Here is a 57,671-nt window from a genome sequence, read left to right on the forward strand (position 1 = left end):
GCTGCCCGGATTTCCTGGGACACGAAGTCATACGCCCGCAGGTTCACCGCTAATCCAACGACGCCCACTGAACTCATCCACAAGCCGGTCACGGGGACAAACAGCATGAAGAAGTGTAGCCAGCGCTTGTTGGAAAAGGCAATCCCGAAAATCTGAGACCAGAAGCGGTTCGCCGTCACCATCGAATAGGTTTCTTCGGCTTGGGTGGGGTTAAACGCCCGGAAGGTGTTTGACCCTTCACCGTCTTCAAACAAGGTGTTTTCTACCGTTGCACCGTGAATGGCACACAATAGCGCTCCACCTAAGACACCTGCCACTCCCATCATGTGGAAGGGGTTAAGTGTCCAGTTGTGGAACCCTTGGAAGAACAGCAAGAAGCGGAAGATTCCGGCGACGCCAAAGCTAGGAGCAAAGAACCAAGAGGATTGCCCCAAGGGATACATCAAGAAAACACTAACAAATACCGCGATTGGCGCACTGAAGGCAATGGCGTTGTAAGGACGAATGCCCACAACCCGGGAAATTTCAAATTGCCGCAGCATGAAGCCAATTAAGCCAAATGCACCGTGCAGAGCGGTAAATGTCCAGAGTCCACCGATTTGACACCAACGGGCGAAGTCGCCTTGGGCTTCAGGTCCCCACAGTAGGAGTAGAGAATGACCGAAGGTATCGGCGGGGGTGGAAACCGCCACAGTTAGGAAGTTACAGCCTTCCAAGTAGGAAGACGCTAAACCGTGGGTATACCACGAGGTAACAAAGGTTGTACCAGTTAGCCAAGCTCCAACCGCCAAGTAGGCGCAGGGGAGCAGGAGTAGACCTGACCAACCAATGAAGACAAAGCGATCGCGCTTTAGCCAGTCATCGAGTGCGTCAAACCATCCTCTTTGGCTGGGAGCGCGTCCGACAGCTATGGTCATCGTTTCAAATCCTCTTACATTAAGGGTTTACAAGGATTTTTCCCTTGACAGTTCCACAGCGATAGACTGGGAATTTTTGACACTCTCCCAACTTCAAGAAAGGAGATTCTATGGAAATTTCGTTCCATATATCCCGATCAACGGGTTCCCAGGCACACGACGGAAAGCCATAAGGGCATCGTGTTATCTCCTAACCCCTGTTAATTCAGGGTTGGGCGTTTCAAACCTTCGCGGCTTGGGTTTCGCCGAGTCCCGGCGTACCTTAACTGTGAGAAAGTCAGTCGATTTGACTAACTTTGGCTGAATACAGGGTGTGTCAAGCACCCTAGCGTCACCAGCTTATAATTTAACTGGCGTAGACTTAATTTTTCTTAAACTATCACATTTTTACACGAATCCTCGATTTTCGCTAGGGAGAGTAGGGGATTCAGTGCTTGAATACCATAATAGTAGAGACTGAAAAATTTACAAATTGATACATCTAACTCAGAATTGCCCCTGAGCGGCACAGGGGGTCATCGGTTGGCTTATGAGCGTCTACCTGTTGGCTTTCAGCCCAAGTCTGTGACCCTATCCAGGACGGAACCAAAAATGGCATTGTAAATAATTCTCCAATGTACGTGACTTTATTTGCTATTATTTTCTATTGGGTCAAGCTAAGATGACATAAAATAACCGAAGCGGCTCTTGGGGGGGTGAACCCTTGCACAATCTCTCCCTCAGGTGTACAAAGACCATTACCCATACATCACACCGGAATAAGTATTTATCAACGGATTCAGGGGTTTAAAAAGCGTCAAAAGCATACCCACGCCGAAATAAAATCTCGGTTGGGTCATGCCCTGAAGCAAGTTGATTGGTCTTCGATAAAAGTTCTCAGTATAGAGGACTTGAAGAAGGTTAAACAGGGAAAACGAGGGACGTTCTCTCGCCTGTTTAACAGGCGGCTGTCCCATTGGCTGTATAGAACTTTGGTGCAGTTGTTGGAAATGTTGTGTGAGGAGGAGGGGATTCAGCTAGTGGTGAAAGACCCCTTCAAAACCTCGCAGTTCTGCTCGAGCTGCAACAGATGGGATAGACGAAACCGAAAAGGTGACAGGTTTAGGTGTGTTCATTGTGGCTACCTTGCCCATGCTGACCACAACGCGGCACACAACCTGGAGCTTTTAGGCTCGGCGGGAGTTTATGGTCTCCGTTCCTACTTAAGTTCAAAAAGTTAAAGTTTTGGATAACCATAGTAATAGGCGGAGCGTATTGTAGAGAGTGAAGGAACAGGATAGTATGACAGCCACCCCAACCCAACAAGAGAACAAAATACTGCGTCAATCTGTTTTAGGCTCTCGGCGGTTAAGCAACTATTGGTGGGCAGTAGTCGCCTCAATCGGCGGTACAGGATTTCTTTTAGCCGGACTTTCCAGTTATTTTCAACGCGATCTATTGCCTATTGGTGATACCAGAGGTTTACAGTTTATCCCGCAAGGCATCGCCATGAGCTTCTATGGTACTGTCGGTTTGCTCTTTGCACTCTACCTCTGGCTGGTCATCCTTTGGGATGTTGGCGGCGGATACAATGAGTTCAACAAGGAAACCGGAATGGTAAAAGTTTTTCGCTGGGGCTTTCCTGGCAAAAACCGCCAGGTCGAGTTTAGTTGTCGCCTGCAAGATGTGCAATCGATTAAAGTTGAGATCAAAGAAGGGCTTAATCCCAACCGCGCTCTCTACCTGCGCGTCAAAGATCGCCGGGAGGTTCCACTCACTCGTGTAGGACAGCCTTTGTCCCTATCGGAACTGGAAAACCAAGGTGCAGAACTGGCTCGTTTCCTGGCGGTTCCCCTAGAAGGCATGTAATGTTTTAGAGACGCGATGCAAGAAGTGTCTGGGAATCTGGGGGCAAAGCGAAAACTAATGCGTCAAAATAATTCAGTAGCGCAAGCTACAAAAAGGTAGGTAGGTTAAGTATGCAAGTAATTGTCCGGCGCTGGTTCCTGGTTGTGGTCATGATTATTGCCGTAAGTCTGGGAGCTTGTAGTCCGTCAAAGGTGGCATCCCAAAACACGAGGGATTCCTCAACAGCAGCAACAACAGGAACGTCGGTAGCTCAAGTCACTAATCCTCAAATTGAGAACTTACCAAGATTAGAGGGAAAAGCGACCGTTGTTTTAACAGTTAAAGATTCCCCGATTACCATCGAGGTCGATGGCACAAATGCCCCAATTACAGCCGGGAATTTTGTCGATCTGGTCGAGCGGGGTTTTTATGACGGCGTAGTGTTTCACCGAGTCGTGCGTGAACCTCAACCGTTTGTGGTTCAGGGAGGTGATCCCCAAGGGAAAGACCCCAATGTTCCGGTAGAGCGTCTGGGAACCGGGAGTTTTATTGACCCGAAAACTGGACAGCCTCGTTACATTCCTTTAGAAATAACGCCAAAGGGTGCTGAGACTCCCGTCTATAGCGAAACTTTGGATCAAGCCGGAATTTCTGATCCGCCGCAATTGCAACATACTCGTGGTGCTGTAGCGATGGCACGCTCATCGATGCCAGATTCAGCCTCGTCCCAGTTTTATATCGCCCTGGCAGATCTGTCTTTTTTGGATGGCGATTATGCGGTGTTCGGCTATGTGAAAAATGGCATGGATGTGGTAGATACGATCCAAGTAGGCGATCGCATCGAGTCAGCCGAAGTCACCCAGGGACTAGAAAATCTAAAAAAACCTGAGTCAGCCTCAGAAGAATCGCCTTAGCTATACCGTAGGGTGGGCATTGCCCACCAGCATACCAGTCAGTGACATTCAGGTTAAGTCACACGTCAACAGTCAAAGTTTTGGATAACCATTCGGTTGTTGTTACAGGGATTGGTCTCATCTCAGCATTAGGTGATTTAGAACAAAGTTGGCTCCAACTGCTTCAGGGTGAGTCGGGAATTGGGCAGTATCAACCCTTTCCCGAACTACCGATTCGCCCCTTAGGGATAGTTGATCGCCTGCCCAGTTCATTAACCAAGTTGACTCAAGTCGCCGTCGCTGATGCTCTTGCGGATGCCAATCTTCAGACACCAATGCCTGATTGTGGTGTCGTGGTTGGCTCTAGTCGTGGCTGTCAGGCGTCTTGGGAAGAGTTAATCACAGCCGCAGGAGAACAGGGAAATGGCACAATCGGGGAGCTATTCTCTAATTCCCATGCCTCTGGGCTGAAGCCAAAAACATGGTTAGAGACATTACCCCATCAAGCCGCGATCGCCACCGCTCGTCAAATCGGCTCTAGGGTACCTGTACTTGCACCAATGGCAGCTTGTGCCACGGGAATTTGGGCGATCGCACGGGGGTTTGAACTCATCCAAACGGGTCAATGTCAACGGGTTATTGTCGGTGCGGTGGAAGCCCCAATTACCCGATTAACTTTGGCAGGATTTGACAAAATGGGAGCTTTGGCAAAAACAGGGGCGTATCCCTTTGACCAACGACGGGATGGTTTTGTCTTGGCAGAAGGCGGGGCAGTTTTGGTCTTGGAATCAATGGAATTAGCGGTAAGTCGGGGCGTGCCAATTTATGGGCAACTATTAGGCGTTGGCTTCAGTTGTGATGCTTACCATGTTGCTACGCCAAAGTCAAGCGGCAAGAGTGCGATAACAGCAATCCAGCAATGTTTAGACCGAAGTCATCTTTCCCCAAGTAAAATTGACTATATTCATGCACATGGGACAGGGACTCGGTTAAACGACGCAAATGAAGCCCAATTAATCGACGATTTGTTTCCCCATAGAGTGGCGGTGAGTTCAACCAAGGGAGCCACAGGTCATACCTTAGGTGCATCAGGCGCGATCGGTGTCGCCTTTTGTTTAATGGCACTCAAGCATCAGATAGTACCGCCTTGTGTCGGATTGAGCCAACCCGCGTTTGATTTAGATTTAGTCACCCAAACCCGTCGGCACAAGGTTCAGCAGGTATTATGTTGGAGTTTTGGGTTTGGGGGTCAAAATGCAATCCTGGCTTTGGGAAAATAATCGCAAAGCCTTAATTTTGAGTGTGACTATCGGCAGTCAAGGATGTTGGATTGCTCATTTGTAATGCCATTTCCGTATCCGTACCCGTCTTTTGCCAAATTGCCTCTAACACAGAATTTTCATCCAGTTCCGCGCTAATGTAAGCCGTATTTTCGCTAGCAATGATCGCTTGGGCTTGGGCGGCGATATCGGGATATTTTTGGAAGACCGCTTGAAGAACTTGATCGCGGCATTGGAAGAGTTCGTCATAGCCAGAGACGCGATCGCACTCCCAGAATTGAACCGCTAATTGATGTCCCGCTAACGCTGATTTAACAGTAGCTAGAATCTCAGCATCCCCGTAGGCATTTTCGACGATGGGTGTCAGATCCCGGATATCTTCACTATATTCTTTAGGATGAATGTCACCTTCAATTTTGATCTTGATCACACGCAACTCCTCAATCGCCGTTTTCAAAGGTGGTGGGATGACAGGGGGCGAGGTTTTATTGGCGATGTTTTCCGAACGATTGGCATCGATGTTTTCCGAACGCACGGATAATATACTCAGCACACAGCTTACGAGTAGGGTAACTGTCATGAAGATCAGCGCTAATTTCTTAAATTGCATCTGTCAAACTATTAAAATAAATGGATTAGCAACCCGCTTGAGTTTATTATTCCCAAGTCACTAGCCGAAAATTACCAAAGCCATTTTAATTAAACGAGTTTTAATCCTTGGACTAAAGTAGGGAATGATCTTGGCTCAATCTTAACATTATGATTGTGCCAAATGGGAGTTGTATTTTTTATTGGATTGATTGGCGAACGGTAAGTTTACATAATTCGCGGATAATCCTATTTTTAAAGTAAAGTATTAACGTATTTTTATATTTAAATTCAACCTGACTTAAACTTTAATTGTATTAAGATTTTATAGAACGGTAAAAAATCGGACATAAATTCTGTACGCTTTATGAACCTTTAATCATCCTTAAAACCTTTGTTTTTAAGGAGTTTCAGGTGGGTGCATGTCATGGAAATAACAGCCTCCCTGTCAAAAGGCTTATGCCTAAGGCATCAGACGTATCAGTGTGTGAAGATGATACCTGCGATCGCGAGTTTTTTGATCACCATTGGTGCTAGCACAATTAACACCTTAAGCCAGACAGGAGCAAGCACAAGGCTAACCAACAGGCAAATCATAGCGGTAAACACGGCGGCAAGCTGGACGATTTCTTCTGTCGTGTTAACAATCACACAAACTGCGGCGAAGGTGATTGTTAAGGTTATCAATAAAACCAAAAGCATAATAACTCACCAGGGTAGATTCGTTCGATTGAGGAATGGTTTGTGTTCCTAGGTCTAATAAGACTTATGCCTGTCTCTCCACTCTCATTGTGACTGGCGACTGGGTTGTGATGCTCCCGAACAATCAAACCTCCTCTCCTAACGACTACAAATTTTGGCACTGGAGTGTCAAGAGTTATACAGGATTTCACACAAGCTTCATCCCAGCTTCATGAAGTCCTCATGAAGGCTTAATAATAGGATGGGTGGTAGCCAACCCTAAATTTCAACATTTGGCTAAATCATATCGAGTGTCATCCTCACGTTAGTTGCGCGATTACCCCAGGAATGGTTTTGAACTGACGCCTGAAAATAAGTCCTATAGCAGAGGTTAGCTTGAGGCACTTAATCGTACAATCTATGCAGAATGAACCCACCAAGCTATATATGATTATCTCTAGCGATATCCAAATCCCCTTTTCTCGCTCCATTGTTTTTGCGACTTACCGTGATAGGTTAATGGAGTTAATCCCCTATATGACTAATGTTCAGAACATCCAGGTGAAGTCTCGTGATCAAAACAATGCATGTATTCACACCGTCAACGAGTGGCACGGTGGTGGTGAGATTCCAGCCCCGGTTAGAACACTGTTGAGCAAAGATATGCTGAAGTGGACAGAATATAACACCTGGAATGAGTCAGATTATACTCTGGTATGGAGTATCAAGACCCACGCCTTTACCGAAGCCGTCCACTGCGCTGGCAAGAATCGCTTTTTGAATGATCATGGTCAGACGTTGATTGAGAGTCGTGGCGAAATAAGGATTGATCCCAAACGGATTCAGGGAGTCCCCCCGTTACTAAGAAACAAGGTTGCATCAGCGGTTGAGGATTTTCTGAGCAAAAAGGTTGAACCCAACCTGCTACAGATGAGTGAGGGAGTACGTCAATACCTAGACCAACAAACGATTAAATACAAACTTGCTTAGAGTGGTGAGGTTCGAGGCAGATTATTGTGTACCAACCTTACCCCAATACACTCGGATTAAGGCATTTGAGTCGCCTGTGCAGTTGCCGCAACGATTTCGGTTGCGGAATCAGTAATCCTTACTCTGATGGCTGGTCAATTGATATATCTTTGATTTTACGGGACTCCAACCAAATAGAAACCCCTATCCAAGCAATCACTAACAGTAATACTGCGATACCAAACTTTGCCATCCAAGACACTAATGTTTCTAGAGGAATAATCCGTCCCACAAAGAAAGATAAACTGACCATTACCGATGCCCACACAGCAGCCCCCGCCAGGTTACACAAGAAAAATTGAGAGTAGGGCATTTCTGCAATTCCTGCCATCGGTCCAGCAAAGATACGTAGGAGTGCCACAAATCGCCCAAAAAACACGGCTCTAGCGGCATTTTCACTAAACTGACGTTTGACTTCTATTAGCTGGGGTTCTGGAATGCGAAAGAAACGTCCTAATCGCAATAAGAATGACCAACCACCTATTTTGCCAATCCAGTATCCACAATTATCACCCAGAACGGCTCCAGTAATGGCACTTGCCAGCACAAACCAATAATTGAGTTCACCACTTCCAGCTAAGAAACCACCAACCAGGGTAATGGTTTCGCCAGGGATGGGAACTCCAGTATTTTCCAAGGCAATGCCAGCAAAAACAACCCAATAGCCGTACTGATGTGCCAGTTCCTGGATTGTCTCCAGTGATAAAAGCTCAAAAGACATCCAGTAAACCCTTTATAAAAATCTATCACTCATCGCATTTTGACGTAATTTAACAAATTATGTCAACTCAAACAGGACTTACGCCCTAAGGTTATAGCACTACGCACTCTAGTTAGGACATAAAAGAAAAATTCAAATCGCTCAATCCCTTGTAAGATAAGCTTTTGTCTTCACTATTGCCCATTGCCTATTGCCTATTGCCCAGCGCGTAGCGCTATATCGGTTAAGACAAGGTATGGGATGGGGTGTAGTGGCATGATACTGTAGGGGCGCAAAGCCTTGCGCCCGATTGATTTAACCGTAAATTTGATTCCACTATGTCAAAGCGAAGTTGTTTTGATACAACTGCTTAAGTTGGCACCAACTCACCTGGACGCAGTTTTGCCCATTTGCCCATTTCTTCCTTAAAGCTGTTACATCCTACGACATCCCATTCCATCTCGACAAAATCCCCTTGAGGACGGATGTTGACATTGATGGTTGGTTCAATCGGCTCAAAATCTGGCGTTTCCGTCAGATGGGGTTGCTGATGCTGGGTTTCCACCGCATTATAGGTGGTGCATCGGTCTACATAGTGGCAGTTAACGCAAATACACATTGCCCAAACTCCAAGTCCTTTTTGTTAGCCTAACTTAGACCAGCCCTAGATTGACCACTATTTCGATGGATTTTTTGGATTTGTCTGATGTTATTGGTCCTTGGTTCACCAGTATTCGTGACTCACAATGAATTCTGACTTATCTGTTCTGTCTCCTGAAAGGTTTCCCTTCAGTCTAGAGTGGCTACCGCCTCAAGCCTGCTTAGTCGGTGGGGTGGTACGAGATGCCTTGCTGGGACGACAGGCTGACTATTTGGATTTGGACTTTGTGGTTCCCTGTGACGCGGTGAAAATTGCCCGCAAGCTGGCAAGTCATTACCAAGCTGGGTTTGTGGTGCTGGATGAAGCACGACAGATTGCCAGAGTTGTTTTTGATAGTGCCACCGTTGATATTGCTCAACAGGAAGGAGAAAACCTAGAGACTGACCTGTATCGACGTGATTTTACCATTAATGCGATCGCCTATAATCCTCAGACCCAGCAAATCATTGACCCCTTGCAGGGTGTAGCCGATTGCCGTACTGGAATTATCCGCATGGTATCCCCAGCAAATCTCCAGGATGATCCCTTACGATTACTGCGAGCCTACCGCCAAGCCGCTCAACTGGGTTTTACCATAGAACCCATGACTCAATCCACAATTCGCCAATTGGCTCCCTTACTGGCAAACATGGCAGCCGAACGAGTACAGGTAGAGTTAAACTACCTACTACAATCCCCCCAAGGAACCCCTTGGCTTACTGCTGCTTGGCAGGATCAATTACTTCACCCTTGGTTTCCTGATACAAAGGCTGATCACTTCGCCCAAATTGCGGCAACGGATAATGCCGCCAGTGTACTGGCTCAACGATGGCAGAGATTAGCCAGCCAACTGAAAACCCCCGTAAGTGGCAAGTCCTTATCGTGGTTAAGTTTAGCAAAATTGGCGCACGTATTACCCTCTGAGGTTGAACCAGCAGAAGCTCAACTTTTACGGTTAAAATACAGCCGCGCCGAAATTCGGGCAGTGTTGATTATGATTCAATTCTTACCCCAGCTTATATCTCATGTCACCTCACCCATGAGTTTAAGAGAGCAGTATTTTTTCTTTCAAAATGTCGGCTCAGTTTTTCCCGCTTTAGCCGTTTTAGCTATTGCCGAAGGGGTATCAGTTGAGTCAATCGCTCCCTTAATTCATCGTTATTTAAACCCTGAGGATCAAGTAACTCATCCGACTCCATTGGTAACAGGTTATGATTTGATGCAACAGTTGCAGTTACCACCCAGTCCTCAAATTGGACAGTTACTCACAGAGATTCAAATTGCCAGGATTGAAGGCAAGGTTGCAACTCGTGACGAGGCGTTAGCTTTTGCCAAACAGTTTTACCATTAAATCGGGCGCACGTCTGTGCGCCCCTACGGTTTCTGTTCCGTAATTGTAATCCTTAAATTAGGTAAGCTGTCATGCATTTAAGTTGGGAATGGGTAGCGAGCAAGATGCTCGCACTACAAGGATGAGAGCCATTATTGACATGAAGGTTTAAATGCCGAACAGCTTATCTACATCCTTTTTTCCTAACTGACTAACTTTAAACCATGATGCCGTTCGCTATCTTCCTCAACCGTATTTTGAACAGTATACTGATTTGACTGTAGCGCCTGCCGCATGGAGATAATCTGTGCCATCATTTGTTCGAGTTGATGGTCAATTTTCTCCACCTCTGCGGTTTTTGGCGATGAGGATTGTGAATCTTGGGCTGAGGTATTACCGAAGACAGCTTGAGACGATGCTAAGGATGCCGCGAGTGCTTGCATCGAGTTCACTTGAGCGGAGGTAATCGGTTGCTCACTAATAACCTGCGGTTCCACTTGCGGCTGCGTCTCAATCACATCCACTGGTGCTGAATCCGGTTGAGATGATGCCTGTTCCTCTAATGCGGTTGGCAACGATACTTCTTCTATTTCTGGGGCTTCTTGCTCAATAGAATTTGAGGGTGAAGGCGTCTGCGTGTCTTGCTTGAGTGTTGGACTGGTTAATTGTGTTGCCTGTTTATCCAACCAGTTTTGTAGCCCAGAAGCATCTAACTGAGATTGTGAGCTTCTAATGTTATCCAGCAGTTTTTGCTTTTGCTCTAACGTCTGAGATAATTTGGCAAGTTCTTGTTCAACTTCAGTCGATTTCCGATTCGACTGTCGCCACCCCATCATGGCTACACTTGTGAGTCCCACACCTGCGCTCAGCAAACCTGCCACCCCTAGATACTGAGGGGCAAATTCTTTCAATTCCCCAAAAAAAAGCGGTTCTTCTTGAACTTGAACCGTCACGGGCTTAGAACCAAATAGATTGAGGGGTAGAGTCAAGGTGGCAAATACTGTTGCTGAGATTGCCACGGGTGTAAAAAGAAATTTTATGGCAGTTGCACTGGTTGTCATTGGTAGTTCCCTCTAAAAGTTACCTGCGTTTGTGGTGATACTCAAGGTGTATCAACTGTATTTAACGGTTTTGCAGATTACCCCTGTTTATAGATGCACGGCTCCAAGCCGGAAAGGATTATAAAGTTGTAGCGCACCTGATCTTTAAGAGCAATTCATTGGAGCCGTATAAAGTTCATCGGCTAGATGAAGGCTTTATGTGCTTGAGTTGTGTTTGCTCTCTCTTTTAATTAATTTAATATAATTTCCGTCAATTGCATATAAAGCTTTTATGAAGAATTTATTCAGTATATTAATACCTAATGAATTTATTTCCCAAGAGAGAAAATTTCATAATATTTTTTCCGGGAATCAGTTCAAGCAGTCTCCCGGAAAAAGTGGTGCATTCGTTACATCTTATAACCTTTCGCTTTGCTCAAGGGCAGGCATATAACCAATGACGTCATCGGGTAAGGAAAGTTGCCGCAATTGTTGATTCATCTTAACGGCTGCGGCTAATCCAGACTTCATGGCACTTTCAATTAAATTATTCCCACACCAATCGCCACAACACACAAGGGGTAAGGGTGCAGTTGTCGCCAGACAATCTTGAAGGGCGGGAGTTCTGGGAAAGGCATAGCGCCAGCGATGAACTTGGAACCAATCGGGCGACTTGAGCCAAGGAACGAGCATTTGCGCCCCATGAGCGAGTAACTGTTGACCCGCTTGTTGTAAATCGGGAGCCTCTAGATAACGTTGAGCAAACTCAGCCGTACTATGAAGCACATATATTAATGAAGTCGAATGAGACCGTTTGCTGCTATCTACACCAATCCAAGCTAAATTATCATCGGGTGAACATTGGATCGAGCCTGACGTTAATGGGGGTTGTTGGGGATTAGAATAACCCGCCATGACACTCAAACAGGGATTAAATTCCACTGCCCGTAGACTCTCTAATAAATTAGAGGGAAACTCTTTTTCTAGGGAGTCCAGTACTGTTAACGCTTGGGGGGCGGGAATCGCCATCACCACGGCGGCAGCGGTTAAGTTGTTGTCAGTTTCCTCAGGTGTATGATAGGTAATCTGCCAGGTTTGTTCAGGAGTAGGCGCGATCGCACAGACACGACAGGAGAAGCGGATATCTAAATTCTGAGCCAGATATTTGGCAACGGCGGTGATTCCATTTGGGGCGATATACCGAGAAGATGGGCATTCAGACTGATCTTGATTATCCATCCAGACATGAAGAATGCCGCGATCGCACAATGTCTCAATGAGTTGCTGGGATAACTTGCCCTTCGCCTCTAGAAACGGCACACCATGATCCACAGGAGTTCCCTGAATCCGTCGAGTTGCCACTCGCCCACCAACACCACGAGACTTTTCTAGGACCACAACTCGATACCCCGCTTGGTACAATTGTTGAGCGCAAGTCAGTCCTGCTATACCTGCACCGATAATCGCAATATCAAACACTACAGAATCTCCTGTCCGGTTGATGCTTAGTATACAGCTAGAATAGAGAACAGTAGTGGCTTAGGGGTTGGAGGGAATACCATTGGATGAACTCAGAAGCGCCTTAGAACTGGCAACGGAAGATGAATTACAACAACTGACACAAATTTTGTTCCGTCGTCAGTTTAATCCCCTAGACTATCTGCAAACCCCTGAACCCATCGACGTTCAAAGTCAAGATCGGCAGGTGTGGTTGGATACTCTAGAGCAACGGTTTCGCTTTTTAGCCGCCGATGGGATGACTGTGCTTAAGGGACGCACAAATGACTTCACGTACCGACAAGCGCTGATTCAGGTTTGCCGTTACCTGAAGATTCCTTATTCCAAAAAACTATCCACCACGGATCTGGAAGCAGAAATATTTCTTAACCTGATGAGTCGCGCCTGGAAAAAATTACCCCCAGCGGAACAAAAATCGATTACCGTGCGGGTACAGCGCTCATTAGCCCAGTCGAATCAATCCCAACCGTTACCGGCGCATATCCAGCACAATCCCATGGATTTGCTGATTAAGGGGGGGTCGGCGTTAGCCGTGTCTTCGATTGTCAAGCCAATTATTCTCAAACAGGTGGCGCGTCAGTTTGCCATCCATTTTGCCCGGTATCAAGTGGCAAAACAAGCAGCGGTTAAGGGAGGTGCAGCAGCGGCGACTCAGTTTCAGAATTACCTCATGCTGCAAACCGCGAAGCAGGGAATGGCAGCGAATGCAGCGCGTTATGGGGCAACTCGCACCTTATTTGCCTTCGTTGGACCCGTATTGTGGGGCTATTTCTTCGCCGACTTAGGCTGGCGTGCGATCGCGACAAATTACGGTCGGATTATCCCAACTATCTTAGCCTTAGCCCAAATTCGCCTGCTGCGGAGCGAGTGTTGGGAACCCGTTTGAAGATACCTGTAGATCCTATGTGAGAACGCTCTAGGATGCCGCCGTGACACTTCAACTACGGCTTGGAAGTAATAATCCAACATTTTTCGCAGTCTTTGTTTACATTAACATTGATTTCCAGATAATGTGTCTATTCCTTACTTTTCCTGACTTTTCCTGACTTTTGCTGAATTCTCTTAAATTCTCTCCTGACTTTTCCTGAATATTCCTTACTTTTCCTGAATTCCAGTCATTCGGGCTTGCTGAATAGCCGAATAAGGTCACACTCACAAAAAAATCTGGCATAGCCAGATGATTTAACCTTAAATGCTAGCAAAAGCCCGGAGTTCAAACTCCGGGCTAATAGCTTAAGTCCATTAAAATGGACTAGAAGTCTTAAGCTGTTCAGCATTTAAACCTTAATGTCTAGAATGGCAAAATCCTTGTAGTGGCGTGGCACACCTTATTTGATGAAATAGAATTACGCCCGGAAACTGTAGGGGCGCATGGCGTGCGCCCGATTCAATGATAAAATCTATTCCACAATTGTAGCTGTGTCAGTCCAGTAGTGGCGTGGCACACCTTATTTGGTGGATTAGAATTGTAGGGGCGCACCGACGTGCATTGGTGTCAACTTAAGCGCCAAAAGCAGGGGCGACTCAGCTTACGCTACTCCAGATCCCCGACTTCTTTGTTGAAACCCTGATGATCCCAAATAAATTGGATACAGAAGTCGGGGAGCTACCGGACAGTTGACAAGGATTGTGGCTTAAGTTGACACGCATGACCGACGTGCGCCAAATTTCACGGTCAAATCTATCCCACAAAGCGCCAAATTTTCAGAGGGTCAACATCGAGCGTGTTACCGAGCGAAGCGTTCGACTGAGCGCTCACGCCGAAGTCCGAGGTAAGCCGAGGTAAGTCGAGGTTTTGCCTCTCCCCACCACAAGACTTATTCAGCAGCCCCTACTTAATCAATAATTTCATCGTATTGATTGATGCCGCTGTCTTGATGCTGTTTCATGGAGAGTAGAATCTCGTCTAATGGCGTTTTGTCTTGCCACTGATGGCGTTCTTTGGTGTAATCGCCTTGACCTGGGCTAAAGTATTGAATAAATCGGATAGTATCAACGACTCCCAAGGAATCGATTAAGGCTTTATATCCTTTTTTAATAACTTCCTGCTGAGTATTAGTCATGGGGTTGCTCCTATTTATGAGTAACGCTCATTAGCCATTGAACGGGATTATTAACGGGGACATTGATAAGCTGAATATGTCGAATTGCTCTCTTAATTAGACGGTCATCTGTGGATAAAAATATATCGGCATGGCTTCGTTCAGCACTGGCGATGTGGGTGGCATCGTATCCAGAGAATCCTAATTGGACAAGTTCTCTAGAACGGTTTTCTATCAATTGGCTGCTGATTACCTTAATTTTAGCAATGCTCAGGATTGCCTTGACGTTCTTGAGTTTTTCAAAATCGGGAGTTTGAGCGAGTTCTGCATCTAAGGCGGCGCTAGTGATGAGTTTCCATTGTCCTGATTGGCATTGGCTCAAGATAGAGAGGATGGCTTGAGTTTCTAAGGCGATTCTGGACTGGGTTTGGTCGTCAAAGGGGCGATTGAGGCAACAAGCGTCAAGATAAATTCTATAACTTTCACTCATACTAACCTTTAATTTACTGTCCTGTCTCTAATCCTCTGCCAATCCTGCCCAAACTCCCTTGAGGTCAGCCGATAGCTGCTCTACCACAGTTTTATGACATCTTAACGCCTCTCCTGATCGCGGCGGGACTACGCTAAACAGAAGTTACTCCAGTTAAAATGTACTATACCCAGGCAAAAGCCCAAACTGGCTTTATAAGCGACAAATACGTCCCTATTTTCGTTTAACCAAGCGATAAAAGCACTTGACATTGCTGTACGAAATGCTTCTAAATGTCTATTAGCTATCAAATTGTTTTTTTACGACTAAGCCAGTAAAAAACTTAACTTCAGCATTATGACCCCAAGGAATTTCTGCAACAAGCTGTTTCAGAAATTCAATTGCTTCAGCTTATGCTTCATAAAACTGCTCGATTAACCACAAATTGCGCGGTGACGCGGTGAGAATCCAGTTATTTGAGGAAATTCAGCCTTGAGGTCAGCCGATAGTCGCTCTACTACAGCTTTATATCATGTCCGGTCAAATCCCCCTGAAAAAATGTCTGAAACCATTACAATACAATAACGACAACGACAAAGCGCCCAGGGAGACGATAAGGCGTAAAGGGTAATTTAGCGTAGGAGCGACAACCGTGATCGATGGCAAAGCTATTTCTATTTCTCTGTTTTCAGGAGCTTTTGGTTTAGACCTAGGGTTAGAGCTAGCCGGATTTCATACCGTAAGCGTGGTTGAGAAAGACCGTGATTCAGTAAAAACCATAGCCCTTAACCGACCCTATCTTCATGAAAGTGCTATCCCCAGAGCAATTGAAACAATCAGTACCCAAGATTTACTTTTAGAAGGGGGTCGAGTTTTAGGGAAGGGGAGAGCATTACGCCCGAATGAGGTGGATTTGGTAGTTGGTGGCGCACCTTGTCAGCCTTTTAGCACAGCAGGAAAAAGGGCTTCAGTCTTAGACCCTCGTGGCAGTTTATTTATGGAGTTTGTCCGTATTGTTCGAGACATTCAACCCCGATTTTTCGTTATGGAGAATGTGAAAGGGTTACTTTCTGCTGCTATTCGTCACCGACCCATTAACCAACGGGGCGCGGATTATCCACCGTTAGAACCGGACGAAATGAGAGGTGCAGCCCTTAAGGTGGTACTAGCAGAAATGCACAAACTTGGATACAACGTAGTTTACAACCTTTTAGAAGCTGCCGATTATGGGGTTCCTCAAAATAGAGAGCGTGTTGTGTTTATTGGTTCCAGAGATGGTGAATCTATTACATTTCCTTTGGCTACCCATTCTCAAGGCGGTAGAGATTTACCCAAGTGGCGTACTTTACGAGATGCGTTAACCCATTTAGTTGAACAAAATCCAGAGTTTACTCCTTACTCAGAAAAGCGCTTAAAGTATTTGAGGCTCCTCAAATCCGGACAAAACTGGAGATATTTACCCGAAAATTTGAAAGAAGAGGCAATGGGAGGTGCTTACAAGTCAGGGGGTGGTAAAGTTGGATTTTACAGGCGATTGTCCTGGGATAAGCCTTCACCTACTGTGACGACAAGTCCACAGCAAAAAGCCACAGATATGTGTCACCCTGTAGAACTGCGTCCCTTGACTGTGCGAGAGTGTGCTAGAATCCAAACCTTTCCTGACGACTGGATTTTTTGTGGGTCACTAACGTCTAAATATAAACAAATTGGTAATGCTGTACCTGTTGGATTGGCACAAGCCATTGGTACTTATCTTTACAGTTTGATCCAAGGAGATAAACCGCGAGGGAAAGAACTCGTTGAACAACTCTCACTTTTCCCTTTATAAAATTTATGCCATTGATAGAGAAGTGACCTAAAAAGGCTAAGATTAGCTTTTGTCTCAGATAGTTGCACTGATTAATCAAGTTAAGAATTATTTGAAGTTTCGCTAGCAGCCAATTGAGAAAAAGCTTTGTCAATTTTCTGCAACATAGTTCTGACATGGTTTTCAACAAGATTATAATCCATACAAATCTTCTGCCAAAATTCTGAACCTGCGATTCGAGGAATTTAACTTCTATTTGAGAATGTCCATTGACCCAAATCAAAGGCAGCTATGAATAGGGGGTTTTCATGAATACTTAACTCCTTTTCAGCTCTGGTTTTTTGGGAGCCTGTTAATGTCCCTTTTAGAGTTTTTAACTGTGCAAGATAAACTGTTTCGTTTGAAAAAATGATGATATCAATACCAGTGATTTTAATGTCAAACTCAAACTCTGGTACAATAACATAAGGACTAATGTTGGATATTTCTTCCCAAAGGCGTCCCATTTTTGTGCTGAGACTTCTGGTGACAGAATTGCTTGTTACCAGTAATTTTGCTCCGCATAGCTCAAATAGATTGCGTGGGTTAGGATGCCTATCAAGTATTGCTTGTTTATTGCTAAAGTCTTTTTCTAACCAGTCAATAAACTTGCTGGCGAAAAAATCTGTTTTTATCTGAATAAGTTGAGATTGCTGTTCTAATTGATTATTTTGTTCAATTTGGTAGTAAAAATAATCTTTTGATAATGAGGAAATAATTTTCCCTAACTTGTAGGCTTTACTCAACTTTTCATCTGTTATGTGAGTAGCATCAATTAAAGAGGCGTGTTCTAAAATTAGTGCTTTCCGTTCCTTGACAGAATGTTGTCTGAGAATCTCAGCAGTTAACTCACTCGGCATAAGCGTTTCTTGTCATAATTGTGCGTTCTTCGTATTCCCAAACCATCCCAAATTCACACTTCTAATTTATCCTTAGAGTGCCATGGAGTGATTAAGTGGCTGACAAACATTGCTAAATGTCTAATCCGATCACCCTAAATTCCGGCAAATACTCCACCGTAAACTGATAGGACAACTCCTGACAAGAAAGAGAAGGCAAAGTTAGTAACCATTCCAACACACCCAACTCACCGATTTCCATAGAGGGATTAGCATCAGTCAGCCGAACTTTGAGTTGAGAATGACAACTCACCGGGAGTTGTTCCATCACCTTAACCTGTGCCTCTTGCTCCCGTAAATTTGCCACCGTTAAGCGATACCCATACGTCACCGCTTCCCGCTGCTGATTGCCGATCAACTTCTTATCTACTTGTCGTTCCACCAGATACCGCTCAATTTTCAACCCATCGTCCACACCTAAATCGAGTTGAAACTCTTGACCTGGGGCAATATTCGGGAGTTCGCTAGTGCCAATAAATGTATTATCGCGAAAGATGGTAATCTGTCCCGGTAATAAAGTAACGCCATTCAACGGATTTGTCACTGTTGCTCTTAGGTAAGCAAAATTAAGTTGGCGCGACATCGCCACATACTCAGCGCGACAGGGATAATCATCTCTGTGGAAAATGGCAACCTTATGGCTCACTCCATCACTGGGAATCGTAGCTGAATCGTCAAGGGTAAAGGTAACAATTCCTTTTTGTCCCGGCTGTTCCCCCAATTCCTTTTCCGCTCTCAACCGCTCTAACTCTTCATCTATCGACGGTTCAGGTTCTGGCGCTATCCCCGCAAAGGGCATATTCACCATTGGGGGGCGGGGTGCGTTATGCTCCTTTGGGTTGGTTGTTGTCCGATTTGCCAAGGCACTAGACTGTTGCAAATCAATATACCAGGGTGTAATCGGCGGAATTTGTCGCCCCACCCCCGGTTGAGCGGTGGAAAGGGTAAGCGCTACACCCAACCAATCCTCACCCGTGTTTTGGGTAATTTGAGCCAGGTAACTGAGTCTGGCGGTTTGCTGGCTATCTTGCCAATGCACATCATAGACGGGTTGCCAACTTGCCCCCTTAACTCTATAAGAAACCTCCAACGCCAATTCACCCGCACCTGCTGGTTCGAGGGTGACAATGATATTAAAGCTGTCATGAATCTGGGGCGTAGAGAGCTGCTGAAACTGCCCGCGCACCGCTTGCAACTGAGTGTTGACCTGTTTTTGCTGGTGATCCTGTTGCGCGATCGCACCCGATAAATCTTGCCACCGTTCTCCGACAAAATCCAGCAATTCCCCAATTTGAGTCAAGTTGAACGGCTCAGAGTTTTGGGATTTTGTCAAGCGTTCCAGATACTGATTGCCTAAATTTTTGATAAAATTTCGCTGTAAATTCAGCAGAGTTAGTGCATCTTGTCCCTGGCGTCTTTGATCTTCTAACTGACCGATTTCTTCAGACAGTTGGCTAACTTTGGGATGAGTTGCTTCACGAGTACTGGTTGGTTCTGTCCGCACCTCTACTAATCGCCCCCCTGCATGACCCGTACTCGACACCTGAACGGACTCACGCAGCAGGGTTACGGGCAAATTCGCAATCACCAGTTCCCGTTCCTCACCCGTTAGCTGTACAACGCCTCGGCGCGTGATTAGCGCCTGGTTATCATACACTGTAACGTTACAAATTTCGGTCTCTACCGTCTTATTCATCCGTTCTTCTTTGTCCTCAAATCAAGCTCCCTACAGTCATATCGGAGCCTGAATATAAACCCAAAAATTCAACGTCAAAATCCTTAATGTTCAAAACATGATTTTTGACGTTTTAGCTACACCTGATTTATCCTCATTCCCAGCCTGTCAATCAGGACATTGCCTAGAAGGTGAGCCATGTCTCACTCTAGGTGATCACCAGTCTCTGCTGACGAATGCCAAAAGACCTGCTGTGAGGTATCTTAAAAATGATAATCTTTCCCTATTCCCAGACATGCCGTGGCACATCTGGAACATTACTCTCCCTGCGATCGCCACCGAAAACCGTTTCCGCCTACTCAAATGCGTTTTACCGACTCAGGGGTGGGATTTCTGCTAAATCCAGAATCTGGGGAATCAAATCTTCTCGCTTAATCACCATAATATGCACACCCTGGCACAGTTGTTTGGCGAGTTTGATTTGTTCAGCCGCAATTTTCATCCCTTCTTGCAGTGGATCGGTGGCGGCTGCCAATCGATCAATAATGGATTGGGAAATATTGACACCGGGAACGTATTTATTCAGAAATCGAGCATTTTTCGCCGATTTAATCAAAAATATCCCCGCTAAAATCGGCTTATCGGTGTCAGCCGCAATCTTATCCATAAACTTTTCCAGCCGCTGGAAATCAGCAATCAGTTGACTCTGGAAAAACTGGGCACCCGCTTCTAGTTTACGCTCAAACCGACGTTGTAATCCAGACCAACTTTTTAACTGAGGGTCAACGGCGGCTCCAGCAAATAACTCTGTCTTTCCATCCGACAATGGCTTGTCATTAGCATCGAAACCGTTATTGAGTTTACTGATTAGCTGGAGCAAACGTACTGATTCTAGATCAAAAACAGGCTTGGCGTCAGGATGATCACCGACTTTTACCGGATCACCCGTGAGGGCAAGAATGTTACGAATGCCCAAAGCCTGCGCTCCCATCAGATCCGCCTGTAACCCCAATCGATTGCGATCGCGGCAAGCGATCTGACAGATTGGTTCAATTCCATGTTGGACTAAAATAGCAGCGGCGGCTAAAGAAGACATCCGCAGCACAGCCCTAGATCCATCGGTAAGATTAACCGCATGGACACGATTCTTCAATGGTTTTGCCAGATTAATCATCTGGCTAGCGTCACCTCCCTTGGGGGGGCTAACCTCTGCCGTAATTAAGAATTCCCCTGATTTAACGGCGTCTCGGAATGAGGGTTGAGTAAGGTTTGTCATTTGTTATTCGTCATTTGTTATTCGTCATTCGTCATTCGTCATTTGTCATTTGTCATTTGTCATTCGTCATATCTTCCCCTGCTTCCCCTGCTCCCCCTGCTTCCCCATCTCCCAGACGCGCCATGGCACGTCTCTACAGAGGTGTAGAATACCCCATAGCTGCCTTGACTCTGGATAGGGTTGAGAGAGCGATCGCTTCTGCTTTCTCGCGCCCTTGACGTAAGATTGACTCTAGATAGCCCTTATCTTCCATCACAGCTTCATAGTTCTGCTGAATTGGTTTGAGGGCTGCAATCGTGGCTTCACTCAACACCGTTTTGAACTGTCCCCACCCCATATCCTGACATTCGGCGGCAACGGCTTCCTGGGTTTTCCCCGACAGTAGGGTATAAAGCGAGAGCAAGTTATGACACTCTGGACGTTCAGGATTGTCAAATTCTAGCCCCTTAATCGGATCAGTCTTACAGCGCTTAATTTTCTTTTGAATCTCCTCTGGAGAATCCAGTAGATTAATCCGACTCATCGGGGATGGGTCAGATTTAGACATTTTCTTGGTGCCATCCGTGAGACTCATCACCCGCGCTCCTTCTTTGCGGATTAAGGGTTCGGGTAGTTTCAGCACGGGCTTTTTCTGGCTGCCATACTGATCATTAATCCGAATCACTATATCACGAGTGAGTTCGATATGTTGCTTTTGGTCTTCTCCCACGGGGACTAAATCCGCATCATAGAGCAAAATATCGGCTGCCATCAGCACCGGGTAGTCCAGTAAACCCGTACTAACATTTTCGCCCTGCTTCACCGCCTTTTCTTTAAACTGAATCATCCGTTCCAGCCAATTGATTGGCGTGACGCAGTTAAACAGCCAGGTAAGTTCACAGTGAGCGGGGATGTGAGATTGAACAAAAATAGTTGAATCGTTCAAATCCACGCCACAGGCTAGATATAGCGCCGCGATCGTGTAGGTATCTTCGGCTAGAGTTGCTGGATTATGGGGAACCGTAATTGCGTGTAAATCGACGACGCAAAAGAAATTTTCATACTGACTCTGGGCGTCTACCCAATTACGGATAGCTCCGAGATAGTTACCCAGATGAAGATTGCCAGTTGGTTGAACTCCAGAGAGAACGCGCTTTTTGCCCATTGATATTGGTTAAGGATGTCCAGCAAAGGTGGCGAGAGTCCCAGGTTTGTACCCAGGTTCGGGTCAAGCCTTGGAGGATTCGCCTTGAAGCAGATGTTTGGCAGGAACCTGACAAACTGTCTCCCTAAGGATAAAGTAGCCAGGATTCGACCGAGCTACGCTAACGCCAATGAGGGAGCGATTGATAATTTTTTGATGATCTGCTCTATCAATTTTGCCATCACCTCGGTCGTTATGGCAGTCAAACCTCACTTTTTTTGTTAAGTGTAAAGTTTTTGGTAAAATTACTATGAAATCTAAACGCCCAAATCGCTTGCTGTTCTCAGGTAGGAATAGATGGGCGAGGATTAAAGAATCGGTGTCTGAACGCTCAAGACGCAGCAGTTCATCGGGGTTGGACGTAGAACTGGATTCCCAGCTTGAGAAAATGTCCAACTCCAGTCGTTGTGCCAATGGCAAGCACGGCAGATAATTCAATTGGTGATAACCTTCATAAATTTTGATTGAACGGCTCATGGCAAAAATTCAATTTATTCAAGGCATTGACGAAGAAGTTGTACCTGATGTACGTCTGACTCGCTCCCGTGATGGTAGCAATGGTACGGCAACATTTTATTTTGATAATCCTAAGGCGCTCAATGGCAACTATGGTGAAGAAATAACTGGGATGTACCTACAGGATGAAGAAGGAGAGCTGGTCAGCCGAGAGGTTAAAGGCAAATTTGTCAATGGACAACCGACAGCATTAGAAGCAATTGTGATCATGAAATCGGAAGAAGAATGGAATCGTTTTATGCGTTTCATGGAGCGCTATGCTGAGGAGAATGGGTTAGGATTCAGCAAGTCTTAATCCTCCCTCACTTTAACGGTGAGTAGTAACAATGTAGTATTCTTTAGGACATTGACCCCGTAGATCTCAACGCTTTGGCATCTACGGGGTTTTCGTGTTCAATGTCCACTTCTATATTTTCTTGAGCTGCCTAAACACCGTAAGATATAGCAGTACCAAAACAGGTTAGGACATTCTTTACTGTTCCCTGTTCCCTCTTGGGATCAACTGATGTCCTAACGTATCCCCGTAGTGCTATATGACACATCAACCTCATCCCGATACCGGATCAAGATCGATCGCGACGGCTGTGGTAACTGTTAGTGATACGCGATCGCCAGATTCAGATCGCAGTGGTTCCTGCATCCAGCAATTGCTGCGTGATGCGGGTCATCGGGTTGTCGCTTACGAAATTCTCAAGGATGAACCGAACCAAATTCAGAAATATCTGCAAGTTCTCGCCCAGCGTTCAGATATTCAGGCGGTTGTGGTTAACGGGGGTACAGGAATCGCGGCGCGAGATACTACCTATGACGCCTTAGCGGGTTTGTTAGAAAAGACCTTACCCGGATTTGGTGAGGTCTTTCGTTGGCTTAGTTACCAAGAGATTGGCTCACGGGCGATCGCGTCACGGGCTGTGGCTGGAGTGTATCGCCGTAAGCTGATTTTCTCCCTTCCTGGTTCTACGGCAGCCGTTACCCTGGCTATGGAAAAGCTGATTTTACCAGAATTGATTCATTTAGTCACTCAGTTAGAGTCCTAAATTTTCTCGATTAATTTCTTGGCTGGGGAGTTGACAAGCCCAAAAATGTTCGTTATATTTATTAAGGTCTGAGAAACAAGCCCCCATCGTCTAGAGGCCTAGGACACCTCCCTTTCACGGAGGCGACAGGGATTCGAATTCCCTTGGGGGTATTAAATAAGGTTGTAGTAGAGACGTTGCATGCAATGTCTCTACAATTTTTTTGTCTCTTCTGGCTTCTGACCTAATAAAAATAAAAAAGAGAGGTAATAAGACCTCTCCTCTCTATCTCAGCAGACTTTTAAGCCGTTGCTACTTAGTAATAACCTCGGCTACGACCACTTTCACCAGGCTTATAGATAATAAAGCTCAAAACTTGACACTGCTTAATGTTGTCAAAACCCACAACGCGGATAAAGTTGTCGCGATAGTCAGACCGACAAGCATCCACCTCAGCCATGACATCTTTAGTCGAAGTGGCATTGAACAGGGGAAGTTTCCACATTGTCCAGTAGTGCTGGTCGGGTTCTGAGCTTTCGCTAAATTCAATCGCGGGAATGAACCCCTGATCCAAAATGTATTCAATTTGGCGGACAATTTGCTGATCGCTCAGAGGCGGCAAATAGGACAAAGTTTCGTAACGACGCTCTTTGGGTAAAGTTTGCATGGGTAATTCAGTAATGGTTATGTTTTGTCAATGTCTAACTAGGTGTCCGAATCAGCTTGCTGTTCGGGTGAGGCTGGGTCAGAAATACTGAGTTGGGTGATTCGTTCCAAATACTGACGACGATACTCCATGTTCGACTGCTGAATATTGCTGCGAACCATTTCTGGCAAGAAGTCCGTCACTTCCTCAGCTAAATACTGTCGCACTGTCATGATCCGAAACGCCAGTTCTTGGTTTTCCTTCAGGAGTTCTTGAAGATAGAGATCTCCGTCTTGAACTCCTTGATTTGCCGAAAAAGAATGCAACCACAGCGCCTGGGGTGGGTTAGTTTCTCCCAATTGATCCAGGGTAATCCGCAGTGCTTGATAAGTCATATAACTGGTCAGCACTTTGGCTGTATCTTTGGCAACTCGTTTTAGTTCCATAGTCTGATCCCAGCCCTCTAACAGTTTGACACTCTCTCGACTAAAGTACGAGAGATTCTGCTGACAGAACTAATTGGAAAGTTCTCGCTACGACCGTCAAACGCCGTCTAGACAGTCGGTAGGGAAAAGCCTACTTTCTGCTTACTTTCATCCTGGTGGTGTCCTCTATGGGGTTGTCTCCACCAGAATATTAATAGCATAAACCAATCAGCTTAACGGGTCTGGAATAATGGCGATTAAAATCACATTTCGACTTCGCTCAATGTTTCACCAATTAGCATCCCTCTCCAGTCTAAAGCTTGCCCTCGAACGAAGTGAAGGGACTTGGAGTTTCCTGCTATGGGTTAGATGAAGTCTCAATGGTGAAGTATGAAGTGGAGAACTTCATACTTCGCACTTCATCCCATTTTAGACGGTATCAACCGCTTCATACTCGAACTTGATTTCCTTCCAAAGTTCGCAAGCGGCGGCTAATTCAGGACTCCATTTCGCGGCTTCGCGGATCACGTCGCCACCTTCACGCATCAGGTTACGTCCTTCATTCCGGGCTTGGATGCAGGCTTCTAATGCCACACGGTTAGCGGTTGCTCCCGGCGCATTACCCCAGGGGTGACCCAGAGTACCACCACCAAATTGCAGGCAGGAATCATCACCAAAGATTTCTACCAGTGCAGGCATGTGCCAAACGTGGATACCACCAGATGCCACGGGCATTACACCGGGCATGGATGCCCAGTTTTGAGTAAAGTAAATGCCACGTTCGCGATCGCGCTCGATGTGATCTTCCCGCATTAGGTCAACAAAGCCCATGGTGATGCCTTTTTCACCTTCGAGCTTACCAACCACAGTACCGGAGTGGAGGTGGTCACCACCAGACAGCCGCAAGCACTTCGCCAGCACCCGGAAGTGAATGCCGTGAACCTTCTGACGGTCGATTACCGCGTGCATCGCCCGGTGGATGTGCAGCAGTAAACCATTGCTACGGCACCATTTTGCCAAAGTGGTGTTGGCGGTGAAGCCACCCGTCAGGTAATCATGCATGATGATCGGCGAACCCAGTTCCTTAGCGAACTCAGCCCGCTCCATCATCTGTTCACAGGTGGGGGCGGTGACATTCAGGTAGTGACCTTTCACTTCACCGGTTTCGGCTTGAGCTTTTTCAATTGCCTCTTGCACAAACAGGAAGCGATCGCGCCAGCGCATGAAGGGCTGGGAGTTGATGTTTTCGTCGTCTTTGGTGAAGTCTAGACCGCCGCGCAGACACTCATAAACGGCACGACCATAGTTCTTCGCCGATAACCCCAACTTGGGCTTAATCGTACAACCTAACAGAGGACGCCCATACTTGTTCAACTTATCGCGCTCAACCACGATACCGTGAGGCGGTCCTTGGAACGTCTTCAGATAAGCCACAGGAACCCGCAAATCTTCTAGACGCAGGGCTTTGAGAGCTTTAAACCCAAACACGTTCCCCACGATGGAGGTCAGCATGTTGGTCACCGAACCCTCTTCAAACAGATCCAAGGGGTAGGCGACGTAGCAGATATACTGATTATCTTCGCCACGAACTGGCTCGACTTCATAGCAACGACCTTTGTAGCGATCGAGGTCAGTTAACAAGTCTGTCCATACCGTTGTCCATGTCCCGGTGGAAGACTCTGCTGCTACCGCCGCACCCGCTTCTTCCGGGGGAACTCCCGGCTGCGGAGTCATGCGAAATGCTGCCAGAATATCTGTATCTTTAGGAGTGTAATCCGGAGTATAATACGTTAATTTATAATCCTTGACCCCGGCATCATACCCAGCTTTTGACTGAGTTTTTGTTTTAGCGTAAGACATGTTTTCCTTCCTTAGGAACTACTGAATGTTGCGACAGGCTTAATCCATAAGCATTATTAACGATTTTACGCCCTTAGTTAAGCCCTAAAATCGGTGACATCCTCCTACATTCAATCAAAGATTAGAATGTAGGCTTCCTTCAGTACAGCCTTTGGAACCATACCTCCAGTGTTTTCTAGTGGGGATATGCCCAGCCCCACTTCTTGCTTATTCGCTTGGTTTTTGGTCTCTGAATTACCTATTATCCGCCATATTGGGTCAAAAAACTTGACTGAGCCAAGACATTTTTTTATTGAGCGGATCGGGCAAGAGTAATTATCCCACATCACCAAACAAACGATTGCTTAACGTGGTTTTCTCTTCCCTTCTGGCTTTAGCTAATCTGGCAATTCATTTCACGCCAAGTTAAACAACCATAGCGTGTTAGCGAAGCAGCACATCATGCAGCTCCTTGCCAGACCCGTTAAATTTTCAGCAACGTAGTTAATATACCAAAGAATTCAATAAGTTTAACTTCAAATATTCTTGAGAATTGTATAAGGTACTGTTATAAATCAACGAAACGTAAATTTATGTTAATTTTTTGTTACATAGTAACCAATTTGGGACATATTAAGGTAAAGATTCTATAGTCCAGGCTGTACCATCACTCTTTAATATAGATATAGATCTCGAAAAACTATCCAAATCGTCTCAGACACCATGGCGTCTTTGAATGCCCCGATTCGTCTTTTCCTCGGTGCGACCCTGCTAGGGTTGGGGGGGGCTCCGACCAGGCTCATCTCTTCTGTCGGGATGGGAACTGATCCGACCCTAGTGCTAGCCCAAGAAACCCTAGCTCAAACCGAACTAGGAACAGCCCCCGACTATCGAGGTGCGCCCCCTCCCCCTGGCGGCGAACCGTTACCCCCCGAACGCTTGCGGCGCGAAGTCGAACCCCTACCCACGGATTTTCGCGTCCCTGCATTGCAACCCGACTACACAGGAGACCTCTGGGTGGGAACCTACTCAGGATTCGCCCGAATTGACCCAAACACCGGACGCCTGAAAGCCCGGGTTGATTTACCCAACTACACAATCGACGCCTTAGCCCAAGACCGAGTCGGGCGAATTTGGCTAGGAACGTATGAAGGATTGTTACGAGTCGATCCTCGGAGTAACGAAGTTACTGCACAAAACTTTACATTACCCTCGAATCGGGTCTTATCCTTACAAGTTGATCGGCGCGGGTATCTCTGGGTAGGAAGCGATCGCGGTTTGGCTATGATTAGTCCTGACCAAGGATTATTAATGACCACAGTGCAAGAACTCCCTGGCGTTAGCGCCAATGCTTTGACATTAGATGAAGACGGTCAACTGTGGGTGGGTACATTAGAAGGATTAGTGCAAATCGATACCGCCAGCGCCTTTATCATTCGGCGGATTGGTAATTTACCTGGAACCATTGTCCAATCCCTAACCACCGGACCCGATGGTAAGTTGTGGGTGGGAACTCCCAGTAGTCTGTTAGTGATTGACCCGAACAATCCCTTTGCTGAACCGCGTTCGGTGACACCATTACGGGGACGTAGTGTAACAGCGGTGCGCTTTGCTTTAGATGGTAGTGTGTGGGTGGGTACGGAAGGTGGCTTATTAAAAATCCGAGCGGAAACGGGAGCGGTGTTGGGTGAACTGTCGAATCTTCCCTCGGATTATATTCTTTCCCTGTCCCCAGATGTAGGGAATAAATTATGGGTGGGAACAACGGAAGGATTAGCCTGGGTTAGCCTATCCACGGGTCAAGTCAGACCCCATTTAGCGTTTGTGAAGAATCCGCCAGAGACGTTTTAGTTTTTGGTCATTGGTCATTGGTCATTTGTCATTTGTTCAGGACGTCATCATTCATAATTTAGACGGGGCGGGTTTAGTTCCGTTAGTGGTTTGAGTTTAAACGTTATCGGTAAAACCCGCCCCTACAGACGCGCCATGTCCGACTAGCGAAGCGAAGGATCACAATTCCCCCAATGGTCAATATCCAGCAACTGAAACAATGGAAACAACAAGGGCGTCCGTTAGTCGTCTTGACCGCTTGGGATTATGCGATCGCACAATTATTAGATGCGGCGGGAGTAGATATTATTCTGGTTGGGGATTCCTTGGGAATGGTCACATTAGGGTATGAAACGACATTACCCGTAACCTTGGACGAGATGCTGCACCATGCTAAAGCCGTGCGTCGGGGGGTAAAACAAGCATTCGTGGTTTGCGATTTACCCTTTTTAAGTTATCAGGAAAGTCTCCAACAAGCGATGCACTCGGCGGGTCGGGCATTGAAGGAAACCGGGGCGCAGGCGGTAAAATTAGAAGGCGGACATCCAGCTATAGCCCAAACAGTAGCCCACTTAACGGCGGCGGGAATTCCGGTGATGGGTCATGTCGGGTTGACACCGCAGTCGGTACATCTGCTGGGTTATCGTCAGCAAGGGAAAACAGAAGAGACAGCAGAGCGGATTTTAGCCGAAGCGATCGCGCTTGAGCAAGCGGGTGTCTTTGCCCTAGTTTTAGAGCATATTCCGGCGGATTTGGCTAGGAAGATTACACAAACCTTAACCATTCCCACCATTGGGATTGGTGCTGGAGCCGATTGTGATGGACAGGTGTTAGTCACAGCCGATTTACTGGGACTTTCGGAACGTCAGCCACCTTTTGCCAAAGTCTATGCGAATTTGCGGCAAGTGATTACTCAGGCGGTGCAAGACTATAGTCATGATGTGCGAGAGCGACAGTTTCCAGAGGGGAAATAGTTGACTTAACCCACCAAGCCACAACAATTAAGCTAGAACCAGGAAGACCAGGGACTACAGCACCCACGACACCCACAAGCATCAGGGCAATTAATCTCCAGTAGAGCAAAGTGATAGACATCTAAACTTAACGATATCAAGTTAGTAAACGTTCCTCAAAGTCTTACATAAGACATAATACATAAGACGATCCTAACCGTTGACATTCGACTGCACTGACTGACTCAACGTGTTTTCTAGTTTATCAGCTAGCCCCTCAATCCAGCGCTCATCTTGTTTGGTGTAACTGCGGGGAGCATTCGCGCCTAAAATTAAAGCACCCTGATTGCCCAGAGGTTGACAGATGAGTCCTTGGGTATTTTCTGGTAAGTAGTCAAATTCGATTCGCCCTGGATACAGTTTCAAGTCAACCAGGTAAATGGGTTTTTGTTGCTCCAGAACCCGCTTCAGGATAGCACCGGGTTTTACCTCTGGGTTTTTTCCCAATACTCCCCGCCTGAGTAGCACTTTTCCCTGATAAAACACAACCAGCGATCGCGTCACGGTATTCGTCAATAATAAATGTGACGCCCAAGCCAGTTCCGTTTTTACCGCCTCCGGTAACTCTGGTGTCAGTTCAAACCCTTCCTTCCCAATTAAATCTACCGCATCTGGCGATCGCGGCTGCACCTGCTGCCACAGCAAACCTGTCAAAATCAATATGGCACTGAGAATAACCCCCAGTGCGTCTGAACGCGCCTGAGATTCCGTCAGTTGGGGAGTCAGCAAGCGATTGATGAACAATAGCGTCCCGCCTAATCCCCCCACAATAAACGGTAATTGTCGCAACACAGAATTCTGATCAGGTTTAGCCATTTTTTCCACAGCGTTATATTGTTTCGATGAACGCAAGCCTGTCCTAACTGTTGTAGCGGTTGCTACAACACTCAACCTTCACCGCTCAAAACCCAACACTCAAAATTTATGTCTCCCCATCTTCGAGTATCCGTTGAAATAAATATCCAGTCCCCCGTGCGGTGAGAATCAACTCTGGATTGCTCGGATCATCTTCCAGCTTGGCTCGCAGTCGAGAAATATGCACATCGACAACGCGGGTATCGACGTGGCGTTCTGGGGTATATCCCCACACCTCCTGTAAAATTTCTGACCGAGAGAAGGGTTCTCCAGAGCGACTGACTAACAATTCCAGGAGACTAAATTCCATCCCCGTGAGCCGAATCCGTTCATCTCCCTTATATACCTGTCGTTTGTTTGTATCAATTTTGATACTAGCGACATGGATTACCCCAGAACTGGGAATCCCGGACGCTCCTACCTTGTCCACCCGCCGCAACACCGAACGAATCCGGGCTTCTAACTCTTTGGGCGAAAAAGGCTTGACCACATAATCATCCGCGCCCAACTCTAACCCAGTAATTCTGTCGGCAACATCACCCAATGCCGTTAGCATGATGATGGGGATATCCGATTCCTTTCGCAACTCTTGACAGACGCCGTAGCCATCTAGCTTGGGCATCATCACATCTAACACCACTAAATCGGGTTCACTCGTGCGGAAGGTTTCTAAGGCTTCTTCCCCGTCGGCGGCGGTGACGACATCGTAGCCAATCATCGACAGGCGAGTTTCCAAGATCCGGCGGATACTCGCTTCATCATCGACAACCAGAATTTTTTCCTTATCAGTTTCCAATTGATTCAAGACTCCTAATTTACGGTCAACGAAGTGTTAATTTATCAGTAGCTTATCTCTAAGATATAACGTTATACGAAGCTTTTTTAAGTCATAATGCTTTCGTCTGACATTTTCTTACGACTTTTTAAGATTGGTTTAAGTATTGAAAATTCCTAGCACCTTGAGATCAGGATGCCTAAGACTAAATCCATCTATGTTTGTAATCAATGTGGGGCAGAACACTCCCAGTGGTTTGGCAGATGCTCCTCCTGCGGCACCTATAACTCCTTAGAGGAGAGTATGCTCTCAACAGCGACTAACTTGAGGAGTGGGGGTTGGCAATCCAATACCCGCGCCTTGACTCCATCGCCAACCTCCGGACGCGCTCAACCGCGAGCCTCACTTAAGTTCTCAGAAATTTCCAATAATGTCCAGAGCCGATTTGCCTCTGGGTATAGTGAATTGGATCGGGTACTAGGAGGCGGGGTCGTCCCGGGTTCCTTGGTGTTGATTGGCGGTGATCCAGGGATTGGCAAATCCACGTTGCTGCTACAGGTGGCAAATCAACTGTCCCAGGAGCATCGTATCCTCTATGTTTGTGCCGAAGAGTCGGGACAACAGGTGAAACTGCGAGCCTCTCGCCTGGGGGTTTGTGCTGATCCGCTTCAGGAGGCGGCAGATAATAATAGTGAGGCGACGAGTAATGGGGCGGCAAAAAAGCGGGGGAAATCGGCAAAGTCGAAAACCGCGAATCAGGGCAAATCCGCTGGGGATCATGAGCCAAATCTGTATGTATTGGCAGAGACGGATTTAGAAGAGGTATTACGGGAGTTGGAGTCACTTAAACCCCAAGTTGCCGTCATTGACAGTATCCAGACGCTCTACTTCGCCGCGTTAACTTCAGCACCGGGTTCCGTGGCGCAAGTGCGGGAATGTACCTCAGCCTTGATGCAGGTAGCAAAGCGGGCAAATATTACCTTACTGATTGTCGGACATGTAACCAAAGAAGGGGCGATCGCAGGACCGAGGGTGCTGGAACATTTGGTGGATACGGTATTGTATTTTGAGGGCGATCGCTTTGCCTCTCATCGTCTGCTGCGATCGGTAAAAAATCGGTTTGGTGCAACTCACGAAATCGGGATTTTTGAAATGGTGGATAAGGGGTTGCAGGAGGTGGTGAATCCGTCGGAGCTATTTTTGGGCAATCGGGATGAAATGAGTCCGGGTACAGCGACGGTGGTGGCTTGTGAGGGGACTCGTCCGATTTTAGTCGAGTTGCAGGCGTTAGTGTCCCCCGCCAGTTATGGTGCGCCGCGTCGTTCAACCACTGGCGTGGATTATAGTCGATTACAGCAAATTTTGGCAGTCTTGGAAAAACGGGTAGGGATTCCTCTGTCTAAATTAGATGCTTATGTGGCTACGGCTGGCGGGTTGGGCGTTGAGGAACCGGCGGCGGATTTGGGAATTGCCATTGCAGTCGTGGCGTCATTTCGCGATCGCATGGTTGATCCGCGCACGGTGATGATTGGCGAAGTTGGATTAGGGGGACAGGTGCGGTTGGTGTCGCAAATGGAACTACGGTTAAAGGAAGCCGCCAAATTAGGATTTAAACGGGCGATCGTTCCCAAGGGTCAAGTGTTACCGGATCTGGATATTGAGGTGATCCCAGTTTCCAGGGTACTGGATGCAATTATTGCCGCGTTACCGGGAGGATTGCGCCAGAATTCAGCAAATGAGGCAAATGATGCCAATGAGGAAGAGGAAGACGACTTTTAGAGTTTTGGGCGTACAGAATGTGGGATAACAATAAAATGAAAAATGAAGCTCTACTACTACAAATCCGATGAATACGCCAATTTTGGTGATGAACTCAACCCTTGGATCTGGAACCAATTAATACCCAACATTCTGGATGAAGACGGACGAACCCTTTTTGTAGGAATTGGGACGTTACTCAACAAAAAATTACCCAAGGCAGAGAAAACCATCGTATTTGGAACGGGTGTAGGATATGGATATGGAACTGTACCCAAAATTAATCAGTCTTGGACGATATATTGCCTCAGAGGACCCCTGTCTGCCCAAGCGCTTGGTGTTGCCAAAGAAGCCGCCGTTACCGATGCTGGCTTACTGGTAAGGCGATTATTTCCGGCGAATCATTCTAAAACCCAGCGCTTTGCTTTTATGCCTCATTTCAAGCACGCTATCCTAGCCAGTTCAGCCTGGAGTGCTATCTGTGAACAACTGGGATTCGCCGATATTGATCCGCGTTGGTCAATTGAAAACATTTTATCAGCAATTAGCCAAACTGAGGTATTACTCGCTGAAGCCATGCATGGTGCTATCATTGCGGATGCCCTACGAGTGCCTTGGATTCCGATCAAAACCAGTGCCAATATTAATTCCTTTAAATGGCAGGATTGGTGCCTGTCTCTAGGTATTGAATACCAACCTCAGTATGTTATGCCTCTCTGGGATTTCTATCCTGTGTTTCCTGAGGCTCCTTCGACTCGCTTGCGTATTCGCCCAGAAATTAATTACTGGATAGATTGGTTAAAACAGGAGCAATTAAGCGTGTTTAATCAAATTGGCGGTGATCCAAATCAGCGAGTCGCCCGACAACTTATGGATATTGCCAAAACAGTCAAACCTAGTTTAAGTGATGAGTTCATCGTTGAGCGTCTTACCCATGAACTAGAGACAAGACTACAGCAATTTAAGGACGATGTTAGAGCGGGGATTTTTACCTAATTAGGGGCTGCGGAATAAGTCTTGTGGTGGGGAGAGGCAATAGGCAATAGGCAATGGGCAATGGGCAATGGTTTCAACCCTCTGTTGAGGTAAAATGTACCCTCGCTCCCCCAGCTCCCAGACGCGCCATGGCGCGTCTCTACATTGCTCCCCCTCACCACAACAGTTATTCAGCAAGCCCTACTTAGTTATGTGTTTTGGGGAAGAGGAGTTTTGTGATCGCTTCTGCGGTTCGTTGTTCTCGCCAAATCCAGTGGTTATCCTGTCCCTTCTGGCGAATATGAGTGATGGCTTGATTAATTAGGAAACCAATTTCGTCAAACGTTGAGAATGTTGCACCAATGGGGACAGGGGCATTCACTTGATGCTTAATAACTGGATAATCAGAGGCAATAATATAACAGCCACACGATCCGGCATCACTAATCACACCACTGGTGCGGTAGTAATAACGATCTTTGTCATAGTGAATGACCAAAATATCAATCTGTTTTAATACACTGATATAGTCCTCTTCTTTGGTGGTATCGTAGAGAGCTACTCCTAATTGATCTAAATAATCAGGTTTTTGACCAAAGGGTGTACCTATGATTAGTTCGCATTGATCAGAATTTGAGCTGATGTATTCCTGTAATCTGCCAATTAGTTTTGAGATAGGTTTATCCTGTCGAATCATCCCCACCACCCCTATCTTAATTTTGGCATCTATAGGCAAGCGTTCACCGGGTTTCCGGTTGGGCGTGACTTCGCTAAGGATTGGATGAGGGATAATTATCTTGGATGACGCTGGTAAGCGAAATTTATCTGGGATAACATGATCATCGATTTCAAATAAAACGACTTTTAAATTGTTGAAAAGTTGCAGATACCTTTTTAGGTAGACTAATCCGAATAATTTGATTTTGCTAGTCATGGCAAATTGTTGATTACCATGTAAGCTAATCAATACCTGTTTTCCTGTTAAAGCTAGTAAAGGCAGAACTCCTAATAAATGTTGGTTATAGATTTCAAATATAAAAATTGTATCGATATCTTTAAGCTGAAATGCTCTAATCCCCATTGAAATGTGGCGGTACTCGCGGCGAAATTGAAGTCCTATGGAGTAATTTGGAATTGATTGGCTGATTTTTTTGAACCAAAGGGGTAAATCAGTTTCTATAGATAAAAACCCTATTTTTTTAGTCTTGATATATTGCTCAACGAGCAGAATGTCTTTCAGACCCGGATGCATTAATTGCATTTTTTTATGTAATAACGAAACAGTTTTACTTGGATCTGGGTAGATACAGATGACTCTTTGGTATTTGTGGTGGAACTCTAATTTTTTGGGACAAAACTTTAAGGAATGCACGTCCCAGTATTTTAGTGTCATAAAATAATTCTAACAATAAGCTTACATATCCTAATCGTTTATCCATAAGTACTCCCCGATTTATAATCCCCATATCTATCAACTGCTGACTATTTTTCAGCCGCACAGAAATTTCTGGCTCGTACAGGTTTAGTGGCTTATTTTCGGCAATAAGTTGAGCATATTTTTGGTATTCGACGGCTCCTTGCCAGTGCTGATTCCTCTGGATTTCTGATTGCACGTAATCGATAAAAAATGAAAAATATTTAAAGTGTAGCAAACACGCCGTTGTCGAAGAAACTTTTATATTTTTTGTGACATGTTCTGAATAAAATATCATAGTATCATTGTATTTAAGCAAAGGAAACTTGGTTAAACAGTAGGGCTTCTTGCCTCGTTTATCCTCACTGCCAAAGATACGTTGTCGCAATCCTCCCCAATAATAATCCCTGATTGTTCCTTCCTGGTGATGATAATACTGTCTATCAAAATAGGGACAAATCTCTAAAAAGTCATCTCCCGGACTATAGTAGGCTTCCTGAACAGGCTGCTGCGAATACATGTCTAACATAATCCCTTGAACGGCATTTTTCCCTTGCCATTCTATTTGGCGACAAAAATCGCTTAGGCTGCGGGTTTCACAATCGGGATAATAGAGAATTTCATCGGCATCAACGATTAAACACCAGTGATTTTGACCGTAATTTTTGAGTAACCCTTCTAGCCAATTTAGTTTATTGTCCTGGAAAGATTCTTGAGTATGCCACGTATAGACATCCTCTTGCTGGATTAAATAGTCTAAGGTCTTATCTTCTGAGTCGTTATCGACGATAAAAAACTTAGATATTCCTTTTTCGCGATAGTAGTTTAAGAAAAAAGGCAAACGTTTGGATTCATTCCTGACAATTACAAAACATAGGAGTTCTGTGCCTGTTAATGCTATATCTTTAGAGTCAACTCTATTTAAATTTTTCATAGTCAATCAAATCCAATGATTTATTTATAAAAATTCCGCAGGAGAATCGTGAGCAGTAATTCCATTTCTCCAGCAGCAACAACATCCGTTTTCAGCACAGAACGATATTTGAGAAAGTGGAGGATTAGTTTTCTGATATCATTGCCTAGATAGATCGGTACAACCAGGGGTCTTTGCCAGGGTTTATAGGCTAACATTCGCACCTGATATCGTAGCCGACCATTATTTTGAAAGAAACGCCGCAGATACTCTTTATCAAAACGGGATTTAGGAATAAAATGGTCAATTTCCATGGCTGGATTGAACCATAGTTCCCAACCGCCTTGCCAGAGGTATGACAGCATTTCTAAATCTTCATTGGTTTGAGGGAGCAGGGGACGTTCAGGGACAGTTTCTATCCAAGCCTGTTTGCGAATTACGATTCCGGCTCCTGGAGGAAACATCTTTTTGCGGGTAGAGGCATACTTTTGGTTATAACAATAGGGTTTCGTTCCTTTAATCAAGGCAAAATAACGGGCAATTCTCTCAAATCCGGGCGGGGGTTCGACTTCAAATTTGCCATGGATTTGTCCTCCATACGCCCCAGCTTTTGGATGAGATTGCCCAAAATGATCAGCTTGGGCTACCCAATTGGGTTGGGGAAAATTATCGTCATCCAGAAAACCGATTAAAGCACCTTTGGCTTCTCGGATGGCACATCGTCTAGCAAATGCTAGTCCTTGTTCAGGTTCCCAGTAATAATGAAGAGGATAAGGTTCCGACCAGTTCGCTTGGTACTCCTGAACGACCTTAGCCGTATCATCCGTGCTATTATTATCAACGACAATAATTTCCCAGGAAATAGGCTCTGTGCCTTGCTGCGATCGCAACCTATCCAGAACCTCTGGTAAACGATTCGCGCCGTTATAGGTACAAATCGCGACAGTAAAATTGATCGCATTCATCCCCGTAATCTTCCTCTGAGGAATCACTTTCCTACTGATTGAATCGTGAGTTGGAGTCGAGCGATCGCTCTGTGCCCAATCCAAATCTGCTCACTTGTAGCAAATACACCGAGGAAACACCATACCCTATTGTTGGTTTGACCAGCAGGCGTGGTTTAATTAAGAGTTTAACCTGTCTCTAGCCGACTGTCACCTTCTTTCCGCAAGGAGGCTCACGCTGTAATATGAGAGATTCAGCGTTGAGAGGAATTGCGGGGTAATCGTTTAATGTAGTGGCGTGGCACACCTAAAATGGTGGGATAGATTTTACCATTGAATCGGGCGCACGCCATGCGCCCCTACGGTTTCCGGGCGTAATTCTAATTGATTTGATGTGTGGAAGGTTACTCGGTATGCAAAAATTCCAGATAGGCTTGACTTATTTCCTTCACCGCCATCTCGTAGAATTGTTGACCATGTTCCGGTTTGGCTAAGGCGGGGTTAGACCCCATGCGTCCATCAGGATAGCGACGGCGGAAGTCTGTCGCCCCGTAAATGGGATGTCCAGAGGCGACATTCGCCGCTAATGGGGCGTTCTTGATTGCTTCGGGATAAAGGTATTGGGTTAACGCCACTTCGCTGGGTGTGGCGTGAGACCCTTCCTGGTCACCATACCATTGTTTGGCTAACTGATACACCGATTTACAGGTAAACCAGTTAGCAAGGCGACATCTGACTTGATCGCTGTTGGGAATGTTGAGATCCCAGAGATAGGCGTAACTCTCAGAAAAGGCGGCTTTCAGCGTTGCCACGTTACCACCGTGACCATTAATAAAGAAAAATCGGCTAAATCCAGCCCGGGTTAAGCTGACTAAATAATCTTGGATGACATGAATTAAGGTACTGGGTTTCAGGCTGATCGTACCAGGAAACCCTGTATGATGCAGCGCCATCCCCACGCTAATTGTGGGACTAACGATCGCATTCGTCGCTTCACCTACGCCTCGGGCGATCGCTTCAGCGCATATCGCATCAGTCCCAATTAATCCCGTTGGTCCATGTTGTTCGGTTGAACCAATCGGCAGAATAATTCCTGGCGATCGCTTCAAGTACTCCTCAACCTCGATCCAGGTCATCAAATGTAACAGCATTATCCCTTCTAAAAAAGTGAAAGCAGGGGGACTAGGGTTACCAGCCTCCTGCTTTGTTTCTGTAAGACCCCTCATTCTGTCATACTTGCGTATGACATGTATTACACTATCCTTAGTGTATGTCAGCATGGGAGAATCGGCAATAAAATTGTGCAAATTGTTTTCAGTCTGCAAAAATTGACAGGACATAGCCACACAAGCTGAATCTTGTGTCAATCTAGACGTAGAGTTCTATCTATTCATAGTTTCAACACCATGATTTTGGTGTATATCTTGGCTTAGACGTTCATATACCCAAATTCCTTACCATTTATGCTTTCTGTCGATCTACCGCAAAGCCCTTCTACTCCAGAACTGGCACAATCTAACCGCATTTTGGTTGTAGAAGACGAGGATCTCATCCGAGAAATGCTGATGTTGTCCTTACAAGAAGAAGGTTATGACGTGGTGACGGCTGCTGATGGTCGTACCGCCTTAACCCTTCTGTCCGAGGGTGACTCCAATGAGGAGGAGTGTAACTTTAGCCTGTTGATCCTGGATTTGATGTTGCCTCAGGTGAACGGACTCGATCTGTGTCGCTTGATCCGGTATAAAGGGAATTCTATTCCCATCTTGATTCTCAGCGCCAAAGCCAGTGAAACGGATCGGGTGTTGGGGTTGGAAGTCGGTGCCGATGACTACCTGACTAAACCCTTTAGTATGCGAGAACTCATCGCCCGGTGTCGCGCCCTGCTGCGTCGTCACCGCTATAGTTCCATACCGCAAAAGCCGATGTTGCAGTTACGGGATATTACCCTCTACCCCGAAGAATGCCGGGTCACGGTGCGGGGTGAGGAGGTGAATCTCTCCCCCAAGGAATTCCGACTGTTGGAATTGTTTATGGGGTATCCGCGTCGGGTTTGGTCTCGTGAACAGTTAATTGATCAGGTTTGGGGAGCCGATTTTCTGGGAGATACCAAAACTGTCGATGTTCACATTCGCTGGCTGCGGGAAAAATTAGAAAAAGACCCCAGTCAACCGGAATACTTGATTACCGTTCGTGGCTTCGGCTACCGATTTGGCTAATTGATTGAGATGCGACACCGGCGATCGCATCTTACCCAAATCAGTACCTCTATTGTCCTGTCAAAAGGTTACAATAACTAAACCATCGCTTGGTAATAGTCTCATTGATCACACCCATGACCCTCTTGACATTTCTCTTGGGTCTAGCTCTAGGAATTGGGGTTGGCTTATGGTTACAACACCGCACCAAACAGCAGCTCAAGCAAACCTTGGAGTTGTTACCAGTCAATTCGACCAGTAACTCCTTTCCCTTAGAGTCTCGTTTACGGGGAGCGATTGCCCAAGCGAATCAGCAGCGCCTTGTCTTAGAAGACCAACTCAACGCGATTCAATCCCTATTTCAAGTCGCGCCCGTCGGATATTTACAAGTAGATGAAGACAATCATTTAATTTGGTGTAACCAGCAGGCGCGTCAGTTGTTGCAAATTGACCGCTGGGAACCCGGACAGATTCGCTTACTGCTAGAGGTGGTGCGATCCTACGAACTGGATCAGTTAATCGAGAAAACGCGAAAACAGCAACAATCGACGAGCCAAGAATGGGTATTTCATCCCGCCTGTATGGATGGTGCGGCGATGAGTGAAGTGCGATCGCTCACGTTGCGGGCGTATGGTTGGCCCCTCGCTAATGGGCAAGTTGGCGTGTTTCTGGAGAATCGACAACCTTTAATTGAACTCTCAGAATCTCGCAATCAGTGGGTGTCTGATTTAGCCCACGAATTGAGAACCCCACTCACGTCGATTCGCTTAGTTGCAGAAGCGTTGCAAGGACGGGTTAACCCGCCAGAAAGCCGTTGGGTTGAGCAACTCCTGCAAGAAATTAATCGGTTGATTGACCTAATTCAAAATTGGCTAGAACTCAGCCATCTTGAACAAGATCCCAACAAGAGTCTTACCTATAAATCCCTCGACCTAAACGTTTTAATTCAGTCAGCTTGGCAACGATTGGAACCTTTGGCAGAGCAAAAAGATTTGCATCTTGCCTATCGTGGACCCGATACTTTACCGATTAAAGCCGATGAGTCTCGACTGATCCAAGTTTTTTTGAATTTATTAGATAACAGTATTAAGCATAGTCCCCCGCAAGGATTGATTCGAGTTGAGGTCAGCACTTCAACCCAGGCTAAGCCAACGGAAAAAGCGTTGATGCAAATCGATATTATTGACGAAGGTGCGGGGTTTTCAGGGAATGATTTACCTCGTGTGTTTGAGCGACTCTATCGAGGAGATGTCTCGCGATATCGGCAACCTACGTCTGAGAATGTAACCACATTGGGGCGCAGTAGTGGGAGTGGTTTAGGTTTGGCGATCGTTCAGCAAATTGTTCAGGCTCACGGTGGTACAGTGAATGCTAAGAATCATCCGGAAACTGGGGGGGCTTGGTTACAGATTCAATTGCCTTGTAATTAGTTATTTTTAGGGAATAGGGAATAGGTAATAGGGAATAGGGAATAGGGAATTCATTCTATTGTTTTATCTTATCTTCTTCCCTCTACTTTATAAAACCTTCTCTCTAATACGTTCAATCCCTCTGCTACCTGGAGCGGAAACCTCTGCGTACCTCTGCGTTTAAAAATGACTATCCTCTCAATTCCTGGCATTATATTGGGCGCAAACCTTGCGCCCCTACAAGGGTGGAATAGGTTGTAGGTTGGGTTGATAGCTGTTAAACAAAATAAGGCTAAAGCCCTTACTACGAACAGTTGCGATCGCGGGGGAAGCTGCTGAACCCGCTGTGTCTGAGTTGATGGGGATTCGGGGGTTGTCGGTATCCTATGAGGCACAAACTCAAAAAGAGGGGACAATGGCAGTAATTGCCACGATTGTCGGCATTGCTGGCGGAACCGTGGCGCTAGCCGAACAAATTTGCAGCAATCCCTGGCTATCTTACAGCATCTGAAATCCCCCGATGCGGAGACGGTTAGGGACATTTTGAATCGGGTGAGGCGGATGTAGGTTCTTGCAACGGTATCCAGAAGCGTCCGCGTAGGGGCTTGGTTTCCAAGCCCGTACTTGGTTTCCAAGCCCGTACAGGTGGGGAAGTGGTGTTGAGTTGTTGCCAAATACGGTAATAAGAGATCCCCCCTAGCCCCCCTTCAAAAGGGGGGAACAAGACATTTTACCCTTTGTTAGGAGTGAACCAGAAATTAAGCCCAGTCATTTAAGGGGACAATAAAACATCAATCAAAATCCCCCTTGCAATAAACAAATCAATCAAAATCCCCCTTGCAATAAACAAATCAATCAAAGTCCCCCTTTTTAAGGGGGATTTAGGGGGATCTCAACGTTAATCGCGTAATCACAAGCTTAAGTAAACACCAATGGCAAACGGTTGATTCTCACAGTAAAGAAACCTATCGAAATTCTGGGGAAGGGCGGGTTTTGTATAGAAGTTATCGGATTTCCCCTCAATATTTTGGCTAAACCCGCCCCTACAAGTTTTCGGATTGATAGCGCTGCAAGAAAGTACGAATGACTAATGACGAATGACTAATGACAAATTTCCTTCTTGGCGTAATTGTTTATGGGTTTGCCAATCCGCTTCCAAGTCCGCTTCATTATAGTGTAACTCGACACCTGTGGCTTTGAGAAATGTATCAACCTCCAAGCGGGTAGACATTCCCAGTAATTCTCGCACTTTACCGACACTAATCGAACCCTCACGATAGGCGACAATGACTATCATTTCTAGTAGCCTGCGTTCCAAGCTACCCCATTTAAGTTCTAACGAATGCGCGACATCATCGGGTAGGGCGATCTGAATTTCCATGAGTGGCTTGCTGTTAAAGGTTATTCGGATTGAATCTGTTTAGATGTTCTGATACCAACAGGTGAGAACAGGGCGACCCGACCCAATTGAGTGGATAGGGTTGTTCATTAATGCAAGCGGGTCGCCCCTACATGGCGGCAATCAGGCAAATTAACAGGATGAAGGGAATATTCAAGAATTCTTTGCCAGGGAAGGCAGGCAATTGAATTAATCAGAGTCTATAGGCGCACACCTATTCCGATTATACTGTTTATTGAATCATAGAAACTGTTTTTTTGTCAACCCGTTTCATCCTAAGAAATTAGGTTCTAATCCCAACAGGTGAGAACAGGGCGACCCGACCGAATTGAGTGGATAGTGTTGTTCATTAATACCAGCGGGTCGCCCCTACATGGCGGCGACTAACCTTCTGCCTTTTGCCCTACATTGGGTGACGCGATCGCACAAAATTTAAGAAAGATCTAACGCTTGGTTAACAAAGCTCTAAATAGAGAAGCCAGTAAGATTTTTGACCTGTTGGCGATTGGGGTAAAATCTGAACCAAGATACAAGATTTTTGTGTCAACTCATGGTAATACGTCCTGACCAAGCAAATTCCTCTAAAGACTGAGGCGATACCCTTTAATCCCCCAGTACACTAACCAACAGATAAGGATTACTCCTTGATCTTTTGGTCGTGCAATCGTCCGAAACTATTTCGGAGGTATCGCGCCAAGTGGTGAACGACTATCAGCTAAGTTATGAGCGAAAACCAGTATAAAGCGGTCATTTTAGATCTCGATGGCGTCATTACCCAGACGGCGCGTTTACACGCTAAAGCCTGGAAGCAGATGTTTGATGATTATCTGCAACACCATTCCCAACGCCAGGGAGAGGATTACACGCCCTTTGATATTGATGGGGATTACCACGAGTACGTGGATGGGAAGCCGCGTTATGACGGGGTAAAAAGCTTCTTAGCCTCCCGTGGGATTGAATTACCCCAAGGAAATCCTGATGATTCCAGTGATCAGGAAACCATCTGTGGGCTGGGGAATCGCAAAAATCAGCTTTTTCTGGATGTCATGGAACAGGAAGGCGTGGAAACCTATGCTGATACAGTCGAACAGATTCATCACTGGCGAAACCAGGGCGTGAAAACGGCGGTTGTCTCCTCCAGTCGCAACTGTGCAGCGATTTTGGATAAGGCGGGGTTAATGCATCTGTTTGATACGAAGGTGGATGGCGTTGATTCTGCACAACTGAACCTTAATGGTAAACCCGCACCCGATATCTTTTTACAAGCCGCCCGTGAACTTGCTGTGGAACCGGAAAATGCGATCGCGGTTGAAGATGCGATATCGGGGGTGAAAGCAGGAAAAGCGGGACAGTTTGGTTTAGTTGTGGGTGTGGTGCGCGATGGCGGTGGTGACGCCTTACGCCAGCATGGTGCGGATGTCGTGGTTCGCGATTTACGCGATATCTCGGTAACGCCAGAGAACACCGCTCAATTCCTACCCTCAGCCCTAGAACAAATTAGCGCTATTGAGAATCGACTGCGCGATCACCAATTAGCCTTATTTACCGATTATGATGGGACACTGACGCCGATTGTACAACGTCCCGAAGCCGCCACCCTATCTCAGGACATGCGATCGCTACTGCTACAGTTATCCGATCAGGTAATTGTGGCGGTAATTAGTGGACGGGATTTGGCGGATGTGCAGAACATGGTGGGTATCGATAAACTCTACTATGCAGGTAGCCACGGCTTTGATGTAGCAGGCGGTGGTATCCAAATGCAGCAACAACAAGCCCAAGCCAGCCTCCCGGAATTAGATCAGGCGGAAAACCAGCTACGGGAACAACTTAAACCCATTCCTGGGGCGAAAGTGGAACGGAAACGGTTTGCGATCGCCCTTCATTATCGAGAAGTGGCTGAGTCAGATATAGAACCGATTCAAGCCATTGTTGATCAGGTGGTTCAAAACCATCCACAGTTACGCCAAAGTAGCGGTAAAAAGATATTTGAACTACAGCCAGACGTACCCTGGGATAAAGGGCGTACTGTCTGTTGGTTGCTAGATAAACTTGACATCAACACCCCAAATGTGCTGCCGATGTATTTAGGCGACGATACCACCGACGAAGATGCCTTCCAAGCATTGCGCGATCGCGGGATTGGCATTCGTGTGGGTATGCCAGACGAACCAACCCAGGCTGATTATTATCTGCAAAACCCCGACGAGGTGAAGCAGTTTTTCCAAGCATTATTGAAGACATTAGAAGGAATTTGAATCGTGGCTGAACGACAAACGCACGATTGGCAACTAATCTATCCCAACTGGAAACCCGAACAACAGGGATTACGAGAAGCGCTTTGTACCTTGGGGAATGGCTACATTGCCACACGCGGCGCTTTTGAGGAGGTGAATGCCGGAGGTTCTCATTATCCTGGTACTTACTTAGCTGGGGGGTATAATCGGCTGGAAACCAATATAGCGGGTCGTGTCCTGGAAAGCGAAGATCTGGTTAATTTTCCCAATTGGCTTCCCCTGAACTTTCGCCCCAAAGATGGTGACTGGTTTGATATTGATGCGGTTGACGTATTGGAGTTTTCCTATCGCTTAGACGTACAGTGTGGCGTGCTGGAACGAAAAGTGCGGTTCCGTGACGCCAACGAGCGCGAATTTACCCTCACCAGCCGCCGGATTGTGCATCAAGAAAACCCCCATTTGGCGGCGATTGAGTGGCGGCTAATTGCCCATAATTGGTCAGGAGAAATCGAGATTCGTTCGGCACTCGATGGGACTGTATCCAATCAGAATGTTGAGCGTTATCGACAGCTTAATAGTAAGCATTTAGACATCCTAGAGATGGGTTATGAGGGTGAAGACGCGATTTTTCTAAGTGTTTGCACCAATCAATCTCATATCCGCATGACTCAAGCGGCGCGAACCCAAGTCTTCGAGGGCGATGTGGTGGTGCCGACGCAGCGAGAACGTCGGGATGAGAATGGACGGATTGCCCAGCACTTAGTTGTACCCTGTCAGCAACAGAAGGAACTGCGGGTTGAGAAGATTGTCGCGATTTATACATCCAGGGACTTTGCCATCAGTGAACCTGGACTAGAAGCTAGGAAGACTATCCGCCGAGCGTCAGGCTTTGCTGATTTATTGCGATCGCATCAGCAGAAATGGCGTCATCTCTGGAGTATTGCCGATATTAACCTAGAAAACGGCGATGTGGACACCCAGTTTATTTTACGGTTACATATCTTCCATCTGCTGCAATCCTCCTCACCCAATACCATTGATCGGGATGTGGGTGTGCCGTCGCGAGGATGGCATGGGGAAGCTTATCGGGGACATATTCTCTGGGATGAGTTATTCATTTTTCCCTTCCTGAATCTGCGCCTACCGGAATTGACCCGTTCTCTGCTAATGTATCGTTATCGCCGCCTCACCGAAGCGCGGCATTTAGCCTGTACAGCCGGATACCAGGGCGCCATGTTTCCCTGGCAAAGTGGTAGTGATGGACGCGAGGAAAGCCAGGAATTGCACCTGAATCCTCGTTCTGGACGTTGGATTCCGGATAACTCCAATTTTCAGCGACACGTCAATGCGGCAATTGCGTATAACGTTTGGCGGTACTACCAAGCGACGAATGACCTAGAATTTCTCTCGTATTACGGCGCAGAACTGTTGCTGGAACTCGCCCGTTTCTGGGCAAGTATTACGATATATAATGCAGAGCGCGATCGCTATGAGATCCGGGGTGTTATGGGTCCCGATGAATTCCACACCCACTATCCCGATACCGATACGCCGGGATTAAATAACAATGCTTACACCAACGTAATGGCGGCATGGGTACTACGTTGTGCCAGTGGCGTGTTACAGTTACTCGACGAAAAGCGCCGCGAAGAGTTAACCGAAGTTCTGAACATCGGGGACGAAGAACTGGTTCGCTGGGAAGAGATTAGTCGCAAAATGTTTGTTCCGTTCCACGAGGAAGGAATAATTAGCCAGTTTGAGGGGTATGAGAACCTGAAGGAATTTGATTGGGAAGGTTACCGAGAAAAATACGGCGATATCCAGCGCCTTGATCGTATTTTAGAGGCGGAAGACGAGGATGCGAACTGCTACAAAGCCAGCAAGCAGGCGGATGTACTGATGCTGTTCTATCTGTTCTCGTCGGAGACGTTGCAGGATCTATTTGAATATATGGGCTACCCCTTCGATGCGGAAACCATCCCCCGGAATATTAACTATTATATGCAGCGAACCTCCCATGGTTCCACGCTCAGCCGGATGGTGCATTCCTGGGTATTATCCCGATCTGACCGGGAAAAAGCGTGGAAATTCTTTAAAGAGGCTCTTCATAGCGACATTGATGACATTCAGGGAGGGACAACGCCTGAAGGCATCCACTTAGGGGCGATGGCGGGAACGGTGGATTTGATGCAACGGTGTTATACCGGGTTGGACATTCGCGATCAGGTATTGTGGTTTAATCCGTCTCTACCCCAGGAACTATCCGATACACGCCTGCGATTGCGCTATCGAGGACACTGGCTATCACTGCGGTTTACGGATGAAAAAATAACTGTCTCGTTTGATCGCGGCTGGTCTCAACCTGTCTGCATTGGTTTCCAGGGTGAGGTGTATGAGATGGTTGAAGGGGAGACACGAGAGTTTGAATTGGCTTGAGGGTGATGGGGTGACGGGGTGATGGGGTGATGAGGAAATTAACTTAAAACTCTACCTTACCTGTTGCCTGTTGCCTGTTGCCTGTTGCCTGTTCTGTGACGAATGATAAATCACCACCCCCCACTTGCCAGCACAATAGTTTACTCCAATTTAACCTTAATCTGCTATCAATAGAAGTAGACAGAATTGAATTTGTCCTCGGGCAAGTCAATCACCCCGTCCATAGACAGTATGGACGAGGCTAACTTGTCCCCGTACAGGGGATGCGCCTGAAAACATTAGGCAATTGGGTAGAAAGTGTACCTCTTTTTACCCACCACTTTGTATCAGTACATTGAGTTAGGAGGTGTGGTTTTCCTCTTTGCCCCTACGATCGAGTAGGCAGGAGGTGTTCAGCCACAAATGAGGATGAGGTGAGTCTATCTTCTGCAAACCGCCCTTGCGATCGCAATCATTTTAAACGCTGCCTTAACCGCTTAGAGCAGGATGTGCTGCGGATGGGCGCATTGGTGGAAAATTCATTCCGCCTGGGTCATCAAGCTTTATTTTACCAAAATTTGGAGGCAATCCAGGAAATTACCTCCGTTGAGAAACGAATTGATCGCTACTACCGCCATATAGAAATAGAGTGTGCCTCTCTGCTCACACTTCAATCGCCAGTGGCACAAGATCTACGCCTTGTCAGTGCGTTTATGCAGTTAATCCGAGATTTGGAACGTATTGGTGATTATGCTGAGGATTTAACGGAAATTTCGGTAAAACTATTCGCTTACCCGCCTCATCCTTGTATACCCCAAATTGAAGAAATGTCCCACCATGCTCAAGCGATGTTAGCGTCGAGTTTAGCCTCATTAGCGGATTTAGATGCGACGGCTGGACAAGCGGTTAAAGTATTAGATGATCAAGTCGATAATGCTTACGATCAGCTCTATCAAACGTTAGCCTTTCAGCGAGATATTCCAGGCGTAGTGGAGCCAATTGTACTCTTGGTCTTGGCAATTCGTCATATCGAACGTATGGCTGACCATGCGACCAACATCGGTCAACGAGTAACCTATATTGTTACAGGTCATCGTTCCTAGAGAAGAAGGCAGAAGATTCTAGGGGCGGGTTTAGGAACTGTAGGGGCGGGTTTAGGAACTAACGCTAGCTTTTTACCAATAACTGAACAACAAAACCCGCCCTACCCCACCGATAACGGAATAACAAAACCCGCCCTACCCCACCGATAACGGAACAACAAAACCCGCCCTACCCCACCAATAACTGAACAACAAAATCCGCCCTACCCCACCAATACCTAAACAACAAAATCCGCCCTACCCCACCAATACCTAAACAACAAAACCCGCCCAGTCTCACCAATACCTGAACAACAAAACCCACCCTTATTCATCGTTACTAGAAGCAGCTTAACCCAACGATTACCAATACTTTACCCATTTATAACCTGCACACTTTAGGATATCCTTGCATCGCATCTAGGATATTCCTCTAACCAAACCAAAATCTGAAAGGGGGAAGGGTGAGCTATGGCTCTCAAACGTCGTCATTTTCTGCTATTTCTGGGAGCTAGTGCCGGAACGGTAGCACTGGGTTCTTGTAGTACTCCGGCTCAGAAGGGTTCTGGTTCATTAACCCAAGTTAACCCAAATACAGGTAATCTGAGTTTTCAACCCGTCAAGGGTCCCCTACCGTTAGAAAGCGATCGCGTGGCATCAACGAAACAAATCGAAGCCTACAGCCGCTATGAGGTGGTGGATGACTTGGTACTGCCAGAAGGCTTTACCTACGATGTGATTGGCGCTTGGGGAGATCCGGTGGGGGATTCTCGCTTTGGTTATAACAATGATTATTTATCGTTTATAGAAACAGGTCAAAATGAAGGATACCTGACCATTAATTTTGAATATATTAGCGGTGGCACCTGGATGCAAACCTATTCTCAGGTCATCGGTGAATCATTACCATTTGAGGAGGTTAAAGCGGTGGCGGCGAAGAGTGATGGTAAGATTAATGCCTTTGCTTTACCCGATGCTGATCCGCTAAAAGCGAAAATTCGCCAGATTTCCCAAGCGGGTTTGATTGATCAGGGATTGGGTGTGATTTCACTGCGTCGAACAGCCGATGGAACCTGGATGCGGACGAATTCTGCGGCGGATCGTCGGATTACTGGAATCTCTGGATTAGCAGACGATCGCTATCTTAAAGCCACCGGTCCTGCTGTCGCGGTTTTCCAGAAGACTCAAGCACAAGGGTATCGTGATGGCTTAGGCGATCGCATTATTGGTACATGCCAAAATTGTGCTGGCGGAACCACGCCTTGGGGAACGGTATTCAGTGCAGAGGAAAATTTTCAAGACCAAGTGCCAGAACCCGTTTACGCCGATGGGACGTCCTTTGACCCCGCCGCGCTTCCGTTTATTATTAACGATTACTTTGTCGATGGACGAGGTAATGTTTTTGGTTTAGCTGGGAATAAATATGGGTGGATGGTAGAAGTTGATCCGGCTGATGCCAATGATTATGGCACAAAACACACTTGGCTGGGTCGATTCCGTCATGAAGCCGTGGCGTTTAAGGTTGTATCGGGGAAACCCTTAGCGGTATATTCGGGATGCGATCGTCGAGGGGGTCATTTGTATAAGTTTGTCAGTAAAGACACAGTTAGTGATCCGACCGATAAAGCCAATTCCCGTTTAATGGCGGAGGGAATGCTGTACGCGGCGGTATTTGCACCGGATGGGACAGGGCGCTGGATGGCATTAACACCCAATACTCCCGTCAACCCCGTGTTACCCAGTACCGTGGAAGGCAGCTTAGTCCCCTTACCCAAGCGTCCCCAGGGAGGCATTGTTGAGGTGACAACCGATGCGGAAGCCTTGGCGTTTAAACAGCAGTTTGCCACACTGGGGGATCTATACCAAGGGAATGATATCGAAAAACAAGGAGCAATTTTAATCGACGCCCATTTTGCCGCCAACGCTGCTGGTGCCACCACCACCGCCCGTCCCGAAGATACAGATATGGCGGCGGATGGTTCCCTGTATATCGCCTTTACCTCTGGGAGTCCAGGGGGAGATGGCGGACCGGATAAGCGCGTTTTCACCGGACCGAAGGGAGAAACTCCCTGGGAATTTGGCTGGATTCTGCGTCTGGTAGAAGACCAAGATGACCCCGCCGCGATGACATTTCGCTGGGAGTCCTTTGCCATGGGGGGTGAACCTGCTGAAGGGGGTGCCGGATTTTCTAATCCCGATAATCTAGAATTTGACAACAATGGTAATGTGTGGATGGTGACGGATATATCTACCTCCAAACACAATCAGCCCGTGGCGAGTCGGGTCAATGACCCAGGTGAATCCATAAGTCAAACTGATATCCAAGGCATTTTTGGCAACAATTCGATCTGGTGTCTGCCCACATCTGGGGAAATGGCGGGGAATGCTTACTTATTTGGCATTGGACCAATGGAATGTGAAACCACTGGACCCTTTTTTAGTCCTGATCAAAAAACCCTATTCCTCGCCGTACAACACCCTGGAGAAAAATACGGTATCCGCAAGGATAACCAGACTGAGACTCGTAAGTTTGTGATAAAAACTACTGCTGGAGAAAAATTCCAGCAAGAACGTCTAGTTCCCCTGGGTTCCAACTGGCCCCGTAAAGGCACAAGCGATCCACCCCAGCCAGCCGTCGTCGCGATTCGGCGATTGGATAACCAACCGATTACCACAGCATAAAATACCGTTAGTAGAGATAGATTATGCTAGGCTACGTCTCTATATTTCTCCACTGATTGAGCCAGATAAATAATTCTAATGTTTTTCTGGTATCCAGCCAAACATTTTTGGTTTAGAATCTATTCCTTGTAGTCCCCAAAAATGGTAATAGTTAATTAGTAGATTTAGTGATAGTTTTGAGTCAAAGCAAAAATGCTATTGCTCATTCAGCCCAATTGCTTTACAGTTTTGGCATTAAACTTAGGTGTGAGGATTGTGAATGATTATGTCTACCCTATTCTGGAAAGCGTTTAAGGCAAGTCCCGTCCTGTTGGTTGCCTCTTTATTCGTCGCTAGCGGTGCATCGGCGGCTGAGTCAAATTCCCATGCGACGGCTGCTGATCTGTCTACAGCCGCGATGAATTTGGACACTGAACCGACAGCATCAATCAGTCCCAGGTTGGATGATGCAGCGTTGACTGAACCCATCCCAGCAACGGATACGCCTCAATCCAGCGTAACCGTTAGTCCCACGTTCCAACTGGCAGATAGTACCTTCCCTGAACCCGTTCCGGCGGCTGGAGATACCTCAGTTGAATCCAATCAAGAAATTTTGCAGCAAATCCAGCGCTATGGCAACGAAGGATCTACCTCTCTTGACCAAGTAACCAACGTGGGTCAGTTGCGAGACGTTTCTCCGGGGGACTGGGCGTATGAAGCGCTGCGTAGTTTAGTTGAGCGTTACGGTTGTATTGCGGGGTATCCAGATGGTACCTATCGAGGCAATCGCGCCTTGACTCGTTACGAATTTGCCGCTGGTTTGAATGCTTGTTTGAACCAAATTGAGCGTTTGATTGGTACGGATGGTTTTGACGAGACTGAGTTAGAAACCCTGCGGCGGTTAATTCAGGAGTTTGAGGCAGAATTGGCAACCCTGGGTGCGCGGGTGGATAACCTGGAAGGGCGCGTGGCGTTCTTGGAAGATAATCAGTTCTCCACGACAACCAAGTTGAGAGGGGAAGTCATCTTTGGTTTGGCTGATACCTTCGGCGATACGATTGATGGTGGGGATGATGACACCAACACCGTCTTTGGCGATCGGGTACGTCTGAACTTTGAAACCAGCTTTACCGGACGCGATCGCTTGCGTACTCGTTTGGAAGCCATAAACATGGCTGAATTTAATAGTGGTGTTACTGGCACTAACATGACCCGTTTGGGGTTTGATGGAGCCGACGGTAACAACGTTGCCATTGATGAACTGTGGTATCGCTTCCCCTTCGGTGACAACCTGATTGTCCAAATTGATGCCGCTAACGGCGAGTTTCAGGACACTATTCTTGATGTCGTCAACCCTTTCTTTGACAGTAGTGGTAGTGGTTCTATATCGCGCTTTGGTCGCTTCAATCCGATTTATCGGACAGGAGGCGGTGCTGGTGGAACCTTAACCTATAGCTTGGGAGATGCCTTAGAGTTGTCAGCGAGTTACTTTGCTGACGAAGGTGATAATCCAGGTGAGGACAGTGGACTCTTTAATGGCACTTTCGCTGCCTTAGGTCAGATAACATTCAAACCCACTGAAAATATTACCGTGGCTGGAACTTATGTGCGCTCCTACTACCGGGGAGCAGACTTCGATGAAGAAGGGAATGTGCTTGAAGATGGGACTGTGAATGTTACTGGGTCTACAGGTAGCGTTTTTGCAAGCCAACCTTTTGGTGATATAGCAACTTCAGCCGATTCCTTCGGGATACAAGCGAATGCCACATTTGGCAGGTTTTCTGTTGGTGGTTGGGTCGGCTATCAAGAGGTTGAAGCTGAAGACGATTTCGGCGACAATCCATTGTTCCCAATGTTGGGTTCAGAATTCCTTGTGGGAGAAGGTGATGATGCTGAGGTCTGGAACTGGGCGGTTAACTTAGCATTGCTAGATTTGGGTGGTGAAGGCAATAAGCTAGGTGTCGTATTCGGTCAGCCGCCTAAAGTTACCGATAATGATGCAGTGGATTTGGTTGTCGATGCTGATGGTAACCAAATCTTATCTGAGCGTGACGATGAGGATAACTCCTACCATTTAGAGGTGTTCTACCGCTATCAACTAACTGACAATATCGCGATTACTCCTGGCGCTTTTGTCATCTTTAACCCCGAACATAACGATGACAATGATGACATCTGGGTAGGCACTATCCGCACTGTCTTCAGTTTCTAAGCCTGTCTCGGCTGTCGTTGAGAAATTGAATCATCTGGTGTAGGGGTACAGCATTGCTGTACCCCGATTTATCTGCACCTTTATGATATAAACGCGATCGCTATTCCTCTAATCGCTAAATCAATGGACATTTCTGGACTTTGTGGACATAAGTGTAACCGTCAGCTTTCCAGATTAGCTCGAAATACTTCCAGTTGATGCTTTGCAGTTTTCCTTTAACTGTAGTCAAGTCAAAGACCCGACTGGCTCTCACTGTCACTCGTCCAACATGTGTTCCTTGATTCTTCCCGGTGGGGACAATGGCACGAACTATATCGCCTGTCTTAAATCCATGAAACTCTTTGGTGCGAGTTCTAACGCTATGACTGCCATCTTTCTTCTGACGCGGGAAGCCAAATTTATTGATTTGTGCCATTTGCCGATTCCCATGTCCCGTTGCCTTGATTACCAAGGGATTAATATTTCGAGTTATTAGATTTTCTGGGGTTGATTGTCCAACGCTTGCAGCATCGAGCCAATGGGTTTTCGGTAAACCTAAGCGGGTGCGGTTGAACTTTGTCATTCCACCTGTCCCCGTTTCAACTGATAAACCCGTAGCTGCTAGCTGATGATACAACGCCCATCGAGTAGAGTTAACGGCAGCGGCGTCTTTAAGGGGGCGTTTGGCTTTTTCTAATATTCGCTGTAAAATATCAGGTTTCGATGCTATAAACTGTTTAATCGGTTGGGTTCCTTTTTTGATGTTACATGGTTGACAAGCCAAACATAGGTTAGAAACCCGATTGCTGCCGCCCTTGGATTTGGGGTGGATATGTTCCACCTGTAAAGGAACGCCAGAGGCTCCACAGTAAGCACATTGACGGTTCCATTTGGTCAATAGATACTCCCGGACTTCGTAACCAAAAAGTTCTCCTTTTTGATACTCGATACCAGCTATTTCCGGGTTATTGAGTCGCTGAGTATCGAACCGTACCAGTTCCATTGAAATACTCGAAATTGGAGCCAACTTTCTCAACCGATTTACCCAAGTTAGAGTAGTGTCTACCCGATGTTGGAGACTAGGAGCCAACCAACCGATGGGACGTTTGCGGTTGAATCGAGGCTTGCGGTATCGAGTCTTTCGGTTTCGGCGTCCCCGGCGAATAGCACGACGACTTTCTAGAGTTGCCTTTATTGCGGGCCCTCGGTGGGTTAACTCAGCCCCAAATAAAACTCGACTTCCTTCTAAGATGGCTAGTCCAGTTACTTTTGAACCGGGGTCAATTTTCAATCGATGTTCTCTGTTCACAGGATTTTTCACCTCCTGTTTCATAATGATGGTAAAAGGGTATCGCTTCCACACTGGGCTATGTGGCAAAAGTTAGACCATGCTTAGTAGTCAGTATTCCTACTCTCAACCAAGATCGTGCGCTAGTTACTCTAGTGGCGTGGCACAGCTTATTTGATGAATTAACTATTAGCCCGGAAACTGTAGGGGCGCAAAGCTTTGCGCCCGATTCAATGGTAAAATCTCTTCCACAATTTTAGCTGTGTCAAGCCAGTAGTGGCGTGGTACACCTAATTGGGTGAATTAGAATTGTAGGGACGCCCGATTCAATGGTAAAATCTCTTCCACAATTTTAGCTGTGTCAAGCCAGTAGTGGACTGAAACAGCTAAAATAGGACTTTGTTTGTAGTGAGAACTTTAGTTCTCTAACGCCTAGCTGGAGTTGGTTCAAGCCCTCACTACGTACCCAATCTATTGCACCATTTTAGCTGTGCCGAGCCAATAGTTAGCGTTAACGCCCGTTTTGCATAAGAATGAGCCAATAAGCATTTTTAGTTTATTCGGTGTGAGGAAAGTGAATCGATGAAATCAACCCTAGTCTGGAAGACGCTGAAAATCAGTCCCGCCCTACTTGGACTGTCTCTATTCACCGTCAGCAACACTTACGCGGCGATTCCTGACCAAACAGCAAATACTAGCGAATCTACAGTAGAACTCAATCGCCAGTTATCGGAAACTTCAATAGAAATTGATCCTCTACAAATCGCTGCCGATGTCCCCCCAAGCTTGAATCCCACCAACACAACGGCTGATTCTCATCAAGAACTACTAGAACAAATCCAACGCTACAGTGGTGAAAATGACGCTGAATCCCTTAACCAAGTAACCAGTGTCGGTCAACTACGAGATGTTTCTCCGGGGGATTGGGCGTATGAAGCGCTGCGAAGTTTAGTAGAACGCTACGGTTGTATTGCAGGGTATCCAGATGGCACCTATCGCGGTAATCGCGCCCTAACTCGTTACGAGTTTGCGGCGGGTTTAAATGCCTGTTTAAACCAAATTGAGCGTTTGATTGGCACGGGTGGTTTTGACGAGACTGAGTTAGAAACCCTGCGGCGGTTAATTCAGGAATTTGAAGCAGAATTAGCAACCTTAGGCGCACGAGTGGATAACCTAGAAGGGCGTGTGGCATTCTTAGAAGACAATCAGTTCTCTACTACCACCAAACTGAAAGGGGAAGTGATTTTTAACCTGGGTGGTGCATTTAGTGATGAAGACTTAAGGATTGATGGCGAAGATGCTGACGGGGATGGTGACATTGATGAGTTTGGTGATAACCTTACCTTTAGTCATCGGACTCGTTTAAACTTTGACACCAGTTTCATGGGAGAAGACCGCCTAAGAGTTCGCTTACAAGCGGGCAATATTCCCGAATTCGATGAGGCGACTGGCACAGAAATGGCTCGTTTGGGATTTGGCGCGGCAACCGATAACGATATCGTCATTGATGACTTGATCTATGAATTTTCCTTGGGCGATAAAATCAGGATTGCCATTGGTGCTAATGACTTTGATTTTAATGAAATAGCTAACCTACACAATCCCTATCTAGAAAGCAGCGGCACAGGAGCCTTGAATCGCTTTTATCGCCGCAATCCTTTTGTCTTCCGGAATAATGCTGAACAAGGCGTGGGCGCTAATATTATCTTCAGTGATTCCCTGAGTTTAGATGTGGCGTATGTGACAGGTGAAAGTGAGAGTCCAGCCGATAAGGATGGAGTATTCAATGGTGATTTTACTGCCATTTCTCAGTTAAATCTAGCCTTAGCAGAAACCTTAGATTTAGGCTTTGCTTTTGGCTATTCTTTCTATCCCGGTGAAGATGTCAACCTTTCTGGTAGTACGGGGAGTCCACGGGCAAAAGAACCCTTTGGCGAAATTGCGACGTCTGCCTTGCGCTTTGGCATCCAAGGAAACTGGCGAGTTACACCGACAATAAACCTAGTGGGTTGGGGTGGTTACATTGATGCAGAAGCTGAAGCGGGTGCCAGAGAAGGAGATGATGCTGACCTATGGACGTGGATGGCAAGTGTATCTTTCCTGGACTTAGGGAAAGAGGGTGCTATTTTTTCAGTGGCTGGAGGAATGCCCCCCAAGTTAACGGATGTTGATGGCGGTGATGAGGATGATGATACCTCTTTCTTAATCGAGGCGCAGTACAAATATCCGATTACCGATAATATCCTGATTACACCGGGAGCTTATGTAATTTTAAATCCCAATCATGATGATGGAAACGATGACATTTGGGTCGGCACAATTCGCACGACGTTTAGTTTCTAATCATAGCTGTAGAGACGTTGCATGCAACGTCTCTACAGGAGGATTTTTATGAAGTACCTATCCCCTATTCCTGTTCCCTGTTCCCTGTTCCCTGATCAATGACCTACCTGACCGCCATATCCTTAATAAACCATTGACCCTCCTGACGCACCAACTCATACTGAACCCGCAAATTATCATCGTATGAAAGTGCCTGATTAATCTCACCATTTTGAAAGAAACGGGCTTCTTCTTTAACCGCTGCTTCTACCTTCGCTTGGTCAGAATTAGCCGGATTCGTTTGCACAGATGTTACTTTAACCTGGTGATCATACTGGGCATAAATATTCCGTTGCTGATTCGTTTGCGCCCGCCGCTGCCAAACTGACAAAACTGGATCAACTAGAATTTGATCCAATCGATCAATTTGATAATCGGGTCCGAACACTTGCGATTTCGTCGAAAGCCAGGTTTGAATCACTTGCTGGGCGGTATCTTGGGTCAGCGGACCTCCGGGTGCGATTAACTGACTATCGGCTTCAGGAATCGGAATCGGCGGTTGAGTCAGTTCCACCATTGGTTGTTCACCCTCTAATGCTGGTGCAGATAAACCTTGTTGGATTTTTTGTATCCAAGCCATTAACAACCAGCCAATTAATCCGATACCCACGACTCCAGCAATAACCAGCAAGATAGAGCGCCGATTTTTCGCCCCCTTGCGGCGTTCCGGTAATCGTTGCAGGCGTCCAGGAGGGGACTGATCCAAATGTCCGGGTTCAGCAGAGGGAGTGGATACCCCAGACGCTGGACGCACTCGACTGGCGTCTGCTTCGGATCGGACTTTGGTGGAACGTCCGGGTGGCGCTGACTTAACCGCTGTGTTTACCGATGAATCCCCAGACGCATTGATGGTTTGAGTCCCAGGTTCTCCTACCCGACTGGTTCCTGATGCTACCCGTTGGCTTGGGGGTAAGGTTGAGACGCCGGATACCGAGGCGCGATCGCTTGTTCCTATACTCGCTGTCTGAGCCGCCCGATCGCGCTCTCTGGTGCTGTATGAGCCGACAACTGTGGGTTGGCGATCGCGGGAACCCGAATAACCATTACTCCGACCTGTGGATGCGCCTGTTGTCGTGTAGGCTTTTTTCTGAGCGCTGACTGACCATTGGTTATTCGCCGCTGGCGTCGATTCGGGAAGCTGCTCTAAATAGGCTTGTACCTGTTCATCGGCAAAATAGTCTTTCAACGAGGCGGTTTGTTCTGCCAAGTCGCGGAAATGGGGAAAGACGGAATTTTGCAGCCAGCGTTCTCCATACAAACATAATCCCGGTAATAAATCTGGAGCGCCTTGAGACTGTTCCCGAATAAAGGCTAAGGGTTCGTATTCATGACTCAGTTCCAACGCGCGGCTGGCTTCTTCTGTTTGACCCAACAGCAGCGCACAGACGGCTTGTTCTAAATGCACATCCTGACGCCGCCCCAACCGCATCAGCATTTGTTTCGCCCGGGCAATTAAAGCGGGTTGACGCTGGGCAAATCCTCTAGCAATCAAGGCGTAAACCGCCAGATAGGTGGCGACGGCGGAAGGGCGGCGGGCTTCTGCCTCAAACAAGGTTTGTTGTTGCGCCGCCGTTAGGTAACCCCGTAGCTGCTGAATAAACCGCAAAAAGTCATCAATACTGAGTCCAGACTGGTCATCCCCACTGCCGTCAATCCCTTG

49 protein-coding genes, 1 tRNA gene and 1 pseudogene (1 of these 51 running past the window's edge) are annotated in these 57,671 nt (G+C 46.6%); 25 read left to right on the plus strand and 26 right to left on the minus strand.

All coding sequences use genetic code 11. The features are described 5' to 3' along the window. Window positions 1-917, minus strand: a 917-nt coding sequence (gene psbD, locus RIE73_RS23150; RefSeq protein ID WP_446403431.1) for a photosystem II D2 protein (photosystem q(a) protein), incomplete at its 3' end; no start/stop codon positions are given. Window positions 918-1,906: 989 nt separating this feature from the next. On the opposite strand from psbD, the gene RIE73_RS23155 reads away from it, so the two are divergent. From RIE73_RS23155 to RIE73_RS23170, 4 genes are all read left to right on the plus strand, one after another. Beyond that, a complete protein-coding gene (locus RIE73_RS23155; protein ID WP_446403483.1) occupies window positions 1,907-2,137 on the plus strand; it encodes a zinc ribbon domain-containing protein in 231 nt (76 codons plus the stop codon). Window positions 2,138-2,198: 61 nt separating this feature from the next. Next, entirely contained in the window at window positions 2,199-2,765 is a 567-nt protein-coding gene (locus tag RIE73_RS23160) for a photosystem I assembly protein Ycf4 (RefSeq protein ID WP_446403432.1), read from the plus strand. A 110-nt stretch (window positions 2,766-2,875) separates the two neighbouring features. Next, window positions 2,876-3,658: a peptidylprolyl isomerase gene (locus RIE73_RS23165; RefSeq protein ID WP_446403433.1), complete on the plus strand. Its 783-nt coding sequence runs from the start codon at window positions 2,876-2,878 to the stop codon at window positions 3,656-3,658. Window positions 3,659-3,738: 80 nt separating this feature from the next. Further along, window positions 3,739-4,917: a beta-ketoacyl-ACP synthase gene (locus RIE73_RS23170; RefSeq protein WP_446403434.1), complete on the plus strand. Its 1,179-nt coding sequence runs from the start codon at window positions 3,739-3,741 to the stop codon at window positions 4,915-4,917. A gap of 10 nt (window positions 4,918-4,927) precedes the next feature. Here RIE73_RS23170 and RIE73_RS23175 read toward each other — a convergent pair whose 3' ends face one another. Both RIE73_RS23175 and RIE73_RS23180 read right to left on the minus strand, forming a co-directional pair. Beyond that, window positions 4,928-5,527, minus strand: a complete 600-nt coding sequence (locus RIE73_RS23175; protein WP_446403435.1) for a hypothetical protein — start codon at window positions 5,525-5,527, stop codon at window positions 4,928-4,930. Window positions 5,528-5,985: 458 nt separating this feature from the next. Then, window positions 5,986-6,207 (minus strand): hypothetical protein, encoded by a 222-nt coding sequence (locus tag RIE73_RS23180; protein ID WP_446403436.1) that lies wholly within the window; start codon window positions 6,205-6,207, stop codon window positions 5,986-5,988. A gap of 426 nt (window positions 6,208-6,633) precedes the next feature. Between RIE73_RS23180 and RIE73_RS23185 the strand changes: the two genes are divergently transcribed. Beyond that, window positions 6,634-7,176, plus strand: coding sequence for a hypothetical protein (locus tag RIE73_RS23185; protein WP_446403484.1), 543 nt, complete (start codon window positions 6,634-6,636; stop codon window positions 7,174-7,176). A 118-nt stretch (window positions 7,177-7,294) separates the two neighbouring features. Here RIE73_RS23185 and RIE73_RS23190 read toward each other — a convergent pair whose 3' ends face one another. Beyond that, window positions 7,295-7,936 carry a DedA family protein gene (locus RIE73_RS23190; protein WP_446403437.1) on the minus strand — a complete coding sequence of 214 codons (642 nt, stop codon included), beginning with the start codon at window positions 7,934-7,936 and terminating at the stop codon, window positions 7,295-7,297. Between the two features lie 349 nt (window positions 7,937-8,285). Beyond that, the gene (locus tag RIE73_RS23195; RefSeq protein ID WP_446403438.1) at window positions 8,286-8,534 is read right to left on the minus strand and encodes a Ycf34 family protein; all 249 of its coding nucleotides are present in this window, start codon (window positions 8,532-8,534) and stop codon (window positions 8,286-8,288) included. A 127-nt stretch (window positions 8,535-8,661) separates the two neighbouring features. Here RIE73_RS23195 and RIE73_RS23200 point away from each other — a divergent pair, with 127 nt between their 5' ends. Further along, window positions 8,662-9,906 (plus strand): CCA tRNA nucleotidyltransferase, encoded by a 1,245-nt coding sequence (locus RIE73_RS23200; protein ID WP_446403439.1) that lies wholly within the window; start codon window positions 8,662-8,664, stop codon window positions 9,904-9,906. A 182-nt stretch (window positions 9,907-10,088) separates the two neighbouring features. On the opposite strand, the gene RIE73_RS23205 is transcribed toward RIE73_RS23200, so the two are convergent. Beyond that, window positions 10,089-10,946 carry a hypothetical protein gene (locus RIE73_RS23205; RefSeq protein ID WP_446403440.1) on the minus strand — a complete coding sequence of 286 codons (858 nt, stop codon included), beginning with the start codon at window positions 10,944-10,946 and terminating at the stop codon, window positions 10,089-10,091. A gap of 396 nt (window positions 10,947-11,342) precedes the next feature. Continuing rightward, window positions 11,343-12,404 carry an NAD(P)/FAD-dependent oxidoreductase gene (locus RIE73_RS23210; protein ID WP_446403441.1) on the minus strand — a complete coding sequence of 354 codons (1,062 nt, stop codon included), beginning with the start codon at window positions 12,402-12,404 and terminating at the stop codon, window positions 11,343-11,345. Between the two features lie 82 nt (window positions 12,405-12,486). Between RIE73_RS23210 and RIE73_RS23215 the strand changes: the two genes are divergently transcribed. After that, window positions 12,487-13,329, plus strand: coding sequence for a YaaW family protein (locus RIE73_RS23215; RefSeq protein ID WP_446403442.1), 843 nt, complete (start codon window positions 12,487-12,489; stop codon window positions 13,327-13,329). Between the two features lie 949 nt (window positions 13,330-14,278). Here RIE73_RS23215 and RIE73_RS23220 read toward each other — a convergent pair. Then, window positions 14,279-14,506: a hypothetical protein gene (locus RIE73_RS23220; RefSeq protein WP_446403443.1), complete on the minus strand. Its 228-nt coding sequence runs from the start codon at window positions 14,504-14,506 to the stop codon at window positions 14,279-14,281. 10 nt (window positions 14,507-14,516) lie between these two features. Then, complete coding sequence (locus RIE73_RS23225; protein ID WP_446403444.1) at window positions 14,517-14,975, minus strand: PIN domain-containing protein; 459 nt, start codon at window positions 14,973-14,975, stop codon at window positions 14,517-14,519. Window positions 14,976-15,606: 631 nt separating this feature from the next. Between RIE73_RS23225 and RIE73_RS23230 the strand changes: the two genes are divergently transcribed. After that, complete coding sequence (locus RIE73_RS23230; protein ID WP_446403445.1) at window positions 15,607-16,782, plus strand: DNA cytosine methyltransferase; 1,176 nt, start codon at window positions 15,607-15,609, stop codon at window positions 16,780-16,782. A gap of 224 nt (window positions 16,783-17,006) precedes the next feature. On the opposite strand, the gene RIE73_RS23235 is transcribed toward RIE73_RS23230, so the two are convergent. Both RIE73_RS23235 and RIE73_RS23240 read right to left on the minus strand, forming a co-directional pair. Further along, window positions 17,007-17,660, minus strand: a complete 654-nt coding sequence (locus RIE73_RS23235; RefSeq protein ID WP_446403446.1) for a hypothetical protein — start codon at window positions 17,658-17,660, stop codon at window positions 17,007-17,009. A gap of 112 nt (window positions 17,661-17,772) precedes the next feature. Further along, a complete protein-coding gene (locus RIE73_RS23240) occupies window positions 17,773-19,395 on the minus strand; it encodes a mucoidy inhibitor MuiA family protein (protein ID WP_446403447.1) in 1,623 nt (540 codons plus the stop codon). A 97-nt stretch (window positions 19,396-19,492) separates the two neighbouring features. Between RIE73_RS23240 and RIE73_RS23245 the strand changes: the two genes are divergently transcribed. Further along, window positions 19,493-19,774 (plus strand): hypothetical protein, encoded by a 282-nt coding sequence (locus RIE73_RS23245; protein WP_446403448.1) that lies wholly within the window; start codon window positions 19,493-19,495, stop codon window positions 19,772-19,774. Here the strand turns inward: RIE73_RS23245 and RIE73_RS23250 are convergent. The 3 genes from RIE73_RS23250 to RIE73_RS23260 form a co-directional block, all read right to left on the minus strand. Beyond that, window positions 19,745-20,650 (minus strand): methylenetetrahydrofolate reductase, encoded by a 906-nt coding sequence (locus RIE73_RS23250; protein ID WP_446403449.1) that lies wholly within the window; start codon window positions 20,648-20,650, stop codon window positions 19,745-19,747. The genes RIE73_RS23245 and RIE73_RS23250 overlap by 30 nt on opposite strands. A 133-nt stretch (window positions 20,651-20,783) precedes the next feature. Continuing rightward, a complete protein-coding gene (gene trpS / locus RIE73_RS23255) occupies window positions 20,784-21,794 on the minus strand; it encodes a tryptophan--tRNA ligase (RefSeq protein ID WP_446403450.1) in 1,011 nt (336 codons plus the stop codon). A gap of 63 nt (window positions 21,795-21,857) precedes the next feature. Then, window positions 21,858-22,310 (minus strand): hypothetical protein, encoded by a 453-nt coding sequence (locus RIE73_RS23260; protein WP_446403451.1) that lies wholly within the window; start codon window positions 22,308-22,310, stop codon window positions 21,858-21,860. Here RIE73_RS23260 and psb28 point away from each other — a divergent pair. The 3 genes from psb28 (at window position 22,309) to RIE73_RS23275 (ending at window position 23,538) form a co-directional block, all read left to right on the plus strand. After that, window positions 22,309-22,644 (plus strand): photosystem II reaction center protein Psb28, encoded by a 336-nt coding sequence (psb28, locus tag RIE73_RS23265; RefSeq protein WP_446403452.1) that lies wholly within the window; start codon window positions 22,309-22,311, stop codon window positions 22,642-22,644. The two genes, RIE73_RS23260 and psb28, sit on opposite strands and share 2 nt — an antisense overlap. A gap of 238 nt (window positions 22,645-22,882) precedes the next feature. Next, window positions 22,883-23,386, plus strand: a complete 504-nt coding sequence (locus RIE73_RS23270; RefSeq protein ID WP_446403453.1) for a MogA/MoaB family molybdenum cofactor biosynthesis protein — start codon at window positions 22,883-22,885, stop codon at window positions 23,384-23,386. A gap of 79 nt (window positions 23,387-23,465) precedes the next feature. Then, a tRNA-Glu gene (locus RIE73_RS23275) sits at window positions 23,466-23,538 on the plus strand. 143 nt (window positions 23,539-23,681) lie between these two features. Here RIE73_RS23275 and RIE73_RS23280 read toward each other — a convergent pair. The 3 genes from RIE73_RS23280 to RIE73_RS23290 form a co-directional block, all read right to left on the minus strand. After that, window positions 23,682-24,032, minus strand: coding sequence for a ribulose bisphosphate carboxylase small subunit (locus RIE73_RS23280; protein ID WP_446403454.1), 351 nt, complete (start codon window positions 24,030-24,032; stop codon window positions 23,682-23,684). Window positions 24,033-24,070: 38 nt separating this feature from the next. After that, window positions 24,071-24,457: a RuBisCO chaperone RbcX gene (gene rcbX / locus RIE73_RS23285; protein ID WP_446403455.1), complete on the minus strand. Its 387-nt coding sequence runs from the start codon at window positions 24,455-24,457 to the stop codon at window positions 24,071-24,073. Between the two features lie 408 nt (window positions 24,458-24,865). Continuing rightward, window positions 24,866-26,296 carry a form I ribulose bisphosphate carboxylase large subunit gene (locus RIE73_RS23290; protein ID WP_446403456.1) on the minus strand — a complete coding sequence of 477 codons (1,431 nt, stop codon included), beginning with the start codon at window positions 26,294-26,296 and terminating at the stop codon, window positions 24,866-24,868. A gap of 702 nt (window positions 26,297-26,998) precedes the next feature. Here RIE73_RS23290 and RIE73_RS23295 point away from each other — a divergent pair. Next, the gene (locus tag RIE73_RS23295; RefSeq protein WP_446403457.1) at window positions 26,999-28,126 is read left to right on the plus strand and encodes a ligand-binding sensor domain-containing protein; all 1,128 of its coding nucleotides are present in this window, start codon (window positions 26,999-27,001) and stop codon (window positions 28,124-28,126) included. Between the two features lie 173 nt (window positions 28,127-28,299). Continuing rightward, on the plus strand, window positions 28,300-29,079 hold the full coding sequence (panB, locus tag RIE73_RS23300) for a 3-methyl-2-oxobutanoate hydroxymethyltransferase (RefSeq protein ID WP_446403458.1): 780 nt from the start codon (window positions 28,300-28,302) through the stop codon (window positions 29,077-29,079). 192 nt (window positions 29,080-29,271) lie between these two features. On the opposite strand, the gene RIE73_RS23305 is transcribed toward panB, so the two are convergent. Next, the gene (locus RIE73_RS23305) at window positions 29,272-29,934 is read right to left on the minus strand and encodes a cofactor assembly of complex C subunit B (protein WP_446403459.1); all 663 of its coding nucleotides are present in this window, start codon (window positions 29,932-29,934) and stop codon (window positions 29,272-29,274) included. Window positions 29,935-30,040: 106 nt separating this feature from the next. Beyond that, the gene (rpaB, locus tag RIE73_RS23310) at window positions 30,041-30,769 is read right to left on the minus strand and encodes a response regulator transcription factor RpaB (RefSeq protein WP_446373579.1); all 729 of its coding nucleotides are present in this window, start codon (window positions 30,767-30,769) and stop codon (window positions 30,041-30,043) included. A 174-nt stretch (window positions 30,770-30,943) separates the two neighbouring features. Here rpaB and radA point away from each other — a divergent pair, with 174 nt between their 5' ends. Together radA and RIE73_RS23320 are read left to right on the plus strand one after the other, a co-directional pair. Beyond that, window positions 30,944-32,527: a DNA repair protein RadA gene (gene radA / locus RIE73_RS23315; RefSeq protein ID WP_446403460.1), complete on the plus strand. Its 1,584-nt coding sequence runs from the start codon at window positions 30,944-30,946 to the stop codon at window positions 32,525-32,527. Window positions 32,528-32,569: 42 nt separating this feature from the next. After that, a complete protein-coding gene (locus tag RIE73_RS23320) occupies window positions 32,570-33,502 on the plus strand; it encodes a polysaccharide pyruvyl transferase family protein (RefSeq protein ID WP_446403461.1) in 933 nt (310 codons plus the stop codon). A 184-nt stretch (window positions 33,503-33,686) separates the two neighbouring features. Here the strand turns inward: RIE73_RS23320 and RIE73_RS23325 are convergent, their stop codons facing one another. The 4 genes from RIE73_RS23325 to RIE73_RS23340 form a co-directional block, all read right to left on the minus strand. Beyond that, window positions 33,687-34,874 carry a glycosyltransferase family 1 protein gene (locus RIE73_RS23325; RefSeq protein ID WP_446403462.1) on the minus strand — a complete coding sequence of 396 codons (1,188 nt, stop codon included), beginning with the start codon at window positions 34,872-34,874 and terminating at the stop codon, window positions 33,687-33,689. Then, window positions 34,768-35,829, minus strand: a complete 1,062-nt coding sequence (locus tag RIE73_RS23330) for a glycosyltransferase family 2 protein (RefSeq protein ID WP_446403463.1) — start codon at window positions 35,827-35,829, stop codon at window positions 34,768-34,770. Before RIE73_RS23330 ends, RIE73_RS23325 begins: the two co-directional genes overlap by 107 nt. A 20-nt stretch (window positions 35,830-35,849) precedes the next feature. Then, entirely contained in the window at window positions 35,850-36,773 is a 924-nt protein-coding gene (hpsE, locus tag RIE73_RS23335) for a hormogonium polysaccharide biosynthesis glycosyltransferase HpsE (protein WP_446403485.1), read from the minus strand. A 383-nt stretch (window positions 36,774-37,156) separates the two neighbouring features. After that, window positions 37,157-37,903 (minus strand): creatininase family protein, encoded by a 747-nt coding sequence (locus RIE73_RS23340; RefSeq protein WP_446403464.1) that lies wholly within the window; start codon window positions 37,901-37,903, stop codon window positions 37,157-37,159. Between the two features lie 312 nt (window positions 37,904-38,215). Here RIE73_RS23340 and RIE73_RS23345 point away from each other — a divergent pair, with 312 nt between their 5' ends. The 3 genes from RIE73_RS23345 to RIE73_RS23355 all read left to right on the plus strand — a co-directional run bounded on the left by RIE73_RS23345 (window position 38,216) and on the right by RIE73_RS23355 (window position 40,867). After that, entirely contained in the window at window positions 38,216-38,968 is a 753-nt protein-coding gene (locus RIE73_RS23345; protein WP_446403465.1) for a winged helix-turn-helix domain-containing protein, read from the plus strand. A 116-nt stretch (window positions 38,969-39,084) separates the two neighbouring features. Further along, entirely contained in the window at window positions 39,085-40,377 is a 1,293-nt protein-coding gene (locus RIE73_RS23350; RefSeq protein WP_446403466.1) for an ATP-binding protein, read from the plus strand. 325 nt (window positions 40,378-40,702) lie between these two features. Continuing rightward, a complete protein-coding gene (locus RIE73_RS23355; protein ID WP_446403467.1) occupies window positions 40,703-40,867 on the plus strand; it encodes a hypothetical protein in 165 nt (54 codons plus the stop codon). A gap of 576 nt (window positions 40,868-41,443) precedes the next feature. On the opposite strand, the gene RIE73_RS23360 is transcribed toward RIE73_RS23355, so the two are convergent. Beyond that, window positions 41,444-41,737, minus strand: a complete 294-nt coding sequence (locus RIE73_RS23360; RefSeq protein ID WP_446403468.1) for a UPF0175 family protein — start codon at window positions 41,735-41,737, stop codon at window positions 41,444-41,446. A 740-nt stretch (window positions 41,738-42,477) separates the two neighbouring features. Here RIE73_RS23360 and otsB point away from each other — a divergent pair. The 5 genes from otsB to RIE73_RS23385 all read left to right on the plus strand — a co-directional run bounded on the left by otsB (window position 42,478) and on the right by RIE73_RS23385 (window position 52,362). Then, complete coding sequence (gene otsB, locus RIE73_RS23365) at window positions 42,478-44,013, plus strand: trehalose-phosphatase (protein WP_446403469.1); 1,536 nt, start codon at window positions 42,478-42,480, stop codon at window positions 44,011-44,013. Window positions 44,014-44,016: 3 nt separating this feature from the next. After that, on the plus strand, window positions 44,017-46,428 hold the full coding sequence (locus RIE73_RS23370; protein ID WP_446403470.1) for a glycoside hydrolase family 65 protein: 2,412 nt from the start codon (window positions 44,017-44,019) through the stop codon (window positions 46,426-46,428). Window positions 46,429-46,841: 413 nt separating this feature from the next. Beyond that, complete coding sequence (phoU, locus tag RIE73_RS23375) at window positions 46,842-47,510, plus strand: phosphate signaling complex protein PhoU (protein WP_446403471.1); 669 nt, start codon at window positions 46,842-46,844, stop codon at window positions 47,508-47,510. Between the two features lie 450 nt (window positions 47,511-47,960). Continuing rightward, the gene (locus RIE73_RS23380; protein WP_446403472.1) at window positions 47,961-50,171 is read left to right on the plus strand and encodes a PhoX family protein; all 2,211 of its coding nucleotides are present in this window, start codon (window positions 47,961-47,963) and stop codon (window positions 50,169-50,171) included. A 265-nt stretch (window positions 50,172-50,436) separates the two neighbouring features. Beyond that, window positions 50,437-52,362: an iron uptake porin gene (locus tag RIE73_RS23385; protein ID WP_446403473.1), complete on the plus strand. Its 1,926-nt coding sequence runs from the start codon at window positions 50,437-50,439 to the stop codon at window positions 52,360-52,362. Between the two features lie 115 nt (window positions 52,363-52,477). On the opposite strand, the pseudogene iscB reads toward RIE73_RS23385, so the two are convergent. After that, window positions 52,478-53,704: pseudogene (gene iscB, locus RIE73_RS23390) on the minus strand (RNA-guided endonuclease IscB); the annotation flags it as partial. 507 nt (window positions 53,705-54,211) lie between these two features. Here iscB and RIE73_RS23395 point away from each other — a divergent pair. Further along, window positions 54,212-55,972: an iron uptake porin gene (locus tag RIE73_RS23395; protein ID WP_446403474.1), complete on the plus strand. Its 1,761-nt coding sequence runs from the start codon at window positions 54,212-54,214 to the stop codon at window positions 55,970-55,972. 103 nt (window positions 55,973-56,075) lie between these two features. Here the strand turns inward: RIE73_RS23395 and RIE73_RS23400 are convergent, their stop codons facing one another. Further along, window positions 56,076-57,671, minus strand: partial view of an IMS domain-containing protein gene (locus RIE73_RS23400; protein ID WP_446403475.1) — the 3' portion only. Its footprint extends 744 nt past the window's final position; the window shows 1,596 of its 2,340 coding nt (coding positions 745-2,340); its start codon lies beyond the right edge, outside the window; its stop codon occupies window positions 56,076-56,078.

The organism is Coleofasciculus sp. C1-SOL-03, assembly GCF_040220555.1.
In the GTDB taxonomy this organism is placed as follows: Bacteria; Cyanobacteriota; Cyanobacteriia; order Cyanobacteriales; family Coleofasciculaceae; genus Coleofasciculus.

Excerpts from the sequence above, each read along its gene's own strand:
- RIE73_RS23155 (WP_446403483.1), top strand. The coding sequence starts at position 1,907 with ATGTTGTGTGAGGAGGAGGGGATTCAGCTAGTGGTGAAAGACCCCTTC.
- RIE73_RS23160 (WP_446403432.1), top strand. The coding sequence starts at position 2,199 with ATGACAGCCACCCCAACCCAACAAGAGAACAAAATACTGCGTCAATCT.
- RIE73_RS23165 (WP_446403433.1), top strand. The coding sequence starts at position 2,876 with ATGCAAGTAATTGTCCGGCGCTGGTTCCTGGTTGTGGTCATGATTATT.
- RIE73_RS23175 (WP_446403435.1), bottom strand. The coding sequence starts at position 5,527 with ATGCAATTTAAGAAATTAGCGCTGATCTTCATGACAGTTACCCTACTC.
- RIE73_RS23180 (WP_446403436.1), bottom strand. The coding sequence starts at position 6,207 with ATGCTTTTGGTTTTATTGATAACCTTAACAATCACCTTCGCCGCAGTT.
- RIE73_RS23185 (WP_446403484.1), top strand. The coding sequence starts at position 6,634 with ATGATTATCTCTAGCGATATCCAAATCCCCTTTTCTCGCTCCATTGTT.
- RIE73_RS23190 (WP_446403437.1), bottom strand. The coding sequence starts at position 7,936 with ATGTCTTTTGAGCTTTTATCACTGGAGACAATCCAGGAACTGGCACAT.
- RIE73_RS23195 (WP_446403438.1), bottom strand. The coding sequence starts at position 8,534 with ATGTGTATTTGCGTTAACTGCCACTATGTAGACCGATGCACCACCTAT.
- RIE73_RS23200 (WP_446403439.1), top strand. The coding sequence starts at position 8,662 with ATGAATTCTGACTTATCTGTTCTGTCTCCTGAAAGGTTTCCCTTCAGT.
- RIE73_RS23205 (WP_446403440.1), bottom strand. The coding sequence starts at position 10,946 with ATGACAACCAGTGCAACTGCCATAAAATTTCTTTTTACACCCGTGGCA.
- RIE73_RS23220 (WP_446403443.1), bottom strand. The coding sequence starts at position 14,506 with ATGACTAATACTCAGCAGGAAGTTATTAAAAAAGGATATAAAGCCTTA.
- RIE73_RS23225 (WP_446403444.1), bottom strand. The coding sequence starts at position 14,975 with ATGAGTGAAAGTTATAGAATTTATCTTGACGCTTGTTGCCTCAATCGC.
- RIE73_RS23235 (WP_446403446.1), bottom strand. The coding sequence starts at position 17,660 with ATGCCGAGTGAGTTAACTGCTGAGATTCTCAGACAACATTCTGTCAAG.
- RIE73_RS23240 (WP_446403447.1), bottom strand. The coding sequence starts at position 19,395 with ATGAATAAGACGGTAGAGACCGAAATTTGTAACGTTACAGTGTATGAT.
- RIE73_RS23245 (WP_446403448.1), top strand. The coding sequence starts at position 19,493 with ATGATTTTTGACGTTTTAGCTACACCTGATTTATCCTCATTCCCAGCC.
- RIE73_RS23250 (WP_446403449.1), bottom strand. The coding sequence starts at position 20,650 with ATGACAAACCTTACTCAACCCTCATTCCGAGACGCCGTTAAATCAGGG.
- trpS (WP_446403450.1), bottom strand. The coding sequence starts at position 21,794 with ATGGGCAAAAAGCGCGTTCTCTCTGGAGTTCAACCAACTGGCAATCTT.
- psb28 (WP_446403452.1), top strand. The coding sequence starts at position 22,309 with ATGGCAAAAATTCAATTTATTCAAGGCATTGACGAAGAAGTTGTACCT.
- RIE73_RS23260 (WP_446403451.1), bottom strand. The coding sequence starts at position 22,310 with ATGAGCCGTTCAATCAAAATTTATGAAGGTTATCACCAATTGAATTAT.
- RIE73_RS23270 (WP_446403453.1), top strand. The coding sequence starts at position 22,883 with ATGACACATCAACCTCATCCCGATACCGGATCAAGATCGATCGCGACG.
- RIE73_RS23280 (WP_446403454.1), bottom strand. The coding sequence starts at position 24,032 with ATGCAAACTTTACCCAAAGAGCGTCGTTACGAAACTTTGTCCTATTTG.
- rcbX (WP_446403455.1), bottom strand. The coding sequence starts at position 24,457 with ATGGAACTAAAACGAGTTGCCAAAGATACAGCCAAAGTGCTGACCAGT.
- RIE73_RS23290 (WP_446403456.1), bottom strand. The coding sequence starts at position 26,296 with ATGTCTTACGCTAAAACAAAAACTCAGTCAAAAGCTGGGTATGATGCC.
- RIE73_RS23295 (WP_446403457.1), top strand. The coding sequence starts at position 26,999 with ATGGCGTCTTTGAATGCCCCGATTCGTCTTTTCCTCGGTGCGACCCTG.
- panB (WP_446403458.1), top strand. The coding sequence starts at position 28,300 with ATGGTCAATATCCAGCAACTGAAACAATGGAAACAACAAGGGCGTCCG.
- RIE73_RS23305 (WP_446403459.1), bottom strand. The coding sequence starts at position 29,934 with ATGGCTAAACCTGATCAGAATTCTGTGTTGCGACAATTACCGTTTATT.
- radA (WP_446403460.1), top strand. The coding sequence starts at position 30,944 with ATGCCTAAGACTAAATCCATCTATGTTTGTAATCAATGTGGGGCAGAA.
- RIE73_RS23320 (WP_446403461.1), top strand. The coding sequence starts at position 32,570 with ATGAAGCTCTACTACTACAAATCCGATGAATACGCCAATTTTGGTGAT.
- RIE73_RS23325 (WP_446403462.1), bottom strand. The coding sequence starts at position 34,874 with ATGACACTAAAATACTGGGACGTGCATTCCTTAAAGTTTTGTCCCAAA.
- RIE73_RS23330 (WP_446403463.1), bottom strand. The coding sequence starts at position 35,829 with ATGAAAAATTTAAATAGAGTTGACTCTAAAGATATAGCATTAACAGGC.
- hpsE (WP_446403485.1), bottom strand. The coding sequence starts at position 36,773 with ATGAATGCGATCAATTTTACTGTCGCGATTTGTACCTATAACGGCGCG.
- RIE73_RS23340 (WP_446403464.1), bottom strand. The coding sequence starts at position 37,903 with ATGCTGTTACATTTGATGACCTGGATCGAGGTTGAGGAGTACTTGAAG.
- RIE73_RS23345 (WP_446403465.1), top strand. The coding sequence starts at position 38,216 with ATGCTTTCTGTCGATCTACCGCAAAGCCCTTCTACTCCAGAACTGGCA.
- RIE73_RS23350 (WP_446403466.1), top strand. The coding sequence starts at position 39,085 with ATGACCCTCTTGACATTTCTCTTGGGTCTAGCTCTAGGAATTGGGGTT.
- RIE73_RS23360 (WP_446403468.1), bottom strand. The coding sequence starts at position 41,737 with ATGGAAATTCAGATCGCCCTACCCGATGATGTCGCGCATTCGTTAGAA.
- otsB (WP_446403469.1), top strand. The coding sequence starts at position 42,478 with ATGAGCGAAAACCAGTATAAAGCGGTCATTTTAGATCTCGATGGCGTC.
- RIE73_RS23380 (WP_446403472.1), top strand. The coding sequence starts at position 47,961 with ATGGCTCTCAAACGTCGTCATTTTCTGCTATTTCTGGGAGCTAGTGCC.
- RIE73_RS23385 (WP_446403473.1), top strand. The coding sequence starts at position 50,437 with ATGTCTACCCTATTCTGGAAAGCGTTTAAGGCAAGTCCCGTCCTGTTG.
- RIE73_RS23395 (WP_446403474.1), top strand. The coding sequence starts at position 54,212 with ATGAAATCAACCCTAGTCTGGAAGACGCTGAAAATCAGTCCCGCCCTA.